Source organism: Gluconobacter cerevisiae, from assembly GCF_015244675.1.
Classification (GTDB): Bacteria; Pseudomonadota; Alphaproteobacteria; order Acetobacterales; family Acetobacteraceae; genus Gluconobacter; species Gluconobacter cerevisiae.
The window spans coordinates 230,686-287,900 of the sequence record NZ_JABCQO010000003.1; the positions used below are offsets into that span (position 1 = coordinate 230,686).

51 protein-coding genes and 4 tRNA genes (2 of these 55 only partly in view) are annotated in these 57,215 nt (G+C 58.9%); 28 read left to right on the top strand and 27 right to left on the bottom strand.

From position 1 onward, the window contains the following. From HKD21_RS05900 to HKD21_RS05995, 20 genes are all read left to right on the top strand, one after another. Positions 1–912 carry the 3' end of a peptidoglycan D,D-transpeptidase FtsI family protein gene (locus tag HKD21_RS05900; protein WP_194254660.1) on the top strand. 1,074 nt of this gene lie to the left of the window's left edge, so only the last 912 of its 1,986 coding nucleotides appear in the window; its start codon lies beyond the left edge, outside the window; its stop codon occupies positions 910–912. 8 nt (positions 913–920) lie between these two features. Further along, a complete protein-coding gene (locus HKD21_RS05905; RefSeq protein WP_194254661.1) occupies positions 921–2,384 on the top strand; it encodes a UDP-N-acetylmuramoyl-L-alanyl-D-glutamate--2,6-diaminopimelate ligase in 1,464 nt (487 codons plus the stop codon). After that, positions 2,381–3,754: a UDP-N-acetylmuramoyl-tripeptide--D-alanyl-D-alanine ligase gene (locus HKD21_RS05910; RefSeq protein WP_194254662.1), complete on the top strand. Its 1,374-nt coding sequence runs from the start codon at positions 2,381–2,383 to the stop codon at positions 3,752–3,754. The genes HKD21_RS05905 and HKD21_RS05910 overlap by 4 nt, the downstream gene beginning before the upstream one ends. Further along, on the top strand, positions 3,754–4,845 hold the full coding sequence (gene mraY, locus HKD21_RS05915) for a phospho-N-acetylmuramoyl-pentapeptide-transferase (protein ID WP_194254663.1): 1,092 nt from the start codon (positions 3,754–3,756) through the stop codon (positions 4,843–4,845). Before HKD21_RS05910 ends, mraY begins: the two co-directional genes overlap by 1 nt. Beyond that, complete coding sequence (murD, locus tag HKD21_RS05920; protein ID WP_194254664.1) at positions 4,842–6,188, top strand: UDP-N-acetylmuramoyl-L-alanine--D-glutamate ligase; 1,347 nt, start codon at positions 4,842–4,844, stop codon at positions 6,186–6,188. Before mraY ends, murD begins: the two co-directional genes overlap by 4 nt. Before the next feature lie 4 nt (positions 6,189–6,192). Beyond that, positions 6,193–7,386: an FtsW/RodA/SpoVE family cell cycle protein gene (locus HKD21_RS05925; RefSeq protein ID WP_194254665.1), complete on the top strand. Its 1,194-nt coding sequence runs from the start codon at positions 6,193–6,195 to the stop codon at positions 7,384–7,386. Then, on the top strand, positions 7,383–8,480 hold the full coding sequence (murG, locus tag HKD21_RS05930) for an undecaprenyldiphospho-muramoylpentapeptide beta-N-acetylglucosaminyltransferase (protein ID WP_194254666.1): 1,098 nt from the start codon (positions 7,383–7,385) through the stop codon (positions 8,478–8,480). The genes HKD21_RS05925 and murG overlap by 4 nt, the downstream gene beginning before the upstream one ends. Before the next feature lie 31 nt (positions 8,481–8,511). Next, complete coding sequence (gene murC / locus HKD21_RS05935) at positions 8,512–9,945, top strand: UDP-N-acetylmuramate--L-alanine ligase (protein ID WP_194254667.1); 1,434 nt, start codon at positions 8,512–8,514, stop codon at positions 9,943–9,945. Then, complete coding sequence (murB, locus tag HKD21_RS05940; RefSeq protein WP_194254668.1) at positions 9,942–10,862, top strand: UDP-N-acetylmuramate dehydrogenase; 921 nt, start codon at positions 9,942–9,944, stop codon at positions 10,860–10,862. Before murC ends, murB begins: the two co-directional genes overlap by 4 nt. After that, a complete protein-coding gene (locus tag HKD21_RS05945; RefSeq protein WP_194254669.1) occupies positions 10,859–11,770 on the top strand; it encodes a D-alanine--D-alanine ligase in 912 nt (303 codons plus the stop codon). The genes murB and HKD21_RS05945 overlap by 4 nt, the downstream gene beginning before the upstream one ends. Next, positions 11,770–12,705, top strand: coding sequence for a cell division protein FtsQ/DivIB (locus HKD21_RS05950; RefSeq protein WP_194254670.1), 936 nt, complete (start codon positions 11,770–11,772; stop codon positions 12,703–12,705). The genes HKD21_RS05945 and HKD21_RS05950 overlap by 1 nt, the downstream gene beginning before the upstream one ends. Next, complete coding sequence (gene ftsA, locus HKD21_RS05955; protein ID WP_194254671.1) at positions 12,702–14,099, top strand: cell division protein FtsA; 1,398 nt, start codon at positions 12,702–12,704, stop codon at positions 14,097–14,099. Before HKD21_RS05950 ends, ftsA begins: the two co-directional genes overlap by 4 nt. Positions 14,100–14,156: 57 nt before the next feature. Continuing rightward, positions 14,157–15,689 carry a cell division protein FtsZ gene (gene ftsZ / locus HKD21_RS05960; RefSeq protein WP_194254672.1) on the top strand — a complete coding sequence of 511 codons (1,533 nt, stop codon included), beginning with the start codon at positions 14,157–14,159 and terminating at the stop codon, positions 15,687–15,689. Between the two features lie 180 nt (positions 15,690–15,869). Next, positions 15,870–16,838 (top strand): UDP-3-O-acyl-N-acetylglucosamine deacetylase, encoded by a 969-nt coding sequence (gene lpxC / locus HKD21_RS05965; protein ID WP_407646535.1) that lies wholly within the window; start codon positions 15,870–15,872, stop codon positions 16,836–16,838. 68 nt (positions 16,839–16,906) lie between these two features. Then, entirely contained in the window at positions 16,907–17,806 is a 900-nt protein-coding gene (locus HKD21_RS05970) for an outer membrane protein assembly factor BamD (RefSeq protein ID WP_194254674.1), read from the top strand. Positions 17,807–17,851: 45 nt separating this feature from the next. After that, the gene (recN, locus tag HKD21_RS05975; protein ID WP_194254675.1) at positions 17,852–19,573 is read left to right on the top strand and encodes a DNA repair protein RecN; all 1,722 of its coding nucleotides are present in this window, start codon (positions 17,852–17,854) and stop codon (positions 19,571–19,573) included. Beyond that, a complete protein-coding gene (ligA, locus tag HKD21_RS05980; RefSeq protein WP_194254676.1) occupies positions 19,570–21,621 on the top strand; it encodes an NAD-dependent DNA ligase LigA in 2,052 nt (683 codons plus the stop codon). The genes recN and ligA overlap by 4 nt, the downstream gene beginning before the upstream one ends. A 70-nt stretch (positions 21,622–21,691) precedes the next feature. After that, positions 21,692–23,041 carry a hemolysin family protein gene (locus HKD21_RS05985; RefSeq protein WP_194254677.1) on the top strand — a complete coding sequence of 450 codons (1,350 nt, stop codon included), beginning with the start codon at positions 21,692–21,694 and terminating at the stop codon, positions 23,039–23,041. Between the two features lie 36 nt (positions 23,042–23,077). Continuing rightward, complete coding sequence (locus tag HKD21_RS05990) at positions 23,078–23,650, top strand: nicotinamidase (RefSeq protein ID WP_194254678.1); 573 nt, start codon at positions 23,078–23,080, stop codon at positions 23,648–23,650. An 11-nt stretch (positions 23,651–23,661) separates the two neighbouring features. Further along, positions 23,662–24,072: an Ivy family c-type lysozyme inhibitor gene (locus HKD21_RS05995; protein WP_194254679.1), complete on the top strand. Its 411-nt coding sequence runs from the start codon at positions 23,662–23,664 to the stop codon at positions 24,070–24,072. 43 nt (positions 24,073–24,115) lie between these two features. On the opposite strand, the gene HKD21_RS06000 is transcribed toward HKD21_RS05995, so the two are convergent. The 3 genes from HKD21_RS06000 to gpt form a co-directional block, all read right to left on the bottom strand. Continuing rightward, positions 24,116–24,192, bottom strand: a tRNA-Arg gene (locus HKD21_RS06000). Between the two features lie 17 nt (positions 24,193–24,209). Further along, positions 24,210–24,286 (bottom strand) — tRNA-Pro (locus HKD21_RS06005). Between the two features lie 49 nt (positions 24,287–24,335). Continuing rightward, positions 24,336–24,842: a xanthine phosphoribosyltransferase gene (gpt, locus tag HKD21_RS06010; RefSeq protein WP_194254680.1), complete on the bottom strand. Its 507-nt coding sequence runs from the start codon at positions 24,840–24,842 to the stop codon at positions 24,336–24,338. Between the two features lie 70 nt (positions 24,843–24,912). On the opposite strand from gpt, the gene HKD21_RS06015 reads away from it, so the two are divergent. After that, complete coding sequence (locus tag HKD21_RS06015) at positions 24,913–26,139, top strand: MFS transporter (RefSeq protein WP_194254681.1); 1,227 nt, start codon at positions 24,913–24,915, stop codon at positions 26,137–26,139. 70 nt (positions 26,140–26,209) lie between these two features. Here HKD21_RS06015 and HKD21_RS06020 read toward each other — a convergent pair. From HKD21_RS06020 to ispH, 4 genes are all read right to left on the bottom strand, one after another. Beyond that, positions 26,210–26,285 (bottom strand) — tRNA-Asn (locus tag HKD21_RS06020). 110 nt (positions 26,286–26,395) lie between these two features. Next, positions 26,396–26,848 carry a ribonuclease HI gene (gene rnhA / locus HKD21_RS06025; protein ID WP_194254682.1) on the bottom strand — a complete coding sequence of 151 codons (453 nt, stop codon included), beginning with the start codon at positions 26,846–26,848 and terminating at the stop codon, positions 26,396–26,398. Continuing rightward, positions 26,841–27,791, bottom strand: a complete 951-nt coding sequence (locus HKD21_RS06030) for a homoserine kinase (RefSeq protein WP_194254683.1) — start codon at positions 27,789–27,791, stop codon at positions 26,841–26,843. The genes rnhA and HKD21_RS06030 overlap by 8 nt, the downstream gene beginning before the upstream one ends. Positions 27,792–27,797: 6 nt before the next feature. Beyond that, positions 27,798–28,808: a 4-hydroxy-3-methylbut-2-enyl diphosphate reductase gene (gene ispH, locus HKD21_RS06035; RefSeq protein WP_194254684.1), complete on the bottom strand. Its 1,011-nt coding sequence runs from the start codon at positions 28,806–28,808 to the stop codon at positions 27,798–27,800. Positions 28,809–28,922: 114 nt separating this feature from the next. On the opposite strand from ispH, the gene HKD21_RS06040 reads away from it, so the two are divergent. Next, positions 28,923–29,516 carry a hypothetical protein gene (locus HKD21_RS06040; RefSeq protein WP_194254685.1) on the top strand — a complete coding sequence of 198 codons (594 nt, stop codon included), beginning with the start codon at positions 28,923–28,925 and terminating at the stop codon, positions 29,514–29,516. Positions 29,517–29,603: 87 nt separating this feature from the next. Then, positions 29,604–31,487 carry an OPT family oligopeptide transporter gene (locus HKD21_RS06045; protein ID WP_194254686.1) on the top strand — a complete coding sequence of 628 codons (1,884 nt, stop codon included), beginning with the start codon at positions 29,604–29,606 and terminating at the stop codon, positions 31,485–31,487. An 18-nt stretch (positions 31,488–31,505) separates the two neighbouring features. On the opposite strand, the gene HKD21_RS06050 is transcribed toward HKD21_RS06045, so the two are convergent. The 3 genes from HKD21_RS06050 to HKD21_RS06060 all read right to left on the bottom strand — a co-directional run bounded on the left by HKD21_RS06050 (position 31,506) and on the right by HKD21_RS06060 (position 33,467). Then, positions 31,506–32,063, bottom strand: a complete 558-nt coding sequence (locus HKD21_RS06050; RefSeq protein WP_194254687.1) for a coiled-coil domain-containing protein — start codon at positions 32,061–32,063, stop codon at positions 31,506–31,508. A 214-nt stretch (positions 32,064–32,277) separates the two neighbouring features. Beyond that, a complete protein-coding gene (locus tag HKD21_RS06055; RefSeq protein WP_194254688.1) occupies positions 32,278–32,850 on the bottom strand; it encodes a cob(I)yrinic acid a,c-diamide adenosyltransferase in 573 nt (190 codons plus the stop codon). Between the two features lie 26 nt (positions 32,851–32,876). Continuing rightward, positions 32,877–33,467: a DUF4142 domain-containing protein gene (locus HKD21_RS06060; RefSeq protein WP_194254689.1), complete on the bottom strand. Its 591-nt coding sequence runs from the start codon at positions 33,465–33,467 to the stop codon at positions 32,877–32,879. Positions 33,468–33,582: 115 nt separating this feature from the next. Here HKD21_RS06060 and HKD21_RS06065 point away from each other — a divergent pair, with 115 nt between their 5' ends. Next, positions 33,583–34,017 carry a DUF423 domain-containing protein gene (locus tag HKD21_RS06065; protein ID WP_194254690.1) on the top strand — a complete coding sequence of 145 codons (435 nt, stop codon included), beginning with the start codon at positions 33,583–33,585 and terminating at the stop codon, positions 34,015–34,017. On the opposite strand, the gene HKD21_RS06070 is transcribed toward HKD21_RS06065, so the two are convergent. Beyond that, positions 33,998–34,330 carry a hypothetical protein gene (locus HKD21_RS06070; protein WP_194254691.1) on the bottom strand — a complete coding sequence of 111 codons (333 nt, stop codon included), beginning with the start codon at positions 34,328–34,330 and terminating at the stop codon, positions 33,998–34,000. The genes HKD21_RS06065 and HKD21_RS06070 overlap by 20 nt on opposite strands. Before the next feature lie 89 nt (positions 34,331–34,419). Here HKD21_RS06070 and HKD21_RS06075 point away from each other — a divergent pair, with 89 nt between their 5' ends. Beyond that, the gene (locus tag HKD21_RS06075; RefSeq protein ID WP_228121030.1) at positions 34,420–34,938 is read left to right on the top strand and encodes a TlpA family protein disulfide reductase; all 519 of its coding nucleotides are present in this window, start codon (positions 34,420–34,422) and stop codon (positions 34,936–34,938) included. A 42-nt stretch (positions 34,939–34,980) separates the two neighbouring features. Here HKD21_RS06075 and HKD21_RS06080 read toward each other — a convergent pair whose 3' ends face one another. The 12 genes from HKD21_RS06080 to HKD21_RS06135 form a co-directional block, all read right to left on the bottom strand. Beyond that, entirely contained in the window at positions 34,981–36,669 is a 1,689-nt protein-coding gene (locus tag HKD21_RS06080) for a M3 family oligoendopeptidase (protein ID WP_194254693.1), read from the bottom strand. 54 nt (positions 36,670–36,723) lie between these two features. Beyond that, entirely contained in the window at positions 36,724–37,935 is a 1,212-nt protein-coding gene (locus HKD21_RS06085; RefSeq protein WP_194254694.1) for a pyridoxal phosphate-dependent aminotransferase, read from the bottom strand. Beyond that, positions 37,932–39,134 (bottom strand): pyridoxal phosphate-dependent aminotransferase, encoded by a 1,203-nt coding sequence (locus tag HKD21_RS06090; RefSeq protein ID WP_194254695.1) that lies wholly within the window; start codon positions 39,132–39,134, stop codon positions 37,932–37,934. The genes HKD21_RS06085 and HKD21_RS06090 overlap by 4 nt, the downstream gene beginning before the upstream one ends. Positions 39,135–39,279: 145 nt before the next feature. Then, complete coding sequence (leuB, locus tag HKD21_RS06095; RefSeq protein ID WP_194254696.1) at positions 39,280–40,389, bottom strand: 3-isopropylmalate dehydrogenase; 1,110 nt, start codon at positions 40,387–40,389, stop codon at positions 39,280–39,282. Then, entirely contained in the window at positions 40,386–41,012 is a 627-nt protein-coding gene (leuD, locus tag HKD21_RS06100) for a 3-isopropylmalate dehydratase small subunit (protein WP_194254697.1), read from the bottom strand. The genes leuB and leuD overlap by 4 nt, the downstream gene beginning before the upstream one ends. Beyond that, a complete protein-coding gene (leuC, locus tag HKD21_RS06105; protein WP_194254698.1) occupies positions 41,012–42,439 on the bottom strand; it encodes a 3-isopropylmalate dehydratase large subunit in 1,428 nt (475 codons plus the stop codon). Before leuC ends, leuD begins: the two co-directional genes overlap by 1 nt. 21 nt (positions 42,440–42,460) lie before the next feature. Continuing rightward, positions 42,461–42,853 carry a 50S ribosomal protein L19 gene (rplS, locus tag HKD21_RS06110; RefSeq protein WP_041110658.1) on the bottom strand — a complete coding sequence of 131 codons (393 nt, stop codon included), beginning with the start codon at positions 42,851–42,853 and terminating at the stop codon, positions 42,461–42,463. 24 nt (positions 42,854–42,877) lie between these two features. Beyond that, complete coding sequence (trmD, locus tag HKD21_RS06115; RefSeq protein ID WP_062109737.1) at positions 42,878–43,582, bottom strand: tRNA (guanosine(37)-N1)-methyltransferase TrmD; 705 nt, start codon at positions 43,580–43,582, stop codon at positions 42,878–42,880. After that, positions 43,579–44,121: a ribosome maturation factor RimM gene (gene rimM / locus HKD21_RS06120; protein WP_099286542.1), complete on the bottom strand. Its 543-nt coding sequence runs from the start codon at positions 44,119–44,121 to the stop codon at positions 43,579–43,581. The genes trmD and rimM overlap by 4 nt, the downstream gene beginning before the upstream one ends. A 28-nt stretch (positions 44,122–44,149) precedes the next feature. Further along, positions 44,150–44,494: a 30S ribosomal protein S16 gene (gene rpsP, locus HKD21_RS06125; RefSeq protein ID WP_194254699.1), complete on the bottom strand. Its 345-nt coding sequence runs from the start codon at positions 44,492–44,494 to the stop codon at positions 44,150–44,152. A 43-nt stretch (positions 44,495–44,537) separates the two neighbouring features. Then, positions 44,538–45,965: a signal recognition particle protein gene (gene ffh, locus HKD21_RS06130; RefSeq protein ID WP_194254700.1), complete on the bottom strand. Its 1,428-nt coding sequence runs from the start codon at positions 45,963–45,965 to the stop codon at positions 44,538–44,540. Between the two features lie 130 nt (positions 45,966–46,095). Then, the gene (locus HKD21_RS06135) at positions 46,096–46,623 is read right to left on the bottom strand and encodes a Spy/CpxP family protein refolding chaperone (RefSeq protein ID WP_228121032.1); all 528 of its coding nucleotides are present in this window, start codon (positions 46,621–46,623) and stop codon (positions 46,096–46,098) included. A gap of 218 nt (positions 46,624–46,841) precedes the next feature. On the opposite strand from HKD21_RS06135, the gene HKD21_RS06140 reads away from it, so the two are divergent. The 3 genes from HKD21_RS06140 (at position 46,842) to HKD21_RS06150 (ending at position 48,343) form a co-directional block, all read left to right on the top strand. After that, a tRNA-Ser gene (locus HKD21_RS06140) sits at positions 46,842–46,931 on the top strand. Between the two features lie 427 nt (positions 46,932–47,358). Beyond that, on the top strand, positions 47,359–47,601 hold the full coding sequence (locus HKD21_RS06145; protein ID WP_194254701.1) for a helix-turn-helix transcriptional regulator: 243 nt from the start codon (positions 47,359–47,361) through the stop codon (positions 47,599–47,601). A 61-nt stretch (positions 47,602–47,662) separates the two neighbouring features. Beyond that, positions 47,663–48,343, top strand: a complete 681-nt coding sequence (locus HKD21_RS06150) for a hypothetical protein (RefSeq protein WP_228121034.1) — start codon at positions 47,663–47,665, stop codon at positions 48,341–48,343. A 333-nt stretch (positions 48,344–48,676) separates the two neighbouring features. On the opposite strand, the gene HKD21_RS06155 is transcribed toward HKD21_RS06150, so the two are convergent. The 4 genes from HKD21_RS06155 to HKD21_RS06170 form a co-directional block, all read right to left on the bottom strand. Further along, complete coding sequence (locus HKD21_RS06155; RefSeq protein WP_194254702.1) at positions 48,677–51,793, bottom strand: DEAD/DEAH box helicase; 3,117 nt, start codon at positions 51,791–51,793, stop codon at positions 48,677–48,679. Beyond that, positions 51,783–52,598 (bottom strand): DUF1837 domain-containing protein, encoded by an 816-nt coding sequence (locus HKD21_RS06160; protein WP_228121036.1) that lies wholly within the window; start codon positions 52,596–52,598, stop codon positions 51,783–51,785. Before HKD21_RS06160 ends, HKD21_RS06155 begins: the two co-directional genes overlap by 11 nt. Before the next feature lie 177 nt (positions 52,599–52,775). Further along, entirely contained in the window at positions 52,776–56,981 is a 4,206-nt protein-coding gene (locus tag HKD21_RS14565; RefSeq protein ID WP_194254703.1) for a DEAD/DEAH box helicase, read from the bottom strand. Between the two features lie 33 nt (positions 56,982–57,014). Beyond that, positions 57,015–57,215, bottom strand: partial view of a hypothetical protein gene (locus HKD21_RS06170; RefSeq protein ID WP_194254704.1) — the 3' portion only. The gene runs 1,857 nt beyond the window's last position; 201 of the gene's 2,058 nt are visible here — the last part of the coding sequence; its start codon lies beyond the right edge, outside the window; it ends in the stop codon at positions 57,015–57,017.

Consider the following 57,215-nt stretch of genomic DNA (forward strand, 5'->3'; position numbering starts at 1 on the left):
CTGCCCGGCGTTCTGGCTTTTTCGTCCAACCCGGCCGCCGCACATATCGCGCTTGATGTCGGTGCGACACGGCAGCAGGACTGGCTGCGGAACATGGGATTCTTCAACCGTGTCCCCGTCGAACTGCCCGAAGCCGGACGTCCGCTTGTTCCAGCACCCCGTAACTGGGGCATTTCCACTGTCATGACGGTCGGCTTCGGACACGGTGTGGCCGAATCACCTCTGGCAATCGTGCGCGGTACAGCAGCGACCGTAAACGGCGGCATTCTACTGAAACCAACGCTGGTAGCCCGTGATACCGAAGACGACAGCAAACCAACACCCGATGCTGATGCAGCACAGCTGCGCCCGGTCGCATATCGTCCGGGTGCTGACAGTGACGAAATCGGCGCCGAAACCCCTGTGGGCACGCGGGTCCTCTCCGAACAGACCTCCGCACTCCTGCGCAAGCTGCTGCGGCTTGACGTCACACTGGGAAGCGGAAAGTCCGCCGAGGTTCCAGGCTATTACGTCGGCGGCAAGACCGGTACGGCGGAAAAGATCGGCGCGCATGGAGGCTATCTGAAGCACGTCAACGTCTCGGCCTTCACCAGCGTCTTCCCGATGAACAATCCGCATTACGCCGTCTATGTCATGCTCGACAGCCCACAGGGAACGGCCGCAACGCATGGCTGGACGACTGCAGCATGGAATGCGGCCCCAACGGTCAAGAGGATCATTTCACGCGTCGGTCCGATCCTTAACCAGTTCCCGGATCTTGCGAACAAGGACGCCATCGACGCCTCCCTGGCCATTCCGATGAACCCACCTGTTCCTCCCGGCTATCATGCGCTCGGCCCCGGAAACGACCCTGGCGATCCACGTAATCAGGCACATACACCCAAGACCCCGCCCTCCAAGACACAGCACTGAACCGTCCCATGCGCCTCTCCCAGCTCTTTGCCCTCTGTGGCACATCACACGCCCTGTCGGACGATCCTGATATTCTGGCCGTGACGGCCGACAGCCGCGGCGTCAAACCGGGTACGCTGTTCTTTGCTCTGCGCGGCGCAAAACAGAATGGAAGCGCCTTCATCGCGCAGGCCCTCTCGCAGGGCGCCGCAGCGGTCATCGTCGATCATGACGCCGCAGAAACTTCAGGCCGAGTTCCTGTAATCGTGCGCCCGGATGCCAAGCATCTTCTGGCCTGCATGGCCTTCGCCCTCGCCGGCCCCCAGCCCTCCTGCATCGCGGCCATCACAGGGACAAACGGGAAAAGCAGCACGGCCGACTTCCTCCGGCAGCTCTGGATTCTTCAGGGAAACCGTGCGGCCAGTCTGGGAACGCTGGGGCTTGTGTCGGATACAAAAATCCCCGCCCCTCCAAGCCTCACCACACCCGATCCCGTTTCGCTCGCTCAGACTCTTGCCGCACTGGCCGGGAACGGGGTGGATCATGTCGCGCTTGAAGCTTCCTCGCACGGGCTGGAACAGCACCGCCTGGACGGCATCACCCTGACGGCCGCTGGCTTTTCTAACCTGACGCGCGACCATCTTGACTATCATCTGACGCTGGACGCCTACCGCACGGCCAAACTACGCCTGTTTGACAAAGTCCTGCCCGCTGGTGGCATCGCAGCCGTCAATGCCGATATGGACAGCGAGACTTTCGCGGCCCTTCAGGCGATTGCAGCCCGCAGAAACCTGAAACTCCGTAGCGTCGGATGCAACGGCACCGCCCTTCGGCTGATCGAGGCCCGTCCCACGCCCTCCGGTCAAATCCTCCGTCTGGCGCTGCATGGCGAGGAGCTGCCCGAAATATCTCTGTCTCTACCGGGCCGTTTTCAGGCCGACAACGTAATGCTGGCCGCAGCCATGTGCTGGACGAATGATGTTTCCGATGCCCGGCAGGTTGTCGAGTTGCTGCCACGCCTGACAGGCGTCCACGGACGCTGCGAACGTGCGGTCGAACTGCCCAACGGTGCCGCAGCCTATGTCGATTATGCCCACACGCCCGATGCCCTTGACTGCGTCCTGTCCAGTCTGCGCCCGCATACGACAGGCCGTCTGGTCGTGGTGTTCGGCGCAGGCGGTGACCGTGACCGCGGCAAACGCCCACTGATGGGAGAGGTCGCTGCACGCATGGCGGATCTGGCCATCGTCACAGACGATAACCCCCGCACAGAAAATCCCATGACGATCCGCTCCGAAATCCGCGCGGCCTGCCCGAATGCTGTGGAAATCGCGGACCGTCGTAACGCCATCGCAGCCGGACTTGAGGCCCTGCAGCCCGGCGATATCCTTATCGTAGCGGGTAAAGGGCACGAACAGGGACAAATCGTGGGCACGGACATCCTGCCTTTCGACGATCGTCTCGTCCTCCGCGAACTGGCAGGTGCAGCATGAGCGTTTTGTGGACCAGCGCAGACCTGCGCACCGCGACAGCTGGCACGCTTGAAGCGGACGTCAGCGTCACGGGCATCTCGATCGACACCCGCACGCTCGCGCCCGGAGACCTGTTCATCGCCCTTCGCGGCGAAAGTAGCGATGGCCACGCTCATGTCCGACAGGCTCTGGACAAGGGCGCAGCCTGTGTCCTCGTGCATAACACCGCCGGTCTGAACGATCCGCGCCTTCTGATTGTTCCCGACACCATGACCGCGCTAGTGGACTTGGGCCGCTACGCACGTTCCCGTTTCCGCGGAAAAGTCGTAGCCATTACCGGGAGCGTCGGCAAAACAACGACCAAAGACATGCTGAAGGTCGCCTTATCCGCGATCGGCCCGACCCATGCCGCTGTCGCCTCTTACAACAATCACTGGGGCGTTCCCCTCACGCTGGCCCGGTTGCCGCAGGACGCGCGCTTCTGTATCAGCGAAATCGGCATGAACCATGTGGGAGAAATCGCGCCCCTTGCTGCGCAGGTCCGTCCCGATGTGGCCATCATCACTACGATCGGCACGGCGCATCTTGGCCATATGGGCAGCATCGAAGCGATTGCGCGGGAAAAAGCCTCCCTGTTCGGCGCCCTTCCTGCCGAAGGGATCGCGATTGTTCCCGATGATGCTCATGGACAGACAATTTTTGCCGACGCTCTTCCAGAAGGTTGCACCCTCTGGCGGTCCGGCTTCTCTGTAACAGCGGAACTCCGCCTTGAAGACCTGAACTGTGCGGCGGAAGGCAGCCATTTTTCGCTCCACACTCCCTGCGGCGAGCAGAACGTGACGCTCATCGCGCCCGGCGAGCATCTTGCCAGAAACGCGGCTCTGGCCCTCGGTGCAGTTGTAGCTCTTGACGAAGACGTCGCAGCAGCAGCCCACGCCCTGAGCAGTTTCGTACCGGGCGCAGGGCGCGGACAGATCCGCACGATCCTGAACGACGTGCGATTGCTCGACGAGAGCTACAACGCCTCCACACCCAGCGTCCGCGCCGCTTTGGCAACGCTCGCTCTCCTTCCGGCACAGCGGCATGCCGCAGCCCTCGGAGACATCCGCGAACTCGGCACATTTGCCGATGCCGAACATCGCTCTCTGGCGGACGCCGTGCAGACCGCAAATGCTCTTACGTTCTGCTGCGGCCCCCATATGCGCGCTCTTTACGACGCACTTCCCCAAGGGCTTCAGGGAGGTTACGCCGCCGATGCCGCCTCTCTCGCGCCTGTGCTTCTCAACGCCCTCCGCCCCGGTGATCTCCTGCTCGTAAAAGGCAGCTTCGGCAGCCGGATGCGCGACGTGATCTCAGCCCTCGACAATGCCTCCAGCCCGGTCTCTGCCTGATGCTTTTCAATCTTATCGCCGCTCACGATACGTCTCATGGCGGGTTCTTCAACCTGTTCCATTACCTGACGTTCCGCTCGGGCTGCGCCTGTCTGACGGCGCTGGTCATCTCGCTGACTTTGGGCAAACCCTTCATCGCACAACTCAAACGGATCCAGCGCGAAGGCCAGCCGATCCGCTCTGTCGGACCAGAACGCCATATTCTGGAAAAAGCCGGCACGCCGACGATGGGCGGCATGCTGATCCTGATTGCGCTTTTCTCGGCGACCCTGCTCTGGGCGGACCTGACAAACGGCTTCGTCTGGGCTGTCATGCTGACAACGGCAGCTTTCGGAGCCGTTGGTTTTGCGGACGATTACCTGAAGCTCTCCAAACGCAACACAACCGGCGTGTCCAAACGCACCCGGCTGGGCTGCGAATTCCTGACGTCGCTGATCGCCGGGATCTGGCTGCAATATCTGACGCCACCGGAACTGCAGAACATGGTGGCTTTTCCGTTCGTCAAGGATGTGCTGCTTCCGCTGGGCTATGCATTCCCGATCTTCGCAATGATCGCCATCACTGGCTTCGGCAATGCCGTAAACTTCACGGACGGGCTGGACGGACTGGCCATCGTGCCGGTCGTGATCGCTGCACTTGTCTTCGCCCTGATTTCCTATTTGGTCGGCAACCACGTTTTTGCGGATTATCTGCAACTGCACCCGGTTCCAGGTACGGGCGAACTGGCGGTTTTCTGTGCGGCCCTGATTGGCGCAGGCCTCGGATTTCTATGGTTCAACGCCCCGCCTGCGGCTGTCTTTATGGGCGATACCGGCTCGCTGTCCCTCGGCGGAGCACTTGGCGCCATCGCCGTCGCCACCAAGCATGAGCTCGTCCTGTGCATTGTGGGCGGCGTTTTCGTGGCCGAAACTCTTTCCGTCGTCATTCAGGTTTTCTGGTTCAAACGTACGGGACGCCGCGTGTTTCTCATGGCGCCGCTGCACCACCATTTCGAGAAAAAAGGCTGGCAGGAACCTAAAATCGTCATCCGCTTCTGGATCGTCTCCATTGTGCTCGGCCTGTGCGGCCTTGCGACCCTGAAACTGCGATGAACGACTTCCCATCCAATCTTCTTGCAGGCGAGCGTTATGCCGTCTGCGGTCTGGGGCGCAACGGCGCGGCTGTCGTCCATGCCCTGCTCGGAATGGGCGCACAGGTTCAGGCCTGGGACGATCGCAATGCCGATCTGCCTGCACACCCGAACCTGACGCTCGCTCCCTTGACCGATCTGTCCGGAATGACGGCTCTCATCCTGTCTCCGGGCATTCCGCACCTCCGGCCGAAGGCCCATCCAGTCGCAGAGCTCGCCCGCGCGCAGGGCATCCAGATCCTGTCCGATGCCGAAATCCTGTATCGAGTCGTTCGGGAATCCGGTTCAAAAGCCGCGTTCGTGGCCGTCACCGGCACAAACGGCAAATCAACGACCACAGCCCTGATCGCCCATCTTTTTACGATGGCCGGGCGCCCCTGCGTAGCAGGCGGCAATCTGGGGACAGCGTCTCTGGCCTTGCCGCTCCTGTCCGATGACGGCGTCTATGTGATCGAAATGTCATCCTACATGCTCGAACGGTTGGACCGCTTTCATGCCAGCACGGCCTGCCTGCTAAACCTGACGCCCGACCATCTGGACCGGCATGGAGACATGACCGGATATGCCGCTGCCAAGGCACATGTGTTCGACAATATGGGCTCCGGTGACCTCGCCGTGATCGGCACAGATGATGACTGGTGCCGCGCCATTGCATCACAGGTTGCAGCGCGCGGTGTACAGGTCATGGAACTGGATGCCGATACCCTGCCCTCCTTCGAGGGTCCGGCCCTTCCGGGCAGACACAATGCCCAGAATGTCGGCGCTGCCTGTGCCATTGCGCGTCATCTTGGCCTTGATGAGGCAGCACTCCGCGACGGTCTGAAATCATTCCCCGGCCTGGAACATCGTTTGCAGAAAGTCGCGGAATGCGACGGCGTGTCCTTCATCAATGACAGCAAGGCCACAAATGCCGAAGCTGCCTCTAAGGCCCTTGCCTCGTATGACAGGGTCATGTGGATTGCGGGCGGCGTTGCAAAAGCGGGCGGTATCGAGAGCCTTGCACCATTCTTCGGACATATCGCACAGGCTTTTCTGATCGGGCAGGATGCTGACATGCTCGCTGCGACACTGGTTATACACGATGTGCCTTTCCAGCAGTGCGGAACGCTGGAGAATGCCGTCCCGGCAGCCTTCAGTGCGGCTCTCGCCCAGACTGTCCCGGTTGTCCTGCTCTCGCCAGCCTGTGCAAGTTTTGATCAATTTCGCAGTTTCGAGGATCGTGGGTCACACTTTCTTCAGATTTGCGATAATATTGTGAAATCATACCATTCGGGCACCACGCTCATGCAAAAGCTGGAGAATTGACACCATGTCGGGACTGTCCCGTGTCGAGACCTCCGCTGTCGCCCGCTGGTGGCGAAACCTTGACCGCGTCACGCTGGCCTGCGTCGGCCTGCTGATCGGACTGGGCTATGTGCTGATGCTCGCCGCCAGCCCCGCAGTGGCGTCACGCATCGGCGCTTCACGCAACATGTTCATTCTCAAGCAGGTGATCTTTCTGGCGCTGGCTGGAGGGATCGTGCTCGGCACGTCATATCTGTCCCGCAGGGCGATCAAAAGACTGGCGATCATCGGCGGGATTATCGCGTTGGGCGCCACGGCCATGACGCTGGTGCACGGCATGGAAATCAAGGGCGCGCGCCGCTGGATCGCGCTCCCAATGATGTCCGTGCAGCCCTCCGAATTCCTCAAACCCTGCTTTGCCGTCGTGACGGGATGGCTGCTCTCCGCAAGACGTTCTGTCGTCATCTGGGGCAATATCGCGTTTCCAGGCATGCTGATTGCGTTCCTATGCTTCGGCTTCATCCTGCTTCTGCTGAAATCACAGCCTGATATCGGAATGCTCTCCGTCATCACGATGGTCTTCATGACCCAGCTTTTCGTGGATGGCCTTAAGCTCTATTGGGTCGGATTGTGCGTTGCAGGCATGGCCGGGGCCTTTGCGGTCGCCTATATCGTCTTTCCGCACGTCCAGTCCCGCGTCCAGCGCTTCCTGCATCCCGATGTCGGTGATCACTACCAGATCGACACTGCCCTGCGTGCCTTTGGAAACGGCGGTCTTCTGGGGCGCGGCCCCGGTGAAGGACGGGTGAAGGACCTGCTGCCCGACGCCCATGCCGACTTTGTTTTTGCGGTTGCTGGTGAAGAATACGGCCTGATCCTGTGTGTGATCATCATTCTGCTTTTCGGAACAATCGTTTTGCGGACCCTCCTCAAGCTGATGCATGAAGACGATCCGTTCGTTATTGTCTCAGCAACGGGACTGGTGACGGGTTTTGGCCTTCAGGCCTTCGTCAACATGGGTTCGACATTGCATCTGATCCCGACAAAGGGCATGACGCTCCCCTTCATTTCCTATGGCGGCAGTTCGGCGATGTCGATCGCCCTGACCATGGGGATGGTCCTGGCCCTGACCCGCCATCATGTCGGCCAGGGTAAAATCGGTCAGAGAGCCTCTGCGTCTTACGGCCAAAACCCGTTATTTGAAAGGAATGCGCCGTGAGCCGCCCCATCGTTATCGCCGCCGGAGGTACCGGGGGGCATTTCTTTCCAGCGGAAGCCGTCGCGACCATTCTTGCGGAACGGGGCCATGACCTCGTGCTCATGACCGACGCCCGGCATGGACGTCGGGACACGGGCCTGTTCAAAGACCTCCCGCAATATGTGCTGGATGGTGCTGGTGTGGCAGGCAAAGGCCTTGGCGGAAAAGTCCGGGGCGTGCTCGCATTGCTGCGCGGCATAAGAGAAGCACGTCGCGTCCTCCAATCCCTTGATGCGGCAGCCGTCGTCGGTTTTGGCGGCTATCCATCCATCCCCCCCCTGACCGCGTCCCGGTTCCTACCCTCCGCAAAGCGGCCCCGCATGGTCATTCATGAGGGCAATGCGGTCCTCGGACAGGCGAATGCCTTCCTCTCCCGCTTTTCTCCGCTGATCGCCACATCCTACGCGACAGTCGCGCGCCTCCCGCAAAACGCACAGACGACGCTCACTGGCATGCCTGTACGCGCAGGCATCGAAGCGCTCTTCGAAAGCACCTATGCAACTCCCGAAGAGCGGATCAATCTTCTGGTCTGGGGCGGCTCTCTCGGAGCACGTGTATTTTCCGAGATCGTTCCACAGGCCCTCGCTGCCCTTCCCGAAGAATTCCGCAAGTGCCTCAAAGTGACTCAGCAGATCAAAGCCGACGATCTGGACCGCGTCCGCGCCGTATATATGGAAGCCGGTATCGAAGTCGAAGCCGCACCGTTCTTCACGGATGTGTCCACCTGCCTCAGAGACGCACATCTGGTGATCGGTCGCGCGGGCGGCTCTTCGGTCGCGGAACTGACCATGTCCGGCCGCCCCTCCATTCTCGTTCCGCTTCCTATCGCGGCCTCCGATGAACAGGGCGTAAATGGTCAGGCGCTCGTGGATGCGGGTGCCGCCTGGATGATCCGCCAGCCGGATTTCACGCCCGCAGCTCTGACCAGTCTGCTGACAGACCTGTTTTCCCATCCTGAAAAACTCGAAAATGCAGCAAAAGCCGCTCATTCCTGCGCGCGCCCTCATGCTGCCGCAAAAGTCGCGGATCTGATTGAATCCGCTCTTCGTCCCTGATCCTCCGCTTCTACCCAAGAGTACCTGCCCCATGCGCGCCCTGCCCCTGAACATCGGAACCATTCACTTCGTCGGTATCGGCGGCATCGGCATGTCCGGCATTGCCGAAGTGCTGCACATGCTGGGCTACAGGGTGCAGGGTTCGGACATCGCGGAGGGTGCGAATGTGCAACGCCTGCGTCAGTCCGGAATTGTCGTTCATATCGGCCATGACGCAGCCAACCTGGGCGATGCACAGGTTGTCGTCACTTCTACGGCAGTGAAGAAAGACAACCCCGAAGTCGTGGCGGCGCGTGCCAAGCTCATCCCGGTCGTCCGCCGTGCGGAAATGCTGGCCGAACTGATGCGCCTGCGTTGGTCCGTCGCCATCGGTGGCACGCACGGCAAAACTACTACGACCAGCCTCGTAGCCTGTGTTCTGGAACATGCAAAACTCGACCCCACCGTCATCAATGGCGGCATCATCGAAGCCTATGGCACCAATACGCGCATGGGCTCGGGCGACTGGATGGTGGTCGAGGCAGACGAAAGCGACGGCTCTTTCCTGCGTCTACCTGCCGTGATCGCGGTCGTGACGAACATGGACCCGGAACATCTGGATCACTGGGGCACGGAAGAGGCCATGCAGGCCGGTTACGACCAGTTCGTCTCCAACATCCCATTCTATGGTTTTGCCGTCCTGTGCGTGGACCATCCGCAGGTCCAGCAGATGATCCCGCGCCTGTCCGATCATCGCGTCATCACCTATGGCTTCAGCCCGCAGGCCGATATCCGCGCTGAAAAGGTCGTCATGGACAAGCGGGGCGCCACGTTTGAGGTCGTGGTCACGAACCGCCAGCGCAACCGCTCACGCCGTGCGGGTCCGTTCCGCCTGCCGATGCTCGGGCACCATAACGTCCTGAACTCGCTGGCCGCCATCGCTGTTGCCCTTGAAATGGAAATCAGCGATTCCGTCATCGCGTCTGCCCTGACGACCTTCAAAGGCGTCAAGCGCCGCTTCACGCGCACCGGCGACTACAACGGCATTTCCATCATAGACGACTACGGCCATCACCCTGTTGAAATCGCAGCCGTTCTGAAAGCCGCGCGTCAGGCAGGCGCAAAGAACGTCATCGCCGTCGTGCAGCCGCACCGTTATTCACGCCTGAAAGTCCTGTTCAACGAATTCTGCACATGCATGAACGACGCCGATACGGTGATCGTGGCAGACGTGTATGCCGCTGGTGAAAGCCCCATCGAAGATGCGGGCCGCGACGCACTCGTCGAAGGTCTGCGCGATCGTGGCCACCGCTCCGTCGTGCCACTCCCCGACCCCGCACATCTGCCGGAAATGATCAATGCCATCGCCAAGCCTGGTGACTACGTTGTCTGCCTTGGCGCCGGAACCATCACCCAGTGGGCGCAAGCGCTCCCTGCCCAGCTCGAAGCTCTGAACCGCCAGCCCGCAACCGAAGGCGCGGCATGACGGACAGCAGCGATTTTCCGGTCAAGGGCCTGCGGGGAAGACTGACGCCGAACGCCCCTCTTGGCCCGCGCGCATGGTTCCGCGTCGGCGGTCCGGCGGACTGGGTCTTTACCCCTGAAGATCAGGACGATCTGGCACTTTTCCTGCGTAAAAAGCCTGTATCCATGCCGGTTACGGTTCTGGGTGCCTGCTCGAATGTCATCATCCGGGATGGCGGCATCGCAGGCACGGTCATCCGTCTGGCGCGTGGGTTCGCGGATATCGAGGTTGAGGGTAACAGTCTGATCGTTGGGGCCGCGGCACTGGACATCACCGTAGCTGAACATGCCGCCGCAGCCGGTCTCGCTGGTCTGGAGTTTCTGGCTGGCATTCCGGGCTCGATCGGTGGTGCTGTCCGCATGAACGCGGGCGCTTACGGATCGGATCTCGATGCCGTTCTCGAATGGGCCGAGATCCTGACGGACAAAGGCGAGCTGCGCCGTCTCTCCCGCGCAGAACTTGGCTTTGCATATCGCCATTCGGAGCTTCCCGAAGGCAGCGTGGTCATACGGGCAAGTCTGCGCGGAACGCCGGATGATGCGAACGCCATACGCAGCCGCATTGCAGATATCCGAGCCTCGCGCGAAGCCTCACAGCCCGTCCGTGCGCGAACCGGCGGCTCCACGTTCCGCAATCCCGAAGGCCGCAAAGCCTGGCAACTGATCGACGGAGCCGGATGCCGCGGCCTTCGGATCGGAGATGCGCAGGTCAGCGAAAAACACTGCAATTTTCTGCTCAATCTGGGACAGGCCAGCAGCACGGATCTGGAAACGCTGGGCGAAACGGTGCGCAAAAAAGTTCTGGCGCAAAGCGGCGTCAGTCTGCATTGGGAAATCAAACGGATCGGACGTCAGTCCGAAGGAGAGCAGACGCTATGAAAGTCGCAGTCCTGTTGGGCGGAACATCCAGCGAGCGCCCCGTCAGCCTCGTCACTGGCGAGGCCGTGATCAAGGCCCTGCGTGACACAGGTCATGACGTCACGCCGATCGATGTCGGCGCTGATATTGCCGCGACAATTTCCAGTCTGAAATCTGCTGCTCCGGACGTCGTTTTCAACGCATTGCACGGCCCGGGCGGCGAAGACGGCGCCATTCAGGGCGTTCTGGAGTGGCTCGGTCTTCCCTATACGCATTCCGGAATCCGCGCCTCTGCCGTCGCCATGGACAAGGGCGCTACCCGCATCCTTTTGGCCGCAGCAGGTCTGCCGGTGGCGCAGGGACGTGTGATCACGGCCGAGGAACTGGCCGAAGCCGATCCTCTTCCCGCACCCTATGTCATCAAACCCGTCGCCGAAGGCTCGTCCGTAGGGGTCGAGATCGTCCGATCCGGAGATAATCGACGCGCTGAAATTGCGCAGACCTGGCGTTTCGGAAAGGACGCACTGGTCGAAAGCTTCATTCCTGGCCGGGAACTGACCGCCAGCGTCATGGGAGACCGTGCCCTCGCCGTCACAGATATCCTGCCTTGCGAAACGGCCGCGTTCTATGATTTCGAAGCCAAGTACAAGGCTGGCGGCTCGCGTCACGTCGTTCCCGCAGACATCCCACAGACCGTAACTGATCGCGCGCTCGACTACGCCCTGCGCGCTCATCAGACGCTGGGCTGTCAGGGCGCCAGCCGCACCGATTTCCGTTACGACGAGGATACCGACACGCTGGTCATCCTTGAAATCAACACACAGCCGGGCATGACGCCAACCTCTCTGTTGCCGGAACAGGCCGCCTATTGCGGTATTCCCTATCCGGACCTGTGTGACTGGATGGTCCGGGAGGCACTGACGCGCTGATGCGGGAAGACCCGTCCTTTCAGAAAAACGATTTTGTCCGGGAGCGTTATTCCGGCGGCATTCCGCCGCAGGAAGATCGTCCTTCCCGGGCAAAGCTGTTCTGGCGCCGGCAACGGCGGCTGGTCCGGCCTGCAATCGTGTTTCTGGTCGTGATGGGGCTGGCAGGTGCAGGTATGCGCCTGCTTTATGACGCAGCCTCGGAAGAACGCTTCGCCCCCCTGCGCGAACGTCTGGTCGCAATGGAGCCGCTGCCCATCCGCCACATCGTCATCAACGGTCGCGGCATGACGAGCGAATCCTCAATTCAGGAAGCGCTGGGGACCTCCATCGGACATCCGATTTTCGGGTTCTCTGTCGAAGCCGCCCGTCAGAGGCTGGATGAACTGCCGTTTATCGATCACGCTACGGTCGAACGGCACATGCCCGATACCGTTATCATCACGCTTGTCGAGCGTACCCCGATTGCCGTCTGGCAGGACCGCGGGCATTTTATGCTCATCAACCGCGTTGGTGAGGAAGTTCCCGATCAGGGACTGACGGGAAAAAATGCGCAGGCCTTCCTTCAGCTTCCTCTCGTTGTGGGTGAAGGTGCCAATACCGCTGCAGCAAGCGTCATTGATGCACTCAACCACGAACCGCTGGTCAAGGCTCAGGTTACGGCCCTGATCCGGGTTGGAGGCCGACGCTGGAATGCGACGCTCAAGGACGGCACCACCGTTTTGCTGCCTGAAGGCGAAGAAGCCGCAGCTTTTGCGCGTCTGGCGCGTTACCAGCAGAGCATGCATCTTCTGGAGCGTCCGGTTCAGTCGATCGATCTGCGTCTCCCGGACAGGATGGTCGTCCACCAACCACCTCAGGCGGCGTCGTCACCAGATGGCGCAAAGCCTGATCCGTCCTCACCGCCACCACAAGCAGACGGCACGAAGCAGCCATGAACGACCATAATGCCATGTCAGATCTTCCGGCATTCCGGCGCCGGGGCGGTCTGAGGGGCCGGTCCCTCATCCCTGTTGGCGGCGAGCGTGATGTCAGCGTCAACCGTGTTCCGCGCGACATCCTGCCGCTCCCTCCCGAAGAGACGCATCGCAGTATCGCATGGCGCCCGGGCATTTTCGGCGCACTGGATATCGGCACGACGAAAATGACCTGCCTGATCGGCAAGGGAGAGGCCGACGGTTCCATTCAGGTCCTGGGCCACGGATGGCGCCGCTCACACGGTATCCGTTCAGGATCGATCGTGGATATCCGCGAAGCGGAAGCCGCGATCAGGGCGACGGTCGGTCAGGCCGAAGAAGCCGCCGAACGGCGGATGGACTCACTGGTTGTCAACCTGTCATGCGGCAGACCGCTGAGCCGTCTGGTGGACGCGCAGATTCCGATCGGCGGACGCGAAGTGACAGCCGGAGACGTCCAGCGTCTCATTGCGGAAGGACAGGCCCGGGCCTGGATGGAAGGCCGTGAGGTCATCCATACCCTCCCGATCGGATATGTCGTGGATTCCATCCCTGGAATTGCCGACCCCATCGGCCATCAATGCGAAGAACTGGCGACCCGGATGCATGTCGTGGACATGAATTCCAGCGCCCTGCGCACTCTGGACGCTGTTCTGCAACATGCAGAACTCAAACTGGATGGACTGGTCGCAAGCCCCTTTGCCTCAGGAATTTCGGTTCTGGCGGCGGAAGAGCGGGAGCTTGGCGTCACCGTCGTGGAAATGGGCGGGGGAACCACGTCTCTGGCTGTTTTCTGCGAAGGCAAACTGCTGCACACAGCCCAGATCCGCGTCGGCGGCCTGCATGTCACACGCGATATTGCAGGCGTCCTGTCAACGTCTCTGGAAACGGCCGAACGTCTCAAGACGATGTATGGCGCAGCCCAGATGGGTTCTGACGACCAGCGGGAAATCCTTTCGGTTCCCCTGATCGGCGAAAACAGCGACCGGCTGGTGCGCCTTCAACGTTCCAAGGTCATTTCCGTCATCCAGCCCCGGATCGAGGAAACCCTTGAACTCGTCCGGCAATCACTCGACAATGCCGGGCTGGGCCGACTGGCCAATGGCAGGGTCGTCCTCACAGGCGGAGCCTCCCTTCTTGAAGGGATCGTTCCCGTCGCTACCCGTATTCTGGGCCGTCCTGTCCGGATGGGAAAACCCCAGAACATCTACGGCCTGCCCGAGACAGCCGCGGCTTCGGCAGGCTTTTCAACCGCTGCGGGGCTTCTGGCCTGGGCAGCGGGCGCGGATCGGGATTTCGGAGATATTTCCGCCCCCGAACCAAGACCTCGCGGACTTGTTAAACGTCTCGTAGGCTTCATACGCAATAATGTATAAGCTATTACAGATCATAACGCCCTCACCTGTCGCTTTCCTGAAGTTCCGGACCAGATCATGACGCTGAACCTTACCCCTACTCCCAATTCCCACGTTGAGCTGGCGCCACGGATTACCGTGATCGGCGTTGGTGGCGGCGGGACGAACGCTGTCGACAACATGATTGCGTCTGATCTCAAGGGCGTCGAATTCGTCGTTGCCAACACCGACGCCCAGCAGCTTGCACACTCCAAGGCCGAACGCCGCGTCCAGCTTGGGCCCCATCTGACGCGCGGACTGGGTGCAGGCGCAAAACCGGAAATCGGTCGTGAAGCCGCCGAAGAAGCTGCTCAGGAAATCGACCGGCAGCTTGAAGGCGCCAATCTGGTCTTCATCACGGCCGGCATGGGCGGCGGCACAGGGACAGGTGCGGCTCCCGTTATCGCAAGAATGGCTCGTGAGCGTGGTGTTCTGACGGTAGGCGTCGTCTCGAAGCCCTTCAACTTCGAAGGACGCCGCCGCACGACCGCTGCCGAAAACGGCATTGCCGAGCTTCAGAAGCACGTCGATACGCTGATCGTCATCCCGAACCAGAATCTGTTCAATTCGGCAACGCAGAACACAACGTTCCGCGAAGCCTTCCGGATGGCCGACAACGTTCTGAACATGGGTGTGCGCGGCATTACGGACCTCATGGTCTCGCCCGGCCTGATCAATCTCGATTTCGCGGACGTCAAGGCCGTGATGGAAGAGATGGGTAAGGCCATGATGGGTACAGGCGAAGCCTCCAGCGAAGAAGACGCGGAAGACCGCGCCGTTCTCGCCGCCGAGCGTGCGATTTCCAATCCGTTGCTGGAAGACGCTTCCATGGCTGGCGCACGTGGCCTTCTCATCAACATCACCGGTGGCGAAGATCTGACACTTTACGAAGTCAACGCCGCCGCAGACCGTATCCGCGAAGAAGTAGCCGATGACGCCAACATCATCTTCGGCGCGCTAATTGACGAAAAGCTGAATGGTCGCGTCCGCGTCTCTGTCGTCGCAACCGGTATCGACACTCAGCCGCGTCAGGATCCGTCCGCTCCCCCCGAATCCATTCAGACTTCCACGCCCCACGCGAACCCTTCCTCACAGTCGGCACCCAGAGAGACGTCTTCTCCTCGTGCCAACACACCGTCTTTTCAGCCCGGCTCAACCTATGCTGGCGGCCCACCGCGCCCAAACTTCGCGCTTGATGCCCAACAGGCACAGACTCACAACACAGCTCCCTCGCCTTCGCAGGAATCCCCTGCGCCCGAGCACCATGCTCCTGAAAGCCAGTCGCCACGACAGGACAGCGTTCATCAGCCATCCCCCCGAGCCGGGCTGTTTTCCGACCCGTCCCGTCATGCCCCCCAGCAGCAAGCCGAACCGCCCCGCAGCCTGTTTGGCATGGTCACAGGTGCTTTCCGCAGCCGTCCGCCTCAGCCGCAACAGGACCAGCAGCCGACACAACGCGCTGAGCCAAACACACGCGACGGATATCAGCATCAGGCTCCACAGCATCCCGAACAGCCTTCGAGCGGCGGCGATGACTCCAATCTGGATATCCCGACCTATCTGCGTCGCTGATCAATACCCCCTCTTGTTCTGCGAACAAGAGGGGTAATATCCGGCAACAATCGTTGACTGGAACCAAAGTCCGGTATCTGTTTTTTAGTCTCCGGAACCAGATTTTTCGGAGGCTTTATGCAGGTTGCGCCCAAGCAAGGTGTAAAAACGGCGAATAGCGTTGGTGCAGGACGACTGGAGATGGCGTCAGGCGTTGACGGTTCGTCTTCCCGCTTAGAGCGCAGCGGCCCGAAAAATCTGCAGACAACTCTTGCATACCCCATCCACTGTCAGGGGATCGCTCTGCATAGCGGCGTCACGGTCAATCTCCATCTTTCTCCTGCGCCTGCCAATACAGGGATCAGGTTCCAACGCTCGGATAAAGAAGGTTCTCCCTCTTTTCCAGCGACCTATGACCATATCGTGGACACCCGTCTTTCAACGGTCGTTGCGTGCCAAACTGATCCATCCCTGCGTGTAGCCACAATCGAACACCTGATGGCGGCCCTCAATGCCTGCGAGATCGATAACATCCTGATCGCAGTCAGCGGCCCAGAGTTACCAGTTCTCGACGGGGCTTCGGACGCTTTCGCATTTCTGATCCAGTGCGCTGGCCGCAAGATCCTCGATACACCCCGTCAGGTCATCGAAATCCTGCGCAATATCCGCGTCGAAGGCGAAGACGGGGCTTTTGCCGAACTGCGTCCTGCACAGCGCGGACTTTCACTGGCCATTTCTCTAAGCTTCGCCGCTCAGGCCATTGGAAACCAGCGTTACGCCATGCAGCTCAACGAGCAGCGTTTTATGGAGGAAGTTGCGTTCTGCCGGACATTCGTCAACCGGCAGGATATCGAATACCTTCAAAGTATCGGCCTGGCGCGCGGTGGCTCATTGGAAAATGCCGTCGTCGTGGATGGCGAAAATATCCTCAATCCTGCTGGACTGAAAATCGAACGCGAGTTTGCCCGCCACAAATTACTTGATGCCATTGGTGATCTGTATTGTGCCGGCCATAGGATGCAGGCCGGTTTTATTGGACACAAATCCGGTCACACGCTCAATAACAGGCTTCTGCGTACTGTTTTTTCAGATACTTCCAACTGGCGCTTCTTTCCCACAGGCCCCTCCCGGTCTGTTACAAAAACTCTCCGCACGCGCGTTGCCGCCTGAGACGCATGGCAGGTCTTTCGTCAGCGCATTCCCGTGATATAAGACGGGCTTCCACGGGAAGAGCAGGTATGACAAGCAGCACTCAGCGTCATTTTGAAGCATCGGTCGCGAATGGTGGTTTCATTCTGAGAGCTGCGGCTGTCAGCGGGCTTCTGCTGCTCTCCGGCTGTTCCATGTTCTCGCATCAGCATGAAAAACCTGCGATCCCCAAAACCGCAGATGCCGAAACCCTGTACAATTACGGCATCGATGCTCTGCATACGGGCCATTACGAGCTGGCAGGCGGCGAATTCGAACTGCTTCAGCAGAATTATCCCTATTCCGGATTCACGGGCAACGCAGAGCTGATGGAGGGATATGCCTATTACCTCCAGGGCGAATACGCGCTTTCGGTCCAGCAGCTCGAACGCTATCTCCAGCTGCACCCAACCAGCCCCGACGCAGCATACGCCTTCTATCTACGAGCACTCTGCTATTACGAACAGATCGCCAACGTCGAACGTGATCAACAGGGTACCGTTGAGGCACTGGACGCACTGGAAGAAGTCGTCACCCGTTTCCCCCAGACATCCTATGCCCGTGATGCCCAGCTGAAGATCGACCTGTGCCGCGATCATCTGGCTGGTAAGGAAATGCTGGTCGGTCGCTGGTATCAGCAGCAACGCAACTACGAAGCTGCCATGACGCGTTATCAGCGTGTCGTTCAGGATTTCCAGACGACAAACCACGTCGCTGAAGCTCTTGAGCGGCTCGTGGAAGTCTACATGTCCCTTGGTCTTAAAGATCAGGCCCGTCAGACGGCTGCCGTTCTCGGCTATAACTATCCCGATAGTCAGTGGTATCGTTATGCCTACAATAATCTTCGGGATCACAAGCTGCTCAACAACGATTTCAAGAAACCCGTTATCCGCCCCGGACAGGCGGACCATCATGGGTTTTTCTCCCGGATGTGGCACAGCGTCTTTTGATACTGGCCCTTTGAAACAGGCCGCCACACTCCCAACATTGCTGTCATGCTGACCCATCTCTCGATCCGCGATGTCGTTCTGATCGAAAAGCTCGATCTTGGTCTCGCTCCCGGTCTGACCGTCCTGACCGGGGAGACCGGAGCGGGTAAATCCATTCTGCTCGACAGTCTGGGGCTGGCCCTCGGAGAGCGTGCCAGCGGCGGTCTCGTACGTTCAGGCGCCACGCAGGCCAGCGTATCGGCTATTTTCGAAGTCGACGCCCGTCACCCTGTTCTTGCTTTGCTCGATGAACACGGCATCGTCCGCGAAGATCCTTCGGACCCGATTGTCCTGCGACGCATCGTGACCCCGGATGCCCGCTCCCGTGCCTATGTCTGCGACCAGCCGGTCGGCGTCGGTCTCTTGCGCCGCGTGGGTGCCTATCTCGTGGAAATTCAGGGCCAGCACGAACAGATGGGACTCGCCGATCAGAGCACTCATCTCGATCTGCTGGACGCGTTCGGAATTGCCCCGCCGCTTCGGGAGAAAACGGCTAGCGCTTTCCGGCAATGGGCCGCAGCCCGTAATGCCCTCAAAGCCGCCCGTACCGACATGGAAGCCGCCGCCCGCGAAGAAGAATGGCTACGTCAGACAGTCGATGATCTGGAACGTCTGGCTCCACAGGAAGGCGAAGAAGATGCGCTGGCGGCCACGCGCGTCAGCCTCCAGCGTGATGAACGTCGCGGTGAAGCCGTTGCCGCGGCCCTGTCAGAACTGACCCCCCGTGACCGGCGCTCGTCTGCGCCTGCTGCCGCGCTGCGTGCAGCCAGCCGCGCGCTCGCAAGATTGCTGCCAGCCCCGACGGAAACGGAAACCCTTTCGGACAGCCATCAGACACAGGCACAGGACGCGCTCGACGCCCTCGGAAAAGCCGAAGAAGCCCTCGCCGAAGCGGAGATGCTCTTAAGTCGCCTTGCCGCAGATACGGAAGGCGATCCGCGTCTGCTGGAAGAAACGGAAGAGCGGCTGTTTGCGCTCCGGGCAGAGGCCCGCAAACACAATATTTCCGTGGCCGAACTGCCCGGCTTTCTCGTCGCCCTGAAAACACGGCTGAGCGCACTGGATTCCGGCAACGCCGAACTGGCCCGCCTTCAGACGGCCCTGACCGAGGCCCGTCTGGCTTACGAAGACGCTGCCCGCACCCTCTCTGCTGCCCGCCAGAAAGCAGCCGAAAAGCTTGAAAAAGCCGTCAGTACAGAACTGCGTCCCGTCAAACTGGAACGCGCACGCTTCATCGTCTCGCTTCTGCCTCTGGACCCCGATCACTGGAACAGTCAGGGCATGGAACAGGCTTCGTTCCTGATCGCTGCCAACCCCGGCCAGTCTCCCGGACCGCTCGCCAAGGTGGCATCGGGTGGTGAACTGTCGCGCCTTATGCTGGCATTGAAAGTGGTGCTGGCGGAACGCTCCGACATCGGAACGCTGGTTTTCGATGAAGTCGATTCCGGCGTGGGCGGTGCCACTGCATCCTCAATCGGAGACCGGCTCCACAAGGTCGCGCAGGACGTACAGGTTCTCGTCGTCACCCATAGTCCGCAGGTTGCGGCACGTGGCGACCACCATCTACGAATCGCCAAGCGTATCCGCAATGACCGGACCGAAACACTGGCCGAACCGCTGCCCCATGACGCCCGGCGTGAAGAAATCGCCCGGATGCTTGCGGGCGACATCATTACCGACGCGGCCCGCGGGGCCGCCGACAGCCTTCTTGGACATCAGATTTCATGACCACTGCCCCAGTCTCCGCCGCCGAGCGTCACGCTGAACTCGAAGCGGACCTCGCACGGTGGGATGAGGCCTATCATGGACGCGACGAGCCCGAAGTTTCCGATGCCGTCTATGATGCGGCCCGACGTGAACTTCTGGCTCTGGAAGACGCACACCCGGACCTCAGATCTGAAAATGGCTCCAGCCAGCGGGTCGGATCTGCTCCCGATTCCGTTTTCGGGAAATACCGCCACCTTCTCCCAATGCTGTCTCTCGACAACGTCTTCGACCCGGAAGGCTTTGACGGTTTTGTTTCAAAAGTCGGCCGCTTTTTAGGGCTGGACGACCAACGCCTTCAGGCTCTCCAGTTCGTGGCGGAACCGAAAATCGACGGCCTCTCGATCAGCCTGACCTACGAACACGGCCGCTTCGTCCGCGGTACCACACGCGGAGACGGGATCGAAGGTGAGGATGTTACCGCCAACCTTCTGACCCTGAACGATATTCCTCACGAACTCACCGGCCCTGTTCCCGAGCGTCTCGAAATCCGCGGCGAAGTCTTCCTCTCCAAAAGCAGCTTCCTGACTCTGAACGAACAGCAGGTCGCGCGCGGCGCGCGTCCCTTCGCAAACCCCCGCAACGCAGCAGCCGGTTCTCTGCGACAGCTGGACGCCGAAATTACCCGCAGCCGCCCGCTTTCGCTTTTCGCTTACTCACAGGGCTATACGTCCTCGCCCGTCGCCGCGACCCACTGGGACTATCTCGAAAAGCTGCGGAACTGGGGCTTCAGGGTCAATCCACTCTCCGAGATGATCGCCCATGCCCGCGACATTCCTGCCTATGTCGACAAGCTGGCCCGCGAACGTTCAGGACTGGACTACGATATCGACGGTATCGTCTTCAAACTGGACGATATTAGTTTGCAGGAACGGCTGGGCTTCGTCGGTCGTGCGCCGCGCTGGGCCATAGCCTGGAAATTTCCGGCTGAGCAGGCCATCACCCGCCTACTGGAGATCGAAATTCAGGTTGGTCGCACAGGAGCCCTGACGCCTGTCGCGCATCTGGAGCCGGTGAATGTCGGCGGTGTCATCGTCTCGCGTGCCACGCTGCACAACGAAGACGAAATTGCCCGCAAGGACGTGCGCGTTGGCGATCTGGTCCGTCTTCAACGCGCCGGAGACGTCATTCCGCAGATCCTCGGTCCGGTCCCAAGCGAGGAACCACGCTCAGAACCGTTCGTCTATCCCGATCACTGCCCGGTCTGCGGATCTCTCGCCGAGCGTGTTCATGGAGAAGCCGTGCGTCGCTGTACGGGCGGCCTGACCTGCGAAGCCCAAGTCGTGGAACGGCTGATCCACATGGTCTCGCGCAACGCCTTCGACATTGACGGCCTTGGCGAGCGCAGCATCCGCGAATTCCACGATGCGGGATATATCCGCACACCGGGCGACATTTTCCGCCTTCGCACTCATGAAGAGGCCCTGCTCCAACGCGACGGCTGGGGGCGACTGTCGGTCGACAACCTGTTCCGTGCAATTGACGAACGACGGACGATCCCGCTGGCACGTCTTGTTTTCGGTCTGGGCATCCGACGCATCGGCGAACGCAATGCCCAGCTTCTGGCGCGGCACTACCAGACTTTCAAAAACTGGCGCGACGCCATGCTGGCCGCGCGTCCGGATTCAGAAGAGCGGGCGGCCCTCGGCGCGATCATGGGCGTAGGCGATGCGATCGCCGACGAACTGTCCGCCTTCTTCGCCGAGAGCCATAACATCCAAACTCTTGATGATCTAGCGACGGAACTGATGGAGATCACCCCCGAAGACGCCCCTCAGGAAGGCCATCTCTCGGGAAAAGTCATCGTCTTCACAGGGACCATGACAACCATGAGCCGCCCGGAGGCCAAAGCCATCGCCGAACGTCTGGGTGCACAGGTCACGGACAGCGTCTCGAAAAAGACGTCTCTGGTTGTTCTGGGTGAAAAAGCTGGCTCAAAAGCCAAAAAAGCTGCCGAACTCGGGATCGAAACCACAGATGAGAACGGTTGGCGTGTGCTGGCGGGACTGTAACAGAACTGCAAAACCAAAACCGTGAGAAAGTTGGTAATATTTCACTTTTTCAGGGTATAACGCCTCCCGCATGTCAGTCCTCCCTTCTTCCCAGCACCAGATCGTTCTCCTCCTACTGGGCTTAGCCGCCACGGTCGCGCTGATTGGCGTCTCCATCCTGATCTCGCTATCGGAGATCTCTTTTGCCGCGGCACGGGATGTGCGCCTTCGTTCCAAAGCCGAGGCGGGAGACCCTCGTGCTGTCGCGTTTCTCAAACTGCGACGCAACAGCGGTCAGGTCATCACGGTTCTGCAAATCTGCCTGAACGCCGTGGGCGTTCTGGGCGGCATCATCAGCGAATCCATGGTGAGCGACCCGATTGCAGCGGGCTTTCGTTCGATGGGAACAAGCCCGGCATTGGCCAGCAAGCTGGGCTCGGCCTGTTCCTTTATGCTGATCACCGGCCTTTTCGTCCTGTTTGCGGACCTTTTGCCCAAGCGGATCGCCATGAACGCGCCTGACCGGATCGCGCTCAAGGTCGGCTGGTTCCCGGCTGTTGCCCTCAAGGTTCTCTACCCCGCGGTTCTGGTCTTCTCGAAAATCTCGGACTGGTTGCTTAAGCTCCTTAAAATTCCGGCCGCCGCGACCGTCGAGCCTGTAACCCCTGAAGACCTGCGCGCCATTCTCGCGGCAGGAACAGCCTCCGGCGTGCTTCTGGAAGAAGAGCACCAGATGATCCAGAACGTGCTTGGCCTTCAGGATCGCGCCGTCACGTCCGCCATGACGCCGCGTGACGAGATTGTCTTTCTGGACGTCCAGGAAAGCCCGGAAAGCCAGCGCGACAAAGTTCGGGTTCGGCCCTATTCGCGTTATCCATTGTGCGATGGCGGCCTCGACAAAGTCATAGGCTCCATTCGCGCAGAAGACGTTCTGGTTGCCGTCGTCGACGAACCCCAGCCAAAAAGCACGGGTCTGGCCACCATCGCCAGCCAGATCTTCCGCATGCGCCGCGATGTCCTCTCTCTGCCTGACACCCTGAACCTGTGGGAAACCCTTGCCCAGTTCGAGGCGCATTCAGCAGGCTTTGCCCTTATTGTTAACGAATACGGCCTTGTGGTCGGTCTCATCACCTATAAGGACATCATGGGTGCGCTGATGGACGGTCTGGTCAGCCCGTTCGAAGAACAGGCCATCGTCCGCCGCGACGATAAATCCTGGCTGATCGATGGCGCGGCCCCCATCGGCGATGTCATCCGCGAACTGAACATCCCCATGTTCGACGATGCCCAAAACTTTGACACGGTCGGCGGGTTTGTCATGAACCGTTTGCGTCGCATGGCGCGCAAGGCGGACAGTGTGCAGTCATCAGGATTCCGGTTTGAAGTGGTTGACGTGGAAGGCTTCAGGATCAACCAGTTATTGGTGACACGTCTGAACTGACTTCCTCTGCCGGACGCAGGCTGCTTAGATCATCACATGATTGATCTCAGCCGCTCCGCTCTTATCCTTGTCGATATCCAGAATGATTTTCTGCCCGGTGGTGCGCTGGCCGTGCCAGGCGGTGATAGCATCCTTGAAGCCGTCAACGCGCTTGCCAGACGCCCGTTCAGGGCAGTGATCGCCACGCAGGACTGGCACCCCCCACATCACTGCTCTTTCAGCTCTCAGGGCGGCCCCTGGCCGATTCACTGCGTTGCCGGCAGCTATGGCGCTGATTTCCCCGAAGCACTCAGGTCCGAGCCCGTAACGCATATCATCCGCAAGGGTATCTTGCAGGAACGGGATAGCTATTCCGGGTTTCTCGACAACGATCGTGCAACTTCAACGGGGCTCGACGGGTTATTGAGAGGTCTTAGCATAGACCATGTGGTCGTCTGTGGGCTGGCTCTGGATTACTGCGTCACAGCTACAGCGCTGGATGCTGTGGGTTGCGATTACAAGACCGACGTCGTCCCGGAAGCCTGCCGAGGAATTGCTACCGATTCAAAAGCCATCCTGGAAAAACTTGAAAAACAAGGCGTTCTGTTGAAAAATCTGAATGCCTTCTGAAGGGCACAATCATGCATATAACCAGACTGCTTCCTGTGCTGCTTGCATACGCGGCATTCCAGACCGCTTCGGCAGCGACACCTTCGACAACGGCGGATCTGGCGAACACACAGGGGTTCAGGCAGGCTTATCAGGCTATGGTGACACTGCCGTCATGGGTGATGACGGCACATGCGACATCCGTGCCGGTCAGCGATCTCAGCCTCGGGGGCAAGTCTTATCTTCTGGGGCATATGTGCCGTCAGCACGACTGTGCGGCAGAACAGCTTGAAGTTGTTTTTGCGAAAGACCATTCAGCAGCATGGGGTCTGTTGAGCATCAAACGGGATGGGCCACTGAAACAGAATTTTCTGGGCGCGCCTGATGCCGAGATGCAGAAGGTTCTTCTCAAAGCCTATCAGGATAATAATCCAGCAGACTGAATTTAAAGGAAAATGAAGCGCCAGCCGTTTTCTCTAGAATGGCTGGTGCGCCCTGATGGATTCGAACCATCGACCCACAGCTTAGAAGGCTGTTGCTCTATCCATCTGAGCTAAGGGCGCATCAATTGGCCGTTAACTGGTCGGGGCGCCCGGACTCGAACCGGGGGCCTCTTGTACCCAAAACAAGCGCGCTACCAGGCTGCGCCACGCCCCGAACCGGCCGGAACCTAGGATGTCTGGCCGGCCGAGGCAAGAGGGTTTTTTTATTCGCCTTCGCTTCTTACGAGCGGCGGCACAAAAAGCGGTGCCGTATCCCAGGGAAACAGCACCCAAGTGTCCTGCGCGACTTCCGTCACATAGTGATCCGTGAAGGGTTTGCCCTCAGGTTTTGCGTAGAGGCACGCAAAAACTGCCTTGGGCAGCAGCTCACGCACGATCCGGGCCGTTACACCCGAATCCACGAGATCGTCCACGATCAGAAAGCCTTCGCCATCGCCCGCAGCGACAGGCGGCTTGACGACCTTGGGTTCGTGCTGCGTGCCTTCTTCGCCCGCATAGCTGATGACCGAAACGCTTTCGATCAGGCGGCACCCCATTTCGCGACCAAGAATGGCAGCGGGGATCAGGCCGCCACGGGTAATGGCGACCATACCGCGAAAAGGCCCATGCTTTTGCATGAGGGTTGAGGCCAGAAGACGCGCGTCACGATGGAGCTGGTCCCAGGTGACGGTCGCATAATGAACGGTTTGGGGAGTCTGATTGGCTGTCATGATCTTCCTCTGCCTTCCGTCTCGCAATTTTGCAATAAACTTGAGAGACGGAATTGCCTAAAGTGCTGCAATGATCGATCCGGCCCTGCGCACCCTTCCCGGCCTTCCGGCTCTTATAGTCGGAAGAATTTTCTCACAGCTTTCCGCGACTACCATGACGATCGCTATTGGATGGCAGATCTATGCGCTGACGCATGACATTGCCTCTCTGGGCTATCTGGGTCTTGCACAGTTCCTGCCCATGATTCCTCTGACATTCGTCGCGGGGCACGTTGCGGACCGCTTCAACCGGCGCACCATCGTTCTCATCTGTCAGATCTGCGAAATCCTCTCTACGGCCGCTCTCGCCGTGGCGGCCGCATTTCACGTCCTGACGACGGGCGGAATCTATGCGTTCGCAGCCTTTTATGGCGTTCTACGCAGCTTTGAGATGCCCTGCCAGCAAGCGTTTCTGCCCGCGATCGCACCGCCGACTCTTCTGCCCCGCGCACAGGCGCTGCTTTCCTCACTCTTTATGACAGCCTCCATCGTCGGCCCCAGCCTTGGCGGCCTACTCTACGGTATCGGACCAGTCGTTTGTTACAGTCTCTCGACCCTCGGGTTCGCGGTGGCTTTCTCAGGGACATTCTCCCTGAAACTGGTGCACACCATCCCACCGAAAGAACCGATCACATTCGCTTCGGTTTTTGCAGGGCTCTCCTTTCTCAACCGACGCCGTGACCTGCTGGGGGCTATCACGCTTGATCTGTTCGCCGTCCTCTTGGGAGGCGCAACAGCCATGCTTCCGGTTTATGCGGATGGCATCCTGCATGTCGGCCCGGTCGGACTGGGCCTGCTTCGTGCGGCTCCGGCGATTGGTGCACTTCTGATGTCCTGGGGCCTGTCACGGTATCCTCTCAAAGGCCGTGCAGGCCCTGTCATGTTCGTGTCGGTCGTCGTGTTCGGCATAGCGACGATTGTCTTTGGCGCGTCCCACACGGTCTGGCTCTCGATTGTCGCACTGATGGTCCTCGGGGCGGCTGACGTCATTAGCGTCGTGATTCGCTCCTCATTGATTCAGCTTGCAACGCCGGATTCGATGCGTGGACGTGTTTCAGCCGTGAACACGCTGTTCATCGGGTCCAGCAACCAGCTTGGCGAATTTGAAAGCGGTATGCTCGGAACAGCAATCGGAGCTGAGGCAGCTGTAATCGCAGGCGGCGTCGGCACTATTCTGGTAGCGGCTGCGTGGGCCCATGTGTTTCCGCGACTCTGGGCGCTGGATCGTCTGGAAGACGTCTTTCCCGAAGAACAGTAAGTCCTGAAACGCAAAAAGCTCCCGAAAGGGAGCTTTTGTTGCGGCCGAAGCAGCTTTTCAAAAGAAAGGCTGGCTCCCGAAGTAGGACTCGAACCTACGACCCAGCGATTAACAGTCGCTTGCTCTACCAACTGAGCTATTCGGGACCGGCGAGGTGGTATGTAGCCAAATGGGCGGGGTCGGTAAAGCCCCTAAATGAATTTTTTTTGGAGATTTTTCTGTTTTTCTTCAAAGACCTGAGAAAAACAGTCATTTTTCAGAGCTCTTCCCGCCCCCGCGTTGCAAGCTGATCCACGCGTTCGTTGTTTTCGTCGCCCGAATGCCCTTTGACCCAGAGCCATTCAATCTCGTGCGGCTTCGCAGCTTCCAGAATACGCTGCCACAGATCCATATTGGCAACAGGGTCCCCTGCTGCATTCCGCCAATTCCGGCGTACCCAGCCTGTGTGCCACCGCGTGATTCCGTTCCGCAGATATTCGCTGTCCGTATGCAGTGTCACGATGCAGGGGCGCTTCAGAGCCTCCAGCGCCTCGGCCGCAGCCGTCATTTCCATACGGTTGTTGGTGGTCTCCGGATGACCACCCAGAAGCTCTTTTTCCTGCCCCCGGAAGACCAGAAGCGCACCCCAGCCACCGGGGCCAGGATTGGGTTTGCACCCGCCATCTGTCCAGATTTCAACCTGAGGCCGTTCTGAAGAGGTCTCAGACATGGGCAACACCTGCGAAATGACGCAGGCGCACCAGATAGGCCAACGGGTCCTTACGGGTCACGAGCGCGTTGGCCGGAGTGTTGATCCAGTCATACAGGCGCGTCAGCAAAAAACGGATTGAAGCCCCCTGACATAGAAGGGGAAGTGCTGACTTCTCGGCCTCGGTCAGCGAACGAACGCTTTCATAACCCTGAAGAATGGCCGCAGCGAATGATGGCGCAAACGTCTTTTCGTCCCGGAAGCACCAGGCATTCAGGCAGATCGCCAGATCGTAGGCCAGAAAATCCGTACAGGCGAAATAGAAGTCGATCAGGCCCGAAACCTGCCCATTCTGGAAGAAAACATTATCCGGGAACAAGTCCGCATGGATCTGTCCGCGCGGCAGTTCATCCGGGAGTGGCCATGCACTTTCGATCCGCTGAAGCGCATTCCGCACTTCAGCCGTCAAACCAGGCGACAACGCGTCTCCGCTCTCGCCACAGCTTTCAAGCAGCGGCCCCCATGCCGCCGGAGACAGCGCATTCGGACGAACGGCGCTATATCCCTCGCCTGCAATATGCATCCGGGCCAGAGCCTTGCCGAGTTCCAGACACAACCCCGCATCAAGCTGTGTGGCAGAAACACCGGGAAGGAATGTCGTGATGGCAGCTGAACGGTCTGCCAGTGTCCGCAGCGCGGTTCCATTCCGGTCTGATACGGGAAGCGGGCAGTTCAGCCCCCTGCCCGCAAGATGCTGCATAAGCCCCAGAAACCATGGGAGTTCACTGGCATTCACCCGACGCTCGAACAGCGTAAGGATAAAATCTCCCTCCGTCGTACGGAGGAGGAAATTGCTGTTTTCGACACCCTCGGCGATGCCATGAAATGAGACCAGAGTGCCGATCGCGTAAGTGCCAAGAAACGCTTCAAGCGTCTCGGCCGCCAGTTCCGTATAGACGGCCATGAGAAATTAGTCTTCCTCGCCAGCCAGCGGACCGGGCAGTCGGAAGTTGATGTTCTCTTCCTTGACAATCCGCTCTTCGATCTTGAGCGAATATTTCTCGGACAGAGCCGTCACCATTTCCTGCACGAGACTCTCGGGAGCGGACGCACCGGCACTGATGCCCAGTGTTTCCACGCCTTCAAGGACGCTCCAGTCCAGATTTTCGAGCTTCGGCACCAGAAGCGCGCGCCGCGCACCCGACCGCTCGGCCACTTCGCGCAGGCGCTGCGAGTTGGACGAGTTCGGAGAACCGATCACGATCACCAGATCGCTCTCGGGCGCAATCGCCTTCACGGCTTCCTGGCGGTTGGTCGTCGCATAGCAGATGTCTTCGCGCTTTGGTCCCTCAATGAGCGGGAAGCGTGAGCGCAGGATATCCACGATTTCGGCCGTATCATCGACAGACAGCGTGGTCTGCGTGATGAAAGCCAGTTTCGCAGGGTCTTCCGGCTGGATCGTCCGGGCCTCTTCCGCATCATTGATGAGCGTGACGGCACCCGGCGGAAGCTGGCCCATTGTGCCGACAACCTCAGGATGTCCGGCATGACCGATCATAAGGATATGGAGCTGGTCCGGACCGCCACCCGCGAAGTGACGCTCGGCCTCACGATGGACCTTCGACACCAGCGGGCAGGTCGCATCCAGATAAAGCAGGTTGCGGCGCTGGGCCTCGGCGGGAACGGATTTCGGAACGCCATGAGCGGAAAAAACGACATGTCCGTCTTCAGGAACCTCGTCCAGTTCTTCGACGAAAATGGCACCCTTGGCTTCAAGTCCTTCTACGACCGTCCGGTTATGGACAATCTCGTGGCGAACATAGACCGGAGCGCCATAACGACGCAGTGCTTCTTCTACGACACGAATGGCGCGGTCCACACCGGCACAGAATCCACGCGGACCGGCGAGCAGGACACGAAGGGTTGGAGGAGCGGCCACACCATCGGTGCGGGCAGGAGCGAAAGTCGTCTGTTCTGACATGGTGTTCCCCAAGCGGGCGGAGTTCGATATGTAGGACCAGTATCGACCGGATTGCCTCTCGTCGCAACGTCCGGGCCTCTTTGCCGAGCCTCTTTGTAGGAGTTTCTTCAGCTGATGCCAGCCATCCGGCGCTTCGCCTCGCCCCTGTTTGCTCCGGCTTTCGCCCTCCTGGCCCTTTCGAGTCTGGCCGGCTGCGACGAATCCAACCAGAGTTTCTTCGCCCCCGCCTGTCCGGCGCTCGATATCCCGGGATCGGCAGCTGACCAGTTCGTCTATGACGGCAAGAGCGCGGATATCGGAAGCCTTGTCAGCCATGCGCAGATCACCTCCGTGTCCGGAGACTGCGAACGTGGCCCCGAGGGACCTCATGGCCATCAGACGGTCCGCACACGCCTGAGCCTTGCCATGAACCTGACCCGCGGCCCGGCGGCGAGCAGCGGCACGATCGACGTTCCGTATTTCATTGTCATCATGCGGGACGGCAAGATCGTGGATAAGAAAGTCTTCACAGACACGTTCCGCTTCCCGCCGAATGTCAGCACACAGTCTGTCCGCACGGACCTGCGCCTGATCGACCTTCCGTCCACTGACAACATGGCGCAGGAAAATCCTTATACGCTGGAGATCGGGTATCAGCTGACGCACGGTGAACTGGGGTATAACCGCGAGCATCTGGCCCCGGTCGCTTTCCACAGCCACACCCAGTAAAAAATACGCCGGGGCGGATACCATCAGACCCGGCATGCGGGCACAGCGGGTTTTGCTGTGCCCGCCATCATTTCGGAACAGAAATACATGGACAATCGCGAACTGACCCTCCGGGGGATTATTCTCGGAGCCCTCATCACGGTCGTCTTTACGGCAGCAAACGTTTATCTAGGTCTGAAAATCGGCCTGACTTTCGGATCGTCCATTCCAGCCACCATCATCTCGATGGCCGTCCTGCGCCTCATGGGCGGTGGGACTATGCTGGAAAACAACATGGTCCAGACGCAGGCTTCCGCTGCCGGAACTCTGTCCTGCGTATTTGCTGCACTCCCGGCCCTTATCATGGTCGGATACTGGCATGAATTCCCGTATGTCATCACGCTGCTGCTGACGATGGCGGGGGGCATGACGGGCGTTGTGTTCACCATCCCGCTGCGCCGGGCCCTCGTGAGTAACTCCAATCTGCCCTACCCCGAAGGCACAGCCTGTGCGGAAATCCTGCGCGCTTCCTCCCCGGAAGGTGATGCCCGGAGCCTCAGATCCCTCACCCTCGGCACTCTTGTCTCGGGGGCTGTGGCGTTTGCCACATCCGGACTACGTCTGCTGTCAGATGGATTTTCTGCCGCCACCGTCGTCGGCTCATCCGCGTTCCGTCTGAACGGGAGTTTTTCGCTGGCCCTGCTGGGTACCGGCTATCTGGTCGGCATCGGCGGCGGCATTGCGATGCTGCTCGGCGTGTTTCTTGCCTGGGGCGTCATGGTCCCGGTTCTGGGCCACCTTGCGCCTTCAGCCACACCGTTGGCCGAGGCTTCAGGCCTCTGGCTGCACAAGGTGCGTTTCATCGGCGCCGGAACCATTGCGGTGGCAGCGGTCTGGACGCTGCTGGCGCTCGCACGTCCTGTGGCGCAGGGACTGAAAGAAGCGCTTTCCGTCACTCATCTGGCAACCGGCGATGACAGCGACCGCGATCTGTCACCCAAGACGCTGATCGCTCTGTGTGCAGGACTTGCAATACTGCTCGCTGCGCTGTTCGGCTATTTCCTGTGGCCTGTCATGCCGCATGGCGGCGCTTTGGGAACACTAGTCGTTCTGGGGTTGATCGCCTGTTTCGGGCTGGGTTTTCTGGTCGCCAGCGCCTGTGGTTATATGGCTGGCATCATCGGGTCGTCATCCTCTCCGATATCCGGAGTCGGAATTATCGCCATCATCGCCATTTCGGTCGCCCTTTGGGGACTGGAAAGCGGCGGTATCCTGACGGTCGAGCAGCGTCCGATTGCCATTGCGTTCGGCCTGTTCGTCCTCTCCGCCATTACTGCCTCGGCTGCTGTTTCGAACGATAACCTTCAGGACCTCAAGACAGGCCAGCTCGTCGGCGCAGCACCTTGGAGGCAGGAAGTTGCGCTGCTTATCGGCTGTGCCGTTGGCGCAGTTGTCATCCCCTGGGTGCTACAGGTGTTGTATCAGGCCTATGGTTTCGTGGGTGCCATGCCACGTACGGATATGGACCCTTCGCGTGCGCTTGCCGCGCCACAACCTGCACTAATGGCCGCCATTGCGACCGGTATCCTGACGCATCAGCTCGACTGGCTGATGCTGGAAATCGGAGCTGCTCTGGGCGTGGTGCTGGTTGTTCTGGATATTGTGCTGCATCGACGCAGCCTTGCTCTTCCGCCTTTGGCCGTGGGGATGGGTATCTACCTCCCGGCAGATGTCTCCGTCACCATCGGGATTGGTGCGGGGCTTGGATGGCTTCTACGCCGCTTCCCGAGAGAACAGGGAACGATGATCGCCTCAGGCTTTATTGTCGGGGAAAGTCTGATCGGCGTGGCGCTCGCGACGATGGCAGGCGCTACGGGAAGCTCCGATACACTGGCGCTTCCCGTTCCGGCCTTGTGGAATGCCGGATTAGGATGGGCTGTTTTCTGTGGTGTTCTGCTCTGGTTCGGACGCCGGGTCAGACATTCAGAATAAATGAATAAAGGCCTGCGTTCAGGCCTTTACCCACCACTGCACAGGCTCCTGTTCGGACATTTCGGTCTTGACCATCTCCGGCGTTTCAGGAGCGACCTCCTTACGGGGACGCCCAACAGGACGCGGTGTACGGCGTGCCGCTTCAGCGGCCTGTTCTCGCGCCTGATGGAGGGACGCTTTTAACGTCTGGATCGTGTCCTGATTTTCCCGCAGCTCGCGGTTCAGTTCGCTGATCTGAATTTTCGCATGAGCTTCGCGCGTCTCAAACGCCTTGAGCTGGGTCCGAATTTCGGCAAGGCTCCGCTCGGCTTCTTCCCACCGACGCTGCTCACGCTTGACCGACTGACGCAGCCGCTCAACTTCTTCCTGATCGTCCTGAATAGGATTACGCGCCGCAATTCCACGACCGCCTTGATGTTCGACCACGACCTGACCGTCTCGTACAAAGCGACGGCGACGTTCGGCAGTTGGCGGGACGGGGCGGGATTTGGGAGTACGGGAGGACGCCCCGGCACCCAGACGGGCAAGAGCCTGTCTCAGTTTGTCTTCTTCGTTAGCCTGATGCTCGTCCTGCATTCTGTATTCTTCAACCAATATGATATTTATGGATTTTCCCCTGCAGAACAGGTCTGCCGAAAGGCAGAAAAGCTGACCGGATTTAAACCCGCTCAGCCGAAACATGTCCTGACAAGGATATGAAAAGTCGACTCGACTGGAAGAACCCCAGCGTTCTGACGAGGATTTTCTAGCACTTCACGCATATTCTGTCATCAGGGCAATAAGCGTTTATTTATATTTTCTTCTCATGCCAACGCCCTGGCGACCAGAGAATATCCGTTTCACCATGATTGTTGGCGTGACGCGCAAGAACAAAGAAGTAATCGGACAATCTGTTTAAAAAACGAAGCCCATCTACCGGCCTCTGCTCCAGTAGCGCTACACGCCGCTCGGCCCGGCGCGCAACGGTTCTGGCAAGATGTGCCTGAGCTGCAACGGGACTGCCGCCCGGCAACACGAAGCTTCTGAGTTCCTGCTGGTAACGACGCAGACCCTCCAGCCGGTCTTCCAGCCATAGAATGGCTTCCGAAGGCAGACTAGGGGTGCGCTCAAGGTCCGGCAGGCACAGATCGGCACCAAGATCGAACAGGCAGGACTGGATCTGACGGATTTCGTCTACAAGATCAGCCATCCGGGAGTCCTGCACCATGGAACAGCACAAAACTCCCAGTTGGGCATTCAGTTCATCAACAGTCCCCATCGCCTCGATCCGGTCTGAAGACTTGGGAACGCGTGTGCCGTCCCCAAGAGACGTCTCCCCCCCGTCTCCACCCCGTGTCACGATCTTATCGATGCGGATCGTCATAACCTGTCCAACCCTCCACGCTGGTCTTAGTGGCTTCTTTTGTGCTTTGCGTGATGACCGATGCTGCGATCGCCCATCAGATCACGGGCGCGGGATGTATGATCCGTCAACATCTTGTCCGTGTCGGTAGCGAGCGTCTTGATGTCCGGCGTACCACCCGAAGCCTGAGCCGTCGCGATGGCCTTGCTCAGATCCGGTGTGCGGATGCTGACGATATCCCGCAGGAACATACGATCAAATGCAGCACCATAAAGATGGGAAAACGAATCGACATGATCCTGATCGGCCGCGTCAATCTTGGCGGCGACCGTCAGGTTGGCGTCGGAGGCGATCTTGGCGACGGCTTTCTGATTGGTCGTGTGATCACCCTGAACGGTCGAGGCAAATGCCTTGACAACGTCACTGTTGCTATGGGTCACGGCGAGCGTTGCAATGGCGATCTGGGTCTGATCCATCTCATCGATCTGCTGGATGAAAGCCGCATCTGCCGTCGTCAGCTTGTAAGTCGAAGCGACGCTCGGCAGCGCGGGCGCAGGCGGGGCATCGGGGGCGTTACAGGCGGCAAGCCCGGCCAGAAGGCCCGCGGACAGACACAGACGGAGATACGAAACAGTCATCGAAGCTTCCTTTTTCAAACGCGCCTGCCCCGAAAAGACAGGCCGCGACAGACTGACAATGCACTCATGACAGTCTCTCATTCGCTGTTCAGACAACACATGATACATTCACGGCATGTCCGCAAACCCCATCCGCCCCGGCACGCCCGATCTGCTCCGAGGCAGTTTCATTTTCGCTGCCCTGTCCGCAGCATCGGGCGTCATGCTCGGGGCTTTGTCCGCCCACCTGCCGGACCGGCTGTTTGCCGTTCCGGGCGGCAGGGCCATGCTGCATTCCGCAGTGGAAATCCAGATGTGGCATGCACTTGGGCTCGGCCTTCTTTCTCTGAACGCCGCACGCCTGTCGCCGCGGCTGATCCGCACGGCGTGTCTATGCATGGCGATCGGCATTGTTCTGTTCTGCGTGCCCGTCACCCTGCTGGCGTTGTTTGACCTGAAGCTGGGTCCGGTATCAGTCGGACGGATCGCGCCTTATGGCGGGACGATGCTCATGATTGCGTGGTGTCTGGCAGCCATTTCGGCCCTGAAAGTCAGGCCCGGTTTTTTCTGAGTTTCCGAAAGACCAGGAATCCGACGGACTGGACGACAAGCGCCAGCAGAAAACAGACAAGCATGATTCCGGTCAGGATCAGCTGTTCGCGTCCGACCCCTGAGTCGATATGAAACAGACTGTAAAGTTCCTGCCAGGCAGACGTTCCAGCTGTGTGCTGCGCAACTTTGATGGCTGGCTGCCAGAAACGGAAGACCGACGCAAAGGCAAGCGTTAACCCTACGAGGATCGCAGTCCGGATCAGGGTTTCCATAACACTGACTTCACGCGGAGACGCGACTTGCGGGCGGGGTGGTGCTTTTTTCAAACGCATGACCTTTCCTGAAAATTGGGCTTTAATCATCTGTTCCTGTCATTCTGCGTTATGGCATGCAGAGGACAACATCAATGAAAGCCTTTTTCATGAACCGTTCCCTTCTTGCCGCCGGCCTTGGTCTGGCGCTGACTGCAACCCTTCCGGCACATGCCGCATCCACAACACCAGTAGTCCCCGCGCCACAACTGACCGAAACATCCGCACCGCCCGTAGCAGCGCCCTATCCTGATACGTCCGTAGCGCACGAGCAGGTAGAACAGGCCTTCGCGCTCGCACAGAAGACGCATCGCAAGGTTCTGCTCGATTTCGGCGGAAACTGGTGCCCGGACAGCAAAATGCTCAGCGGTATTTTTGCACTGCCCGACGCAGCGCGCTGGCTGGACAGCCAGTTCGTGGTGGTACCGGTCAATGTCGGGCGCATCAACACCAATCTCGATCTGGCGGAACGCTATGGCGTGACCATCAAGGCCGTCCCGACCGTCATCATCGTCACGCCTGAAGGTCATGCCCTGAACGGCGACGGCTCCAAGGCGCTTGGCAACGCTCGCAGCATGTCACCGCAGGCTGTTCTTGACCTCATTTCCGATTGGAACAAACGCGGATAAGTCCTTGAGGATCCGGCTTTTTCCCGGATCCTTACTATATCCTCAGAGCGCGAGCACCTGCTCGGCTTCATGGACGACTTCCGCCAGAACATCTGCTTCAAACGGAGAAGTCAGTCCCGCTTCGGACACGAGTTGCGCGAACGGTTTCGACCCACCTTCGGCGCAGAGCCTGCGGTAGATTTCCAGCGTCCCTTCCCGATCCAGACGCGACCCCAGCCAGAGTTGCAGCGCACAGCACTGTGCCAGCGCATAGTCGATATAATAGAACGGCAGCCGGTAAATATGGAGCTGGGCCTGCCAACGGCCACCCTTTGCCGGATAGGCCAAGTCGCCCCAGTCACGCCACGGCATGTAGAGTTTTTCAAGCCGCTGCCATGTCTGGTGTCGTTCTTCCGGCGTCATGTCAGGATGGGCATAGATCTCGTGCTGGAAGTGATCCACACACACGCCATAAGGAAAGAACGACAGCGCATCAATCAGATGCATCCGCCGATAGCGTTCTGCCGCACCGTCCTCGACCAGTTCCCCAATCTGCGGCCAGCTCAGGAACTCAAGGCCCATGGAATGAATTTCCGCGGCTTCCATGGTCGGCCAAAGCTGATCGATCCACGGCAGGTCACGGCTTTTCCAGTTCTGGAACGCATGGCCCATTTCATGGGTGAAAACGCCGATATCGTTATGGGTGCCATTGAAATTGGCGAAAATATACGGCGTTCCAACCGTTGGAAAAGACGTGCAAAACCCGCCCCCCGCCTTGCCGTCTCGGTTTTTCAGATCGAGATACCCAAGATCGCGCATCTGGACGTAAAAATCCGCCATTTCCCCCGAGGGGTCGAGGTCGCGAAACATGCTTTCAGCACGCGCCACCAGCAGGTCATGATCACCAGCAGGCTCTGGATTGCCCTGAAGGTCGATCAGGGCTTCATCCCACGCCATCGCCTTGTCCCAGCCCATTTTCAGACGACGGCGCTCCATAAGCGCGCTGATCAGGGGCGTGACATACGCCAGAACCTTCTCGCGAAAGGCTGCGACCTGCTCAGGGCCATAATCCGTTCGACGCATCCGGCGATAACCGAGCTCGATATAGTTCTCAAAACCAAGAGTTTTCGCCATTCGGTCGCGCAGAGCGACCAGCTTGCCGTAAAGGGCATCCAGTTCAGCGCCGTTCTGGTCGAAAAAATCCCAGCGCGCCTTTTCAGCTGCATGACGAACATCCCGATCCATACCCTGAAGGTAAGGCACCAGCCTCGACAGGTTCAGGGTCTTCCCATCGAAAGAAATTTTCGCGGCCGCCAGAAGGGCCGTGTATTCCCCTGAAAGACGCGCTTCCTCTTCCAGATCCGTACTGATGCGCGGATCGAACGTGGTCGTGTCAGCTTCCCAGAGCCGTACCACGTGAGGTGTTACGATGGCTTCAAGGCCATCGCGGTCAGGATCGGCCAACAGGCGCTTCTTGACCGTCACCTCATGATCAGTCGCGACCGGAGATAACCGATCCGCATAATCCCGATCCGCCTTGGCGGCCTCATCCTGCGTATTGCGCGAGAATTGAAGATGCACATGCGAGGCCCAGGATTCATACTCGCGCCGGACGGCATCAAAAGCCTCCAAGGCCTCGACGCGGTCCCCGGCATCAAGCAGCGATGCGATGGCATGGTAGCGCGCCTTGAGCGAGTTCTCGTCAGGCCGGGGGAAAGACAGTTCGGAAAAGGGAGGGATTGTCTTCGTCATGCTTCAATTCTGACATTCCCCCGCTTCTGCGTCCATGCCCTGCCTCTGCCCCTATCAGTCGGGCCTAATAGCGCTGACAAACTGGGTAATACGATGGCAGGCTTCTGCCAGCTGTTCATCAGACGCAGCAAAAGACAGCCGCAGATAAGGACTGTATCCAAAGGCCGAACCCGGAACGGTCGCGACATGCGCTTCTTCGAGAAGAGCTTCCGCAAACGCCACATCCGTCTCCAGAAGACGCCCCTGCCCGGATGTGCTACCGATCAGGGCCGCGACACCCGGATAGGCATAAAACGCCCCTTCCGGCATGACGCAGGTCAGTCCAGGGACCTTCTGCAAGGCGTTGACGACCAGTGCCCGGCGACGCTCATACGTCGCCAGCATGTGTGCAACTCCGTCGGCATCTCCATCAAGAGCCGCCACCGATCCGGCTTGTGCGAGCGTACAAACACCCGACGTGGAATTGCCCTGCACCGCAACCATGGCCTGAATCAATGGCACCGGACCGCAGGCAAACCCGACGCGCCATCCCGTCATGGCGTAGGCTTTCGCCATACCGTTCACGATCAAAATCCGATCCGCAAGATCAGGCGCGACATTCAGCAGGGAGAGGTGTTTGCGGTCGTCGAACGTCAGATGTTCATAGATCTCGTCGCTCATCACGAGAACATGCGGCGCCTGACGCAGCACATCTGCGATGGCTTCAAGATCCTGCCGCTCCAGAATGGCACCGGTCGGGTTGTTCGGGAAATTCAGAACCAGCCATTTCGTACGCGGCGTAATCGCCTCTCGTATGGCTTCCGGGTCCGGGCGAAAGCCGTCCTCTTCCCGGCAGCGGATTTCGACCGGAACCCCACCCAGCATCCGGGTGATCAGTGGATAACTCACCCAGTACGGCGCAGGAATGATGACCTCGTCACCGGCTTCCAGCGACGCCATCAGCGCATTGAAAATAATCTGCTTGCCGCCATTCGCAACCATGATCCGACTGGACGCAACGTCCAGATCGTTATCACGCCTGAACTTGCGAATGATGGCATCGATCAGCGGTTTCTGTCCGGGGATCGGTGGATAACCTGTATCCCCGGCCTTCGCGGCTGCATAGGCAGCTTCAATCGCCTCTGGCGGTGACGGAAAATCCGGCTGTCCCAGAGCGAGCGAAATGACATCCGCGCCCTGCGCCCTCAGTTCACGGGCGCGGGCAGCCATGGCGATCGTTGCAGGACGTGGCAGATCCGCAAGGCGTGATGCGACGGTAAAACTCATGAAAGGCCCTGACAAAACTTCTGGATACGGGTGCAAGCTTCAATCAGCAGTTCCGTGCTGGTGGCATAGGAAATCCGGAAATATCCCGGTGTAAGAAACGCCGTTCCATGCACGGCCGCAACGCCGGTTTCTTCCAGAAGAGCCGTTACAAAAGCCTCGTCACTATCAATCAAGCGACCACCCTTGCTGGTTTTGCCCAGCACGCCAGCGATGGACGGAAAAGCATAGAACGCCCCTTCAGGGAGAGCGCAACTCAGGCCCGGAGCATCATTGAGCATCCCGATCACAAGATTGCGCCGCTCCTGATAGACCGCCACCATTTCCGAAATAAAATCCTGCGGGCCGGATACGGCTTCCTGCGCTGCTGCCTGCGCGATGGAACAGGGATTGCTCGTGCTCTGCCCCTGCAGTTTGATGAGCTGTTTTGTAAGCTCCACTGGTGCTGCGGCAAATCCGATCCGCCAGCCTGTCATGGCATAGGCCTTGGACACACCATTCATAGTCACGGTCCGGGAGCGCAGACGCGGCTCGACCTGCACAACGGTCTTGGCAACAGCGCCATCATACAGGAGCTTGGCGTACATATCGTCCGTCAGGATCCAGATATCCGGATAGTCCAGCAGGACCTCCGTCAATTCCTTCAGGGCTACCTCGTCATACGCTGCCCCTGTTGGATTGCATGGCGAGTTGAGGCAAAGCCATTTCGTGCGAGGGGTGATGGCTGCACGAAGCTGTTCTGCCGTCAGGCGAAAACCATTTTCAGGGGCCGTCTGGATAATGACAGGTGTTCCATCGGCCAGCGTTACGATGTCGGGATAAGACACCCAGGCGGGAGCTGGAATGATGACCTCATCGCCCGCATTCAGGGTCGAGACCATGACATTGTAAATAACCTGCTTGCCACCCGTAGAAACGCAGATTTCCTCTGCCTTGTAATCCAGATCGAAATCAGCGTTCAGACGGGCCGCGACGGCCTTGCGCAGTTCGAGCGTGCCCGGAACATCCGTATATTTTGTCTTACCGGCCTCAATCGCCCGAATTGCCGCACGCTTGATGAAGTCGGGAGTATCAAAGTCCGGCTCACCCGCAGAAAGGCTAATGATATCACGGCCCTCTGCCTTCAGGGCACGGGCTTTCTGGGTCACGGCAATCGTCTGACTGGGGAGAATACGGTTCAGACGGTCGGCAATAAAGGACATGACAGGCTTCCGGATCATTTTGATGGAGCGATTCTAGGCACGTTCCATCAGTTTTGACCACAGGTAGCCGTGCTCCAATCAACAAAAAAGGCGCCTTCCCCGAGGAAGGCGCCTAAATCTTTGCCGGACAAACCCTATACCAAGGTCAGGCCAGCTTTTCCATCTCGCGAAGAACCGCTTGGCCCATCATTTCCGTTCCAACGCGAGCCATGCCGGGGGACATGATATCCCCCGTTCGCAGACCTGTAGCCAGAACATTGGACACAGCCGTTTCAATCAGATCCGCATCCTCGGCGCGATTGAGCGAATACCGCAGCAGCATGGCGAAAGACAGGATCTGGGCCAGCGGATTGGCGATCCCCTTGCCTGCGATGTCCGGCGCGCTGCCATGGATCGGTTCATACAGCGCATTGCGTTTGCCATCGGCGCGAACCGGGCCAAGCGTTGCAGACGGCAGCATGCCGAGTGAGCCGGTCAGCATCGATGCCAGATCGGACAGGATGTCTCCGAACAGATTGCCCGTCACGATGACATCGAACTGGTTCGGGTCACGCACAAGCTGCATCGCGCAGTTATCAGCCAACATGTGCGAAAGCTGGACGTCGGAATATTCGCGCTTGTGAATGTCGGTTACGACTTCCTTCCACAGGAGGCCGCTTTCCATGACATTGCACTTCTCGACCGAGCATACGCAGTTGTCGCGCTTGCGGGCCAGATCGAACGCCACGCGCGCCACACGCTCGATTTCGGACGTCGTGTAAACTTCCGTATTGATGCCGCGACGTGAACCATCTGGCAGCGTCTCGATCCCACGCGGTTCACCAAAATAGATGCCCCCGACCGTCTCGCGAACAATCATCAGGTCAAGTCCGCGCACCACTTCCGGCTTCAGCGCGGAGGCCTCAATCAGTGCATCGAACAGCTTGGCCGGACGCAGATTGGCGAACAATTCGAGTTCCTTGCGGAGCTTGAGGATTGCCACTTCCGGACGCTTGTCAAAGCCAACATGGCTCCAGGCCGGATCACCCACCGAGCCAAACAGAACCGCATCAGACTGGCGGGCCAGTTCAACAACCTCATCGCGGATCGGCACGCCGTGCACCGCAAGCGACACTGCGCCAACGAGTTCTTCCGTGATTTCAAGCTTCAGTCCGCGATGCGCACTCATCCAATGCACGATCCGCGCAACTTCGCGCATGACTTCCGGACCGATTCCGTCTCCGGCCAGAACCAGAAGTTTGTGTGCGTCGCTCATTTCACAGTCCCTATGGTAATTGACGGCACCCATGCGCGGGCTGGACGATGTTCGAAGCTGCTGATTTCGGCATCATGGGCCATGGTTTGTCCGATATCGTCCAGCCCTTCGAGCAACATGTGACGCCGGAACGGATCAACTTCGAACGGGATAGTCTCGCCATTCGGACGCACGATCACCTGACGCTCCAGATCCACCGTCAGACGTGAATTCGAACCCTGACGCGCATCGTCCATCAGTTCGTCGCAGATCTGGCGCGGCAGCGGGATCGGCAGGATACCGTTCTTGAAGCAGTTATTGAAAAAGATGTCGGCAAAGCTGGGTGCGATCACACAGCGGATTCCGAAATCCAGCAGCGCCCAAGGGGCATGTTCACGCGAGGAGCCACATCCCAGATTGTCGTAAGTAATCAGGATTTCGGCGTGCCGGTATGGGTCCTGATTGAGCACGAAATCCGGCTTTTCGTTACCATCGGCGTCATAGCGCTGGGCCGCGAAGGCACTTTTTCCCAGACCAGTCCGCTGGATGGTTTTGAGAAAGCGGGCCGGAATGATCTGGTCCGTATCAATATTCTCGGTCGGCATGGGCGCCGCAATGGCGGTCAGTTCCGTGAACTTGTCCATCAGACGGTCTCCTTCACCAGTTCACGCACATCGCACAGACGCCCCGTCACAGCTGCCGCTGCCGCCATGGCAGGCGAGCAGAGATGCGTCCGGCCCTCAGGTCCCTGACGCCCCTCGAAATTGCGGTTGGAGGTTGACGCGCAACGCTGGCCCGGCGTCAGACGGTCCGGATTCATCCCCAGACACATCGAGCAACCAGCCTCACGCCACTCAAAACCGGCATCAAGGAACACCTTGTCCAGCCCTTCGCCTTCAGCGGCATGCTTCACCAGACCGGAGCCGGGAACAATCATGGCCCGAACACCCTCGGCAACATGTCGTCCGCGCACCACATCCGCAGCAGCGCGCAGATCTTCCAGACGGCTGTTCGTGCAGGAGCCGATAAACACGACATCCACTGGCGTTCCAGCGATTTTCTGCCCAGCCTCAAGCCCCATATAATCCAGAGCACGCTGGATCTGGGCTGCACGGGCCGGATCGGCAACGTCTGACGGGGACGGCACGGAACCATCGATCGGCAGCACATCCTGCGGGCTGGTACCCCATGTGACGGACGGGATGATCTCTTCAGCGGCGAGCGTGACTTCCGTGTCGAAATAGGCGCCTTCGTCAGACGCCAGACTGCGCCAGTACTCACAAGCCTGCTCGAACGCTTCATCCTTCGGCGCGAACGGACGGCCCTTTACATAAGCGAAGGTTGTCTCGTCAGGCGCCACCAGCCCTGCACGTGCACCGGCTTCGATGGACATGTTGCATAGCGTCATACGCCCTGCCATGTCCAGATCACGGATTGCAGATCCTGCAAATTCAATGACATGGCCAGTGCCACCAGCGGTGCCAATGCGCCCGATGATGGCCAGCATGATGTCCTTGGCCGTTACGCCCGGACCGACCTTGCCTTCAACGGAGACGCGCATGTTCTTCGCGGGTTTCTGCAGGATCGTCTGCGTCGCGAGCACATGCTCGACTTCGGACGTCCCGATCCCGAATGCAAGAGAACCAAGGGCGCCATGCGTGGAGGTATGACTGTCACCGCAGACGATCGTCATGCCCGGCAGGGAAATGCCCTGTTCCGGCCCGACGACGTGCACGATCCCCTGAGAGGCGGAACGCAGCGGGAAATAGGGGATGCCGAATTCGGCAACATTCTTCTCAAGCGTTTCGATCTGGAGACGGCTCTGCGGCTCCTCGATTGGCTTGGAACGGTCGGACGTGGGAACGTTGTGGTCCACCACGGCCACCGTGGCATCCGGACGACGCACGCGGCGCCCGGACAGCCGCAGACCTTCAAAGGCCTGCGGGCTTGTCACCTCATGGACGAGGTGCCGGTCGATGTAGAGGATGCACGTCCCGTCTTCGAGGCGTTCGACGACATGGTCGTCCCAGATCTTGTCAAAAAGGGTTCTGGACGAATTGGTAACGGGCATCCTGTCTCTACTCCGGACGGTTTAGGAAGCGGCCTTGCTGTCAGCCTTCGGCAGATCGCGGGGACGCTCGGCAATACGGGCGGACTTGCCCGAACGGCCGCGCAGGTAATACAGCTTCGCGCGACGGACTTTACCACGACGCACAACTTCGATGCTGGCGATTGACGGTGCGTACAGCGGGAACACGCGCTCCACGCCTTCACCGTTGGAGATCTTGCGAACCGTGAAGTTGCTGTTCAGACCCTTGTTGGAACGGGCGATGACAACGCCTTCGAAGCTCTGAACACGCTCACGCGTGCCTTCGACAACGCGGACGCCAACGCGGACCGTGTCACCTGCAATGAACTCGGGAACAGCGCGGACGCCGGAAAGACGCTCGATTTCGCGCGCCTCATACTGCTGGATAATGTTCATGACCAAACTCCTGAAAACAAAACTTCAATGGACCTGCTGTCGTGCCAGATACGCATCCCAGAGGTCCGGGCGGCGCGCCTTCGTGACGGCGATTGACTGTTCATGGCGCCAGCGGGCGATGGCACCATGGTTGCCGGAGAGAAGAATGTCGGGCACGTCCCGCCCGTCCCACACTGCCGGCTTGGTATATTGTGGATATTCAAGAAGCCCCTCAGCAAAGCTCTCGTCCTGACCGCTGACATCTGATCCCATAACGCCGGGAAGGAGCCGTACGCACGCATCCAGAAGAGTCAGGGCGGGAATTTCTCCACCTGACAGTACGACATCGCCCATGCAAAGCTGTTCGATATCGTGCTTTTCCAGAACGCGCTCGTCCACGCCTTCGAAACGACCGCAGAGAACAACGACCCCTGGCCCGGATGACAGACGCTCCGCATCTTCATGCGACATGCGCTTGCCCCGTGGTGTCGGGTAGACGACCGGACGACCGTCCAGCGCGGGAAGCGCCGAGAGAGCCGTATCCAGAACGTCCGCCCGCATCACCATGCCGGCTCCGCCACCAAAAGGCGTGTCGTCCACGGCCCGGTGGCGTCCCAGTCCATGCTGGCGCAGATCATGCGCCTCACAGGACCAGATCCCCCGCTCCAGCGCCCGACCCGCAAGGGAGAACCCCAGCGGCCCCGGAAACATGTCGGGGAAAAGGGTCAGGATGTCCGCGCGCCAGCTCATGCCCGCACCTGGACCTCGCCAGAGAGATCCCCCTCGACCTCGACTTCAACAGGAGGGACAAGGGTCACTTCCCGTTTCGCGAGATCAACGCGCGGCACGCAGGCCAGCGTGAAGGGCACGATCAGACCACGATCCACTTCGAGGCTGACGCCTGCGCCGTAATCGTGAACGACCGATACCGTCCCGAGAATATCTCCGTCTTCCGAGACAGCCGTCATACCGATCAGATCGGCATGATAGAATTCGTCGTCTTCGGTTTCCGGAAGAACGGTGCGCGGAACATACAGCTTGGCATTGACCAGACGTTCGGCGGCCGTACGGTCAGGGAGATCCTGGCCTTCGGCATCCGTCAGTGCAGCCACGCCAGCCGAAATCCAGCGTGCCGTCCATGCCCTGCCCTGCCCGTCATGCAGCACGCCCAGCGTCTCGACCGAAGCCGGATCATCTGTGGCAGCATGAAGATGCACCAGACCGCGGACACCGTGCGGACGACCGACGGTGGCAATCAGGACATCGCTGTCAGGGTTGAAGCGGGGCACGTCTCGGGCTTCCTGAAAAGCAGCTCAATCAGGCCGCAACAGCGGCAGCAGCAGCCTTGGCGCGTTCCTGAGCCTTCGCCTTCGGAGCGGACTGCTTGGGCTGCTCGTTGTAGGTCGGCTTCGGAGCCAGGCCTGCATTACCGAGGAAACGGGCGACACGGTCCGTGGCGAGGGCGCCGTTGGACAGCCAGTGCTTGATGCGCTCGTCAACCAGACGGATACGGTCGGCGTGATCAGCCGGCAGCATCGGGTTGTAGGAACCAACCTTCTCGATGAAACGGCCATCGCGCGGGCTGCGGCTGTCAGCAACAACGATGTGGTAGTAGGGACGCTTCTTGGCACCTGCACGTGCAAGACGGATCTTGAGGCTCATGAAATACTCCTGAGAGACAGAACTTGTAAAAAAACGGGACAGATCAGGCGAAAGGCGGCCGTCCACCGGGTTTACCCCCGGGGCCACCCATGCCCTTCATCAGATCCGCCAGACCTCCTGCACCACCCATGCCACGCATCAGGCCACCAAGGCCCATCTTGCTGATGCGTTTCATCATGGTGGACATGTCGTTGAACTGTTTGAGCAGACGGTTGATCTCCGGAACCGTGGTTCCCGAGCCTGCTGCAATGCGCTTTTTGCGGGACGCCTTGATGATCTCCGGCGTCTTGCGCTCCTGCTTCGTCATCGAGGAAATGATGGCCTTGTGACGCTTGAAGATCGACGTATCGAGCTCCTTGTCACCCAGCATATCCTTGATCTTTCCCATTCCCGGCATCATGCCGAGAATGCCGGAAATCGAGCCCATGCGGTTGATCTGGTTGATCTGGGACACATAGTCATCCAGATCGAACTTGCCCGCGAGCATCTTCTTGGCAACGCGCTCACCTTCCTCGTGATCGAGGGTTTCGGCAGCACGTTCCACCAGCCCGGCAACGTCCCCCAGACCGAGAATACGGCCTGCAACACGCTCGGGATGGAATTCTTCAAGCGCTTCGAGGTTCTCACCCGAACCGGTCAGCTTGATCGGCGCGCCCGTGATGGCCTTCATGGACAGGGCCGCGCCTCCGCGGGCGTCACCGTCCATCCGGCTCATGACGACGCCAGTGATGCCAACAGCTTCGTTGAAGGCCTTCGCGGTGTTGACGGCGTCCTGACCGGTCATCGCATCAACGACCAGCAATGTCTCGGCAGGCTTGGTGAGCGTGCGGATTTCCCGCACTTCATCCATCAGCGCTTCGTCGATGGACAGACGGCCTGCCGTATCGAGAATAACGACGTCATAACCTTCGAGACGACCGGTCTCGAGCGCACGCTTTGCGATCTGGACAGGCGACTGTCCGGCAATGATCGGCAGAGCCTGAACGCGACCCGTCTGGGCGTTGACGCGCTCAGCCAGCTGCTGAAGCTGGAGCTGCGCGGCCGGACGCTGGACATCAAGGCTGGCGAGAAGGACTTTCTTGTTCTCACGACCGGACAGGCGCAGGGCGATCTTGCCGGAGGTCGTCGTCTTACCCGAACCCTGCAGACCCACCATCAGCACTGGAACCGGCGGATTGGCGGACAGGTTCAGCGGAACCGCCCCTGCCCCGCCCAATGCGTCGATCAGGGCATCGTTGACGATCTTGGCGACAGCCTGACCAGGAGAAACGCTTTCCAGCACTTCCTGCCCAACAGACCGCTCGCGAACCTTGTTGACGAAGTCCCGCACCACAGGCAGAGCAACGTCTGCCTCCAGCATGGCGAGACGCACTTCACGCATGGCCTCGGTGACATCAGCCTCCGAGAGCTTCCCGTTCTTGGAAAGCCCTTCGAGGACACCGGACATCTTGCCTGAGAGTTGATCGAACAACGGGTCACCTTAAAAGCAAACAGAAACACGCCACTGCGCGAGTCTTCGCGAGGTGGCGTGTCCGGAAACAGAGTCTGTCTATTCCCTTGCAGCCGAAGCGTCAAGCGATAGACGCAGAAACCTCAGTTTTTCAGGGCATATCGTCCGGTTCACCCTCTGGCGGGTGCCCCATCAGAGCCTTCATCTGTTCATGAAGCGCCTTGAGCTTGGTCATGGTCTCCTTACCCTGCTGGCGCTGTGCGGGCGTCAGTAGATCATGAAGCTGTTCCATGGTTTCGAGATGGAGCGCGGAGACTTTGGCCTTGAGCTCATTCTCCTGTCCATTCAGATCCGTGAGTGTTGCACGATCCAGATCCCCGACAGAACTGAGAGCATCGTGGATTTTCTCCTCGATAGCCCGCCCTTCGAGACGAAGCGCGCGCTCGTCCTGATGAGCCTTCTCAAAAATGGCCTTAAGCTTTGTTTTTTGATCCGCCGTCAGCGTAACGCCAGGAGGAACAGGAGGCATCATATGGCCGGGAGCACCACGCGGGCCTCCCAGAGACGGCTGAACCCAGCCGGACACATGATGCGCTTGTGCCGAGGCCAGAAGAGGAGTTCCCATCAGGCCCAGAGCCACCATGGCGGGAAGTAAGGCAGTAGGGCGAAGGATCGTCATGGACGTCATATCCTTGGAGGTTATGGCAGCCGGAAACGCACGGGGCGCCTCCATGACGTTCTAGATGGCACGCTTCAATGTTGCTGAGTTCCCCCTCCTCCGTTTCAAAAAGTAAGGGCATAGGGTATATGTAACACGGCGACTTGACGGAAAATGTTTCCCGTCGCATGAAGCATCCAGATCCGAACAGACTCCTTCAGAAATGAAGCCTGCCGGATGGAGAGGTGGCCGAGTGGTTTAAGGCAGCGGTCTTGAAAACCGCCGTGCGTGGAAGCGTACCGTGGGTTCGAATCCCACCCTCTCCGCCAGATAAATCAAAAACTCCCAGAATTTCCAGAGAGTTATCTGATTTATCAAAATCTATCCCACCTTAGGTCCCATCTTAGAAAATGCGTCACCCTGCGGCGCCCGGACGCGATATGCGTCGTCCTGTAAATGTATCGATGCGACTTGCTGACTGAAATCCTGTGTTTCTCAGAGGCATCCAGATAATCTGAGGCCGCGCCTGAAGCAGCACTCCGCGAAACTTCGCTCAGAAATATCTTGAAATCGTCGCCCGTGTTCAGCTAACGTTCTTTCGTTAGTTGACACCACGTTACAGAAGACTTCCACAAGGGAAGTGCACGACCTGCCTCTGATCGAAGCAGTAATTTTGCAGAATCTTGAACGCCCAAAAAACCAGCGAACCAGGTGTCATCGTGAGCCCCGCAAGGGGCATGGTTGGATGAGCGTATCATGGATTCTACACTACCAAGTCGTCCCTCGGGTGACTTTTTCATAAGCCGTCGCGAGGCTGCGATACGGCTTTGTGTCTCTCTCTCCACGATTGATCGGTATGTCGCCGCTGGGGTTCTGCAGCGCTACAAGATTGGACCGCGTCGGACGCTCTTTCGGCTACGCGACGTCGAGCATCTCGTGCGTCGCGACGATGTCGGCTTTCAGGCACCTGCGCCGGTGCCCTTGGGACCGGATTTCTAGTCATCTTGCCCCTCAAGGGAAGGTCCCTGCAAATCCCGCCTTAATACTGAAAGTCGAACCGATGTTTGATGTCGCCGAAAAAGAATTTTCTTGGGACGCTCCTTGGGGCTTCCTCGAAGTAAAAAAAGTTGCTCAAGACTTTTTTTACTGGCTTCTCACGAATATCTTCAGAGGCCCCACGGGCAACATTTACGTAGCAGCATCTTTCCGGACATGCATAGGCTCTCTATCAGAAATTTGTAAATCCGTTCATTGTAATGTGCCTTCTTATGTCACCGAAGACTGGTTTAGTGTCCGTATGACGACCCCAAATTTTTCGGATAGAAAAATCGAGCAGGTTATAGAAAGGCTAACGCTGAAATTGGACTATGCAAGGATTGGGGGAGTAAAACTTTGGGCAGCTTTAGATGCAGTCATGGAATTGCTGTTTGCTCGGGCATCATCCTGGTCTGATGCATTGACACTGGATGACCTCCTGCCGCAGCTGACGTCAGGCCGGATGATCCAAGTTTATGACGAATACCGGAAGGCAGGTCTGCCACTCAATATAATTGCAGAGCACGTTCTCTTTTATAAAAGACCAATCCGATCCGATGAGCAGGTCCGTCTTGCTCGCGCTTTGAGGGATCTTGGCTGGAAACGGCATCGCACGGCACAGGCCCGGCGTTGGATAGCACCTCCTGATTTTCCAACAAGAGACCGAAACAATTCCCGATGGGATCAAGAGGTGACGTCTCTTTGAGGTGTAGTAAATTTGCAAGTCCCAATGTGCGGTGACGAGCCGTAGCCTCACGACCACCGTTGGAGCAGCATCTGACATCCCAAGTTGTCGCATATGGGGGGCGAGCGGAATGTCAGTTATCGGGAAGCAATAGCCGAAAGTCGCCATTCGCAGCACTCAGGTTCATGGCGCCTACCGATTCATCTAAGACATTCAGCGGTCAAATTTCGGTCCTCAGAAGCGGGCCGTCCGCTACCTGACAGCACCCTTCGATTTGGCCGCATTTTACCAGGCCAGTGGTAGGGTCGATAGCGTGAAGAGCCAACGTTCTGCCAAGTCAACGGCCACGCCTCATCATGCGGCAAGTTCTCTGGCGACGGCCGCAAAATATGCGGGGTACGCTTGGAGGGCAAGGATGGTCGCTTGATGCCGACAAGCCGTACGAACACCCGCGCGGTCGCGAACACCGTTCCATAGTACAGACAAGAAATTGGCTACGACACGGTCTGCGAAACCTGCTTCAGTGAAGGCAATCGCGGACGGATCGGTCAAACCGTATTTAATTTGCTTTTGGAGATTCGAGAGACCCGCGAAGAGGGCTTCATCCGTGCCTTCGGCCAAGTCCGCCAGTGAGGCAGTGATCATCGCCAGATCGTAAGCGAACGCGCCCTCGCATAGGGCAACTGCATCTTCAACCGCTGCCCGGTCGCCGCTCACCCTGATATCGAGGGCGGTCATGCGTTGATGGATATGATGGTAGGGACGGCCAGCGACCCAATCGGCCAAGGCGTCCGGTAGAAAATCCGTGCTGGAAAGCGACCGGATCGAGGATGACGAGTTCCATGAAATGATTTTTGCTGCCACATAAGGCAGGAGCTGATCGGCTTCGATTGCCGCCCTAAGTGGGGCGGCATTTTCATTAAGCCAAGTCTGTAGTTCAGCTACGATCGCCGGAGGAAGCGGAGACTTCCGAATAACAGCGCGTTGATCGCCGTCAGCGTTCGCCGCGATGGCAGCGGCAATCATCTGAAACACTGCGACGAGTACCTGTTTGGTTTCCTGGCCTGCGAGGTGATAGGCCAGAGTGCGGGCGGCCAGTTCGGCCACTCGGTCCTGACTCTCTTCTTCCAGAAATGTCATGTTCGCCACGAGAAAGGCGGCGATGGCTTGGATAGCTCTCGCACGCCCCTCGATAAATTTGCGAAACTCGACCGCGCTGATGTTCGGTTGAAGAGCGAGCGCTTCGTTCACGACCTGCTCGATCCGCGCAGCGTCGGCAAAGGCGAGATCGAGCCACTGAGGGAGCATGGGCTGGACGAGCGGTGGCGCACCCTTCTGACGCTGCTCATAATCCGAGAATAGCGCGAGGATGCTGCTTCTGGTCGGCTCCGACTTACTGGCATCGACGAGCTCTTTCGCCTCATCCCAACGCCACCTTTGCCGAAATTCATTCCGCTGATCGAAGATCGACGGTGTGGAGAAAATCACGCTCCCTTCGGTGTGCATACCAGCACGACCGGCGCGGCCCATCAAATTTTGAAAGTCGCGGACCATGATACGCTCTGCACCTTGCCGGGTCGATGTCACGATCAGATACTTGAGCGGGAAGTTAACCCCTTGCGCCAATGTCGAGGTGCACACGACAAACTTGGCGAGCCCCTCTTTCATAGCGTGCTCGATGCAAAGCCGGAGACCCTGCGGTGTGTCGGCATGGTGCGCGAATATCCCAAGAGCAGCAGCCGTCGTCGCACTGGCGGCGACACCGAGATGCTGTTGGGACAAGGAGCTGATCTTGCCAACTTCAGCCACGTCGGAAACGTCGATTGGGCGGGGGAAACCAGCGCCCCTGTTGTAGATATCGACTGCACGACGACAGATTTTCGTCACGCTGTCTTTCCTGCCGCAAAAGACTGCCACGCTGCCATTTGCGACGACGTGCAAGCCAAGGAATAGACCGACTTCACCGCCATCCGACTTTGCCGGAAAGCGCTGAACCTTTCTCTCCCTTCCGAGAAGATCCAGTTCGATGTCGTCGATGATCCGTGGTACCCAGAATTCGGTTTCCTCGGGGGCGGTTGGGCTTACATATTGCAGCCGACCTCTGGCATCCTGCCAGCTCGCAAAAGCGATGCTTTTCGATGTCGGTAACAACCCCGCGCCGTCAATAACAGCTTCGGCGTCACCAACCAACCAATCTGCAACCGCACTGGCGTTGCCAATGACTGCAGAGATCAGAATGACCTGCGTTGCCTCAGGTAGCGTCAGTTTCAGCGATGTCAGCAGAAGCTCGTAGGTGGGACCGCGCGTTAGGCCGTCAAACTGATGTCCCTCGTCGTAAATGACGAGGCCGATGCGCTCGACCAGCTCCGGTGCGCGTCGCAGCATGTAAAGCAGCTTCTCAGGCGTGACGATCAGGACTGTATTTACGGCCATTATCTCTTCCAGTTGAATGTCAAACTGGAAGGAATCCGATGCCTCATCGAGCTTGATCGGCTCTCCGGCAAAAGCGGCGGCGAGGTCGCCCCGGATGTCATGGCAAAGCGACCGATAGGGCGCAACGATGATCGCCAGTGAAGCACGCTGTGACAGGAACGCTGAACGGATAATCAGTTCGGTCGCACGGGTTTTGCCTGCACTGGTCGGCATCTGGATGACCGCAGATCTACCTTGGAGCAGCCCGGCCGCTGCAATTCTTTGTTGCGCGGGCCATAATTCGAAGGGGAAATGAGCCTTTGCCAGCGCCGGCCGCCAGGCATCGGCGTCGAGGCCGGATGCACTAGGGAGAATTGATCGAGAGGCGTTGCGTAGTTTCGTTGCGCAGATCGCTGCAGCCAAGTCGGCATACAGAAGCTCTCTCGGGGAGCCGTTCTGATAAGTGCCGTTGCGAAGTCGATCGGTTGCGGCGGAGACCAAATCGACCCCAGAATCGAAAGTCGTAAATCCGGCCATTGATGCCAGAACAGTGTTTAGATTTGGCGAGATGCCGGGAATCTGGGAAAACTCATTTTGGAGGAGGTGGTAGGTCAAAAGACCCAGGCCGCCCGCCAACTCTGGGGATGGGGTCTCCATTTTCTTGATGATTACGGCTGCGTTCCCGATGCTGCCATTTAGATAATAGGCCGATGCGCAGAGCAGCGAAAATTCAACCGAGATTGTCTCGTCGAGTTTTGCGTTCAAGTAAGCGTCGAAGAAAGTGGAAGCAAACCGTAGGCCCTCCCTGACAGTCAGGTCGACGCCGGTCCAACTGGTCGGAAGAAGGTCCGCGTCGAACGCCGCGATGGTTTCCGCCTCTCGAAATTCATTAGCTGTAACGGAAGCCACATCGCCGAGGATGCCCACCGCTAGGTCGAAAAGTATGGAGGGGTCGCGATAGAGCTGTATGAAATATTCAGGCGCAACCCGAAACTCGTACATCTTTGCGCGTGCGCGCGTGGCGGAGAGAACGCGATTGGCGGTTGCTTCAGGCTTCATTGGCTGCCCTTTCGTAAAGGGCATGAACTAGCTTCATGAGCGACGGACCACGGATCACAAGCAAGCGTAGATTGTCCTCGTTCTGATGACCTGTGGTGTTTGTCTCTTCCAGATTTGTCGTCGCATAAACATCAACATCCAGAACCGCTGCTGCGCCATTGACCCTTTTGAACGGCCGATCGGACTCATTCTGAAACCGCTGGATCCAGCTGGCCTCGACAGCCTGGCCGCGCACGAGCAACCTTTGTTTCATGGCATTGAGCGTCATGGCTTCACGCAAGTGATCCTTCATGGAGTCCGTGACGGCATCCTGCAGTCGGTTCTTGTCGGTCGCCGACAGCCCTGACTTGGATTCCACTACGAACAATTCGTCATTGGCGTGGTCACCCTGCGGATGAACATATCTGATACCGACTATATCCGAGCCCTGAGTAGAGCCCTGCCGGTTCCAGCGATCTTGATATCGCAGTTGCCGAGGACACCAGTAGCCGAGGATAAATTGTATGAAGTCAGCAACCAGGATTTCACCGAAGTCGCCTGAGCGCAGACTTGGGCCAGGTGACGTCTTAGCGTCGGGGAACAGAATCGTCTGCAGAAAATCCGCGTGGCTTTTGCCCGTGCCCGCCGCCATCGCGGCAAGGTCCGAGTCTACACAATAGTGCTGGCGGAAGTGCGTGGCCCATTCTGACAGGATGGCCTCATCCCCTTCGGGATTGAATTTCCATATCTCGATTTCCCGACCGCAGGCGCTCAGGCGTCTTTCACCTGTGTCCTTCAGCCAATTAATATGAGGCGGTATAGCCAAGAACCAAGACCCCCTGTCAATACTTTACGTTTCTCTACCCAGCAACGCTTTGTTAGTCACGGGTTAATTTAGAGAATTCTGACACTGGTACTATCTGACTAAATTAAGGGCTCGCATCCGCCATCTAAAGATCGGCAATACGCGCAGCAATGCGACATTCAAAGCTGGGCGTCCCATCTACTTGCGAACTCTAAATGAACCACTTTTGCGCATAGCATTTTGTCCGTCTAAAAACGGAATCTCACAGTTGGTGCGATCATCAAGGAACGTCTCCGCGAAGTATTTCAAAAGCCGCGAATCACGCATTACCTTGAGATCACCGGGAAGGTGGTTGATCACCTCCTGGCTAGCCAACACCACCAGCTTGGCGCGGGGCCGCGAGGCCATGACGTTGAAACGATTGAGCGATAGGAGGAACTCGTCCTCGTCAGCGATCGCGTCAGGATCACCCAGCGCATAACTGGCTATGATCACATCACGCTGCTGCCCTTGGAAGCGCTCGACGGTGTTTACCGCGCTGCGAATGAGCCTGCTGTCGTCACCGAGCGGTTCGAAGAGGGACTGGAGCTTGGATACCACCAGTGCCTTGTGGGCGCGGTGCGGCGTCACAACGCCGACAGCGTCGGTCCAGAAGCTCTTCGCGTCATGCAGCCCTGCGCTAGTGGCCTGCGGATCCCCTTCGAGGCCAGCGCCGAGATGGCTCCGAAGTATCCAGAGCAGCGCCGCCACAGTCTGAGCTTCGAAATCGTTCCACTGGCTGCTGCATCCTTCCGGATAAATAAAAGCGGATAGCGGCTGATTAGGCTCCAGTAGCCGAGCGAGTTCGGCACCGAAAGCAAGACTTCCGGGCCAGTTCGCAGGTGCTATCGCAGGGAGTGGCGTCTCTAACCGCATACGCAGATCCGGAAACCGAGCGGTAAGGCTGGCCGGATAACCGGCGAAGCGCCCGAAGCCGACTATCATGCTGTTCGAACGGTAGTTCTCCAATAGATCTTTCGAGGCCACCCCTCGATGGGCCGCGACGAAGTCGTAAACGGATCCAACGAGCTTTTCGAGACCGAGAGGGGGCTGCACTGCCTGGATAGGCGGTAGCTGCTTGGGGTCGCCGACGACGATTGTCGAGCCGCCTTCGGCAAGCGGTGCCAGCGCAAGCACGGAGCTCGCCATGTCCATTTGGGACGCCTCGTCGATCAGGACCACGTCAAAGAGCGACTGGGCCACGTTGCCCTTTAGGCCGGCAAATTTAGTTACCTGCTGAGGCGGCGCCGACACAATCGTGGACATCGTCCTGGCGACCAGCAGGTCGTGCAGGTCGGGGATGCCGGGCGCATCTTTATCATTAAGGAGATTGGCGCCCACCGGCAGACCCGGAGCATCCTCCCTCGAATCGGAACGCAGACGAGCCAGTCGCACCTTGCCGGTCGTCGCCTCTCCGAGTGAGACTATCTGGTAAAAGGTGCGCAGCACGACATTGTCGATTGCATCGTAGGTATTGCTCGTCACGAGGATCCGGATAGCTCGGCCAGAAGCGTGAGCTTCTAACAGCAACCCTAGCAGGATGGCGCGCAGCGTCTGCGACTTCCCCGTTCCGGGCGGCCCCCAAATAAGAGCGACGCGTTTCTCCATCGCTTCGCGCCATGCGTCCCACTGGCTGTCATTGAGCTTGGTATCGAGAGATTCCAGCGTCGCTCGTGTCGCTGCAGCATTTCTGCCCGTAGGAGCGAGCGCCGTCTTTTTTGTATCCCAAAGCACCTCTGCTACGGGCACATGCGCGGTCGCAGTCTTGGGCGCTGCCTTCCCGATGACGTTGGCTGTCGGCGTTCCAGCACTCATTGCCAGGGGCGGATTGCCGATCGCCTTAAGCACGGTTTCGAGCCTTCTCGTCAAGAAGTCCTGAACCTGGCGGTCGAGGACGACATCACGGCGTAGGTCAAGCGTTGCTTCAATCTGTCGCAGATAGGTATCGACCTCTGGCTTGAAGGATACGGCGACGAGCCGGGCATCGCGGTCGATGGCGAGCAGTTGCGTCCCCGTCAGAGATCCGGCGAAATCGAACTCCCGGATCCAACCCGGTAGATCCACAGCGAGCGGTACGCCGCCGGTGAACTCGCCGACCCGGCGCGAATAGAAGTCCGGTATGGAAGCGGGCGATAGAGCGCAGAGGAAGTCGCGCTCCTCGAACTTGGCTTCGCGGGATCCTTCAGCTAGCGTATAAATCCGTACCCCGGGATGCAGCGTGATCCCGAGCGTCGATGCCGCGGTAGCTAGATCGGCACCGGTGAGTTCCACTTCCAGTCGTGCGGCGAGATACTTGGCCTCCCGCTCGTGCACAGGCATTGCCAGGGAAATAGCGTGTTCTAGTCTGACGACTTGGGCATTGAGGCAAGCGAAAGCATACCAGATCTGCCCGTCTGCACTTACCCTCTGCAGAGATGCAGGTGGCTTGATCTCCGTGATCTTCGGCGCACGACTACGCAATTGGCCCTGGAGGTCGAGGCGCAGGCGCCACATGATGGAATGAAGGGCATGCAGCTTCATCGTCACCGTCGCACGCAACTGCGTGATCTGCTGGCTCCATGGACGAGGTTGCCCCATCTTGGTCCAAATCTCGTGCGCCCGCTCCGACGGGACCTGATCGGACAACGGATCTTCAAAGATCACCGGCACGCGGAATTCAAATGGCGTTCCGCCAGCCTTTGGCGGAGGTGCATAGGTGCGCGCTAGTCCGAGCAACGAGTAGTAGTGCGGAATGGGTGCCGCCACCAGCGCCTGGATCGCGTTGCGGACGATTGTTATGGGCGCATTTGCCGAGCGCAACTTTGCGTTCTCTATAATCTGTTCTGGCGGAAACAACCACGCCAGCTTCTTGAGATTGCCGTCGGCGAGGACGTGCTGGAGGTTGCGGCCAATTACGCGTAGCATGTGTTCGTAAGTGACGCTGTCCCAGATGTAGATCTGGACCGTCGCGTTGGCCTTGACCTTCGTCGCATCGGAGAGCGCCTTTTCGACATACGCGAGAAAACTCATCAGTTCGCGAGTTTCGCTCTGGACACTGCGCGTGTCGTTCACGAAGACCTGTGCCTCGACCCTCTCGCGCTGACCGTTAATATTTGAGTGGCCACCGACGCCAAAGGCCAGAGTCAGGCCGCTACCGACATCGAAATCGGCCGATAGATAGAGATTGAGATCCGCCCAGTCCGGAATGACGGCCGAAGTGCCCGAGCCGGCGGGAATATCGCTGATACCGGTCGCAAGCGAGTGCGCCCGACCCGCAACTACTGTCCGTGTGGCTCGCAGTTTTGGATGGCAGTTGAACACCGCGTCGTCGGCCGGCAGCGGAGCCAGCAAGCCGGTGGTACTGATGTTGAGGTTGCCAAGTGCGCGCCGAGCACCGCGGGGCAGAAAGGCGATGGAACTGAGATGCCCTTGCGCCTTGGCCATGGGCATGCAGTGATCCGAATGTTCCGCAGTGGTCGCGTTCCACACGTAGCCGAGATACTCGCAGCCGCTGCAGCCGGTGCCCACATGCCAGTCGAGATCCTTCCATGGACTGGCTAGCGCTTGAGGAAGCTCCACGACGAAGAAGTGCCTGAGTCGCGGCGAGAAGACGTCGATCTCGAGCGTCTCAATGTCCTCGTTTAGCGCGGTCGCCAATTCGTTCGCGGTCGGCGTAGTACCCGCTTTCAGTCGATCGGCCTTGAGCCGGATGATCGTCGCTGCGTCATGCGATCCCGGCCAGATGGCTGCCTCGGCGACGACCGCGTACCGGTCGGCATAACCGTTGTCGGTAAGCCAGCCCGCCAACGCCAAAGAGTAGTAGGTGATCTCCGCAAAGTACGACGCGCTCGGCTCGGCAGTCATCTTAATGTCAATAACGCGCAAACCGATTCGACCATCTCCATCGTGGACGGAGCCGTCTGCCTCTACGATCCGGCTCACCTTTGCGGGGGAAAACACCTGAATCAAGTCAGGCACCAGCTTCGCAAAGCCTAGCGAATGCGTGACAACCAAAGCGTCGATGCCGATAGCCGTCTGAAAGCCTAGGCCAACATCGAACTCGGGCCTCACTAGAAACGCACCAGGCTGCGCCCGGGGCATCACGTTCTTTAGTTTTTGGTCCTGGAACTCTGTTCCGGTCACGGTGCCTATGACTGACGCACTACCGAAAGTGTTCTGCAGATCTTTCAGCTTGTCCTGCTCCCAGCGGCTGCCTTCCTGAGTCAGTGCCGCCATTCCGGTGCGAGCGACTGTCTTCGGCGGCATGCCCTGCGCATCACGCTCCTGCTGATACTGCTTGTTTTCCGGCGAAAGGAGAAGACGAAGCTGACGAGGACAATCAGTCCTGAAGTAATTGCTGACAACACGCTTACTGAGATACGGCACTGACTTCCCCCGATTACTTCTGTGTATCTAAGTTCAACGCAGAGCGTCCTCAAGCTTAATCGGCTCCGATCGTCCCCATTTTCGCCTCGGAGCCAATGCCTTACCGACAAGAGCGGCTCTACGTAGCGCGGCCGCGTCGATAGCGTTGAAAGGCAGCGCTAGGTCGCCGTATCGTTTGAGCCACGCCGTGACCTCTGTTTCGACCTCGGCCAATTCCTGCTCGCAGACCTTTAG

Excerpts from the sequence above, each read along its gene's own strand:
- HKD21_RS05905 (WP_194254661.1), top strand. The coding sequence starts at position 921 with ATGCGCCTCTCCCAGCTCTTTGCCCTCTGTGGCACATCACACGCCCTG.
- HKD21_RS05910 (WP_194254662.1), top strand. The coding sequence starts at position 2,381 with ATGAGCGTTTTGTGGACCAGCGCAGACCTGCGCACCGCGACAGCTGGC.
- mraY (WP_194254663.1), top strand. The coding sequence starts at position 3,754 with ATGCTTTTCAATCTTATCGCCGCTCACGATACGTCTCATGGCGGGTTC.
- murD (WP_194254664.1), top strand. The coding sequence starts at position 4,842 with ATGAACGACTTCCCATCCAATCTTCTTGCAGGCGAGCGTTATGCCGTC.
- HKD21_RS05925 (WP_194254665.1), top strand. The coding sequence starts at position 6,193 with ATGTCGGGACTGTCCCGTGTCGAGACCTCCGCTGTCGCCCGCTGGTGG.
- murC (WP_194254667.1), top strand. The coding sequence starts at position 8,512 with ATGCGCGCCCTGCCCCTGAACATCGGAACCATTCACTTCGTCGGTATC.
- murB (WP_194254668.1), top strand. The coding sequence starts at position 9,942 with ATGACGGACAGCAGCGATTTTCCGGTCAAGGGCCTGCGGGGAAGACTG.
- HKD21_RS05945 (WP_194254669.1), top strand. The coding sequence starts at position 10,859 with ATGAAAGTCGCAGTCCTGTTGGGCGGAACATCCAGCGAGCGCCCCGTC.
- HKD21_RS05950 (WP_194254670.1), top strand. The coding sequence starts at position 11,770 with ATGCGGGAAGACCCGTCCTTTCAGAAAAACGATTTTGTCCGGGAGCGT.
- ftsA (WP_194254671.1), top strand. The coding sequence starts at position 12,702 with ATGAACGACCATAATGCCATGTCAGATCTTCCGGCATTCCGGCGCCGG.
- ftsZ (WP_194254672.1), top strand. The coding sequence starts at position 14,157 with ATGACGCTGAACCTTACCCCTACTCCCAATTCCCACGTTGAGCTGGCG.
- lpxC (WP_407646535.1), top strand. The coding sequence starts at position 15,870 with ATGGCGTCAGGCGTTGACGGTTCGTCTTCCCGCTTAGAGCGCAGCGGC.
- HKD21_RS05970 (WP_194254674.1), top strand. The coding sequence starts at position 16,907 with ATGACAAGCAGCACTCAGCGTCATTTTGAAGCATCGGTCGCGAATGGT.
- recN (WP_194254675.1), top strand. The coding sequence starts at position 17,852 with ATGCTGACCCATCTCTCGATCCGCGATGTCGTTCTGATCGAAAAGCTC.
- ligA (WP_194254676.1), top strand. The coding sequence starts at position 19,570 with ATGACCACTGCCCCAGTCTCCGCCGCCGAGCGTCACGCTGAACTCGAA.
- HKD21_RS05985 (WP_194254677.1), top strand. The coding sequence starts at position 21,692 with ATGTCAGTCCTCCCTTCTTCCCAGCACCAGATCGTTCTCCTCCTACTG.
- HKD21_RS05990 (WP_194254678.1), top strand. The coding sequence starts at position 23,078 with ATGATTGATCTCAGCCGCTCCGCTCTTATCCTTGTCGATATCCAGAAT.
- HKD21_RS05995 (WP_194254679.1), top strand. The coding sequence starts at position 23,662 with ATGCATATAACCAGACTGCTTCCTGTGCTGCTTGCATACGCGGCATTC.
- gpt (WP_194254680.1), bottom strand. The coding sequence starts at position 24,842 with ATGACAGCCAATCAGACTCCCCAAACCGTTCATTATGCGACCGTCACC.
- HKD21_RS06015 (WP_194254681.1), top strand. The coding sequence starts at position 24,913 with ATGATCGATCCGGCCCTGCGCACCCTTCCCGGCCTTCCGGCTCTTATA.
- rnhA (WP_194254682.1), bottom strand. The coding sequence starts at position 26,848 with ATGTCTGAGACCTCTTCAGAACGGCCTCAGGTTGAAATCTGGACAGAT.
- HKD21_RS06030 (WP_194254683.1), bottom strand. The coding sequence starts at position 27,791 with ATGGCCGTCTATACGGAACTGGCGGCCGAGACGCTTGAAGCGTTTCTT.
- ispH (WP_194254684.1), bottom strand. The coding sequence starts at position 28,808 with ATGTCAGAACAGACGACTTTCGCTCCTGCCCGCACCGATGGTGTGGCC.
- HKD21_RS06040 (WP_194254685.1), top strand. The coding sequence starts at position 28,923 with ATGCCAGCCATCCGGCGCTTCGCCTCGCCCCTGTTTGCTCCGGCTTTC.
- HKD21_RS06045 (WP_194254686.1), top strand. The coding sequence starts at position 29,604 with ATGGACAATCGCGAACTGACCCTCCGGGGGATTATTCTCGGAGCCCTC.
- HKD21_RS06050 (WP_194254687.1), bottom strand. The coding sequence starts at position 32,063 with ATGCAGGACGAGCATCAGGCTAACGAAGAAGACAAACTGAGACAGGCT.
- HKD21_RS06055 (WP_194254688.1), bottom strand. The coding sequence starts at position 32,850 with ATGACGATCCGCATCGATAAGATCGTGACACGGGGTGGAGACGGGGGG.
- HKD21_RS06060 (WP_194254689.1), bottom strand. The coding sequence starts at position 33,467 with ATGACTGTTTCGTATCTCCGTCTGTGTCTGTCCGCGGGCCTTCTGGCC.
- HKD21_RS06065 (WP_194254690.1), top strand. The coding sequence starts at position 33,583 with ATGTCCGCAAACCCCATCCGCCCCGGCACGCCCGATCTGCTCCGAGGC.
- HKD21_RS06070 (WP_194254691.1), bottom strand. The coding sequence starts at position 34,330 with ATGCGTTTGAAAAAAGCACCACCCCGCCCGCAAGTCGCGTCTCCGCGT.
- HKD21_RS06075 (WP_228121030.1), top strand. The coding sequence starts at position 34,420 with ATGAACCGTTCCCTTCTTGCCGCCGGCCTTGGTCTGGCGCTGACTGCA.
- HKD21_RS06080 (WP_194254693.1), bottom strand. The coding sequence starts at position 36,669 with ATGACGAAGACAATCCCTCCCTTTTCCGAACTGTCTTTCCCCCGGCCT.
- HKD21_RS06085 (WP_194254694.1), bottom strand. The coding sequence starts at position 37,935 with ATGAGTTTTACCGTCGCATCACGCCTTGCGGATCTGCCACGTCCTGCA.
- HKD21_RS06090 (WP_194254695.1), bottom strand. The coding sequence starts at position 39,134 with ATGTCCTTTATTGCCGACCGTCTGAACCGTATTCTCCCCAGTCAGACG.
- leuB (WP_194254696.1), bottom strand. The coding sequence starts at position 40,389 with ATGAGCGACGCACACAAACTTCTGGTTCTGGCCGGAGACGGAATCGGT.
- leuD (WP_194254697.1), bottom strand. The coding sequence starts at position 41,012 with ATGGACAAGTTCACGGAACTGACCGCCATTGCGGCGCCCATGCCGACC.
- leuC (WP_194254698.1), bottom strand. The coding sequence starts at position 42,439 with ATGCCCGTTACCAATTCGTCCAGAACCCTTTTTGACAAGATCTGGGAC.
- rplS (WP_041110658.1), bottom strand. The coding sequence starts at position 42,853 with ATGAACATTATCCAGCAGTATGAGGCGCGCGAAATCGAGCGTCTTTCC.
- trmD (WP_062109737.1), bottom strand. The coding sequence starts at position 43,582 with ATGAGCTGGCGCGCGGACATCCTGACCCTTTTCCCCGACATGTTTCCG.
- rpsP (WP_194254699.1), bottom strand. The coding sequence starts at position 44,494 with ATGAGCCTCAAGATCCGTCTTGCACGTGCAGGTGCCAAGAAGCGTCCC.
- HKD21_RS06135 (WP_228121032.1), bottom strand. The coding sequence starts at position 46,623 with ATGACGATCCTTCGCCCTACTGCCTTACTTCCCGCCATGGTGGCTCTG.
- HKD21_RS06145 (WP_194254701.1), top strand. The coding sequence starts at position 47,359 with ATGGATTCTACACTACCAAGTCGTCCCTCGGGTGACTTTTTCATAAGC.
- HKD21_RS06150 (WP_228121034.1), top strand. The coding sequence starts at position 47,663 with ATGTTTGATGTCGCCGAAAAAGAATTTTCTTGGGACGCTCCTTGGGGC.
- HKD21_RS06155 (WP_194254702.1), bottom strand. The coding sequence starts at position 51,793 with ATGAAGCCTGAAGCAACCGCCAATCGCGTTCTCTCCGCCACGCGCGCA.